At 47.6% G+C, this 57671-nt stretch carries 50 protein-coding genes (2 of these 50 cut by a window edge); 35 read left to right on the top strand and 15 right to left on the bottom strand.

Annotated elements, in window-relative coordinates:
- From IY568_RS03075 to IY568_RS03065, 3 genes are all read left to right on the top strand, one after another.
- Nucleotides 1–288, top strand: partial view of a hypothetical protein gene (locus IY568_RS03075; protein WP_194866763.1) — the 3' portion only. It extends 153 nt beyond the left edge of the window; the window shows 288 of its 441 coding nt (coding positions 154–441); its start codon lies beyond the left edge, outside the window; it ends in the stop codon at nucleotides 286–288.
- A 102-nt stretch (nucleotides 289–390) separates the two neighbouring features.
- Complete coding sequence (locus tag IY568_RS03070) at nucleotides 391–1452, top strand: SH3 domain-containing protein (protein ID WP_194866762.1); 1062 nt, start codon at nucleotides 391–393, stop codon at nucleotides 1450–1452.
- 65 nt (nucleotides 1453–1517) lie between these two features.
- Nucleotides 1518–2225 (top strand): hypothetical protein, encoded by a 708-nt coding sequence (locus IY568_RS03065; protein WP_194866761.1) that lies wholly within the window; start codon nucleotides 1518–1520, stop codon nucleotides 2223–2225.
- A 447-nt stretch (nucleotides 2226–2672) separates the two neighbouring features.
- On the opposite strand, the gene IY568_RS03060 is transcribed toward IY568_RS03065, so the two are convergent.
- Nucleotides 2673–3587 (bottom strand): transposase, encoded by a 915-nt coding sequence (locus IY568_RS03060; protein WP_323744713.1) that lies wholly within the window; start codon nucleotides 3585–3587, stop codon nucleotides 2673–2675.
- A 385-nt stretch (nucleotides 3588–3972) separates the two neighbouring features.
- Here IY568_RS03060 and IY568_RS03055 point away from each other — a divergent pair, with 385 nt between their 5' ends.
- On the top strand, nucleotides 3973–4278 hold the full coding sequence (locus IY568_RS03055; protein WP_194866760.1) for a hypothetical protein: 306 nt from the start codon (nucleotides 3973–3975) through the stop codon (nucleotides 4276–4278).
- Between the two features lie 579 nt (nucleotides 4279–4857).
- Here IY568_RS03055 and IY568_RS03050 read toward each other — a convergent pair.
- Nucleotides 4858–5610: a LytR/AlgR family response regulator transcription factor gene (locus IY568_RS03050; protein WP_194866759.1), complete on the bottom strand. Its 753-nt coding sequence runs from the start codon at nucleotides 5608–5610 to the stop codon at nucleotides 4858–4860.
- Nucleotides 5611–5626: 16 nt separating this feature from the next.
- Nucleotides 5627–6673: a sensor histidine kinase gene (locus tag IY568_RS25225; RefSeq protein WP_194866758.1), complete on the bottom strand. Its 1047-nt coding sequence runs from the start codon at nucleotides 6671–6673 to the stop codon at nucleotides 5627–5629.
- Nucleotides 6674–6914: 241 nt separating this feature from the next.
- Between IY568_RS25225 and IY568_RS03040 the strand changes: the two genes are divergently transcribed.
- The 6 genes from IY568_RS03040 (at nucleotide 6915) to IY568_RS03015 (ending at nucleotide 16150) form a co-directional block, all read left to right on the top strand.
- The gene (locus tag IY568_RS03040; protein ID WP_194866757.1) at nucleotides 6915–8717 is read left to right on the top strand and encodes a haloalkane dehalogenase; all 1803 of its coding nucleotides are present in this window, start codon (nucleotides 6915–6917) and stop codon (nucleotides 8715–8717) included.
- Between the two features lie 531 nt (nucleotides 8718–9248).
- The gene (locus IY568_RS03035; protein WP_194866756.1) at nucleotides 9249–11615 is read left to right on the top strand and encodes an Ig-like domain-containing protein; all 2367 of its coding nucleotides are present in this window, start codon (nucleotides 9249–9251) and stop codon (nucleotides 11613–11615) included.
- 660 nt (nucleotides 11616–12275) lie between these two features.
- Nucleotides 12276–14342 carry an LruC domain-containing protein gene (locus IY568_RS03030; RefSeq protein ID WP_194866755.1) on the top strand — a complete coding sequence of 689 codons (2067 nt, stop codon included), beginning with the start codon at nucleotides 12276–12278 and terminating at the stop codon, nucleotides 14340–14342.
- A gap of 9 nt (nucleotides 14343–14351) precedes the next feature.
- On the top strand, nucleotides 14352–14906 hold the full coding sequence (locus tag IY568_RS03025; RefSeq protein WP_194866754.1) for a hypothetical protein: 555 nt from the start codon (nucleotides 14352–14354) through the stop codon (nucleotides 14904–14906).
- A gap of 322 nt (nucleotides 14907–15228) precedes the next feature.
- Nucleotides 15229–15582, top strand: a complete 354-nt coding sequence (locus IY568_RS03020) for a DUF1428 domain-containing protein (RefSeq protein WP_125563409.1) — start codon at nucleotides 15229–15231, stop codon at nucleotides 15580–15582.
- Nucleotides 15583–15733: 151 nt separating this feature from the next.
- Nucleotides 15734–16150 (top strand): GFA family protein, encoded by a 417-nt coding sequence (locus tag IY568_RS03015; protein ID WP_194866753.1) that lies wholly within the window; start codon nucleotides 15734–15736, stop codon nucleotides 16148–16150.
- 16 nt (nucleotides 16151–16166) lie between these two features.
- On the opposite strand, the gene IY568_RS03010 is transcribed toward IY568_RS03015, so the two are convergent.
- The 4 genes from IY568_RS03010 to IY568_RS02995 are packed head-to-tail and all read right to left on the bottom strand — an operon-like array spanning nucleotide 16167 to nucleotide 18779.
- Nucleotides 16167–17042, bottom strand: coding sequence for a phosphotransferase family protein (locus tag IY568_RS03010; protein WP_194866752.1), 876 nt, complete (start codon nucleotides 17040–17042; stop codon nucleotides 16167–16169).
- A gap of 15 nt (nucleotides 17043–17057) precedes the next feature.
- The gene (locus IY568_RS03005; RefSeq protein WP_194866751.1) at nucleotides 17058–17615 is read right to left on the bottom strand and encodes a carboxymuconolactone decarboxylase family protein; all 558 of its coding nucleotides are present in this window, start codon (nucleotides 17613–17615) and stop codon (nucleotides 17058–17060) included.
- A gap of 24 nt (nucleotides 17616–17639) precedes the next feature.
- Entirely contained in the window at nucleotides 17640–18188 is a 549-nt protein-coding gene (locus tag IY568_RS03000; RefSeq protein ID WP_194866750.1) for a redoxin domain-containing protein, read from the bottom strand.
- Between the two features lie 9 nt (nucleotides 18189–18197).
- Entirely contained in the window at nucleotides 18198–18779 is a 582-nt protein-coding gene (locus IY568_RS02995; protein WP_194866749.1) for an NAD(P)H-dependent oxidoreductase, read from the bottom strand.
- A 108-nt stretch (nucleotides 18780–18887) separates the two neighbouring features.
- Here IY568_RS02995 and IY568_RS02990 point away from each other — a divergent pair, with 108 nt between their 5' ends.
- The 6 genes from IY568_RS02990 to IY568_RS02970 all read left to right on the top strand — a co-directional run bounded on the left by IY568_RS02990 (nucleotide 18888) and on the right by IY568_RS02970 (nucleotide 24836).
- Nucleotides 18888–19247 carry a winged helix-turn-helix transcriptional regulator gene (locus IY568_RS02990; RefSeq protein ID WP_010385819.1) on the top strand — a complete coding sequence of 120 codons (360 nt, stop codon included), beginning with the start codon at nucleotides 18888–18890 and terminating at the stop codon, nucleotides 19245–19247.
- Between the two features lie 338 nt (nucleotides 19248–19585).
- Nucleotides 19586–19906: a 2Fe-2S iron-sulfur cluster-binding protein gene (locus IY568_RS02985; protein WP_010385820.1), complete on the top strand. Its 321-nt coding sequence runs from the start codon at nucleotides 19586–19588 to the stop codon at nucleotides 19904–19906.
- Nucleotides 19899–20087 carry an NAD(P)-binding protein gene (locus IY568_RS25060; RefSeq protein ID WP_267251008.1) on the top strand — a complete coding sequence of 63 codons (189 nt, stop codon included), beginning with the start codon at nucleotides 19899–19901 and terminating at the stop codon, nucleotides 20085–20087. The genes IY568_RS02985 and IY568_RS25060 overlap by 8 nt, the downstream gene beginning before the upstream one ends.
- Nucleotides 20063–21286 carry an NAD(P)/FAD-dependent oxidoreductase gene (locus IY568_RS25055; protein ID WP_267251007.1) on the top strand — a complete coding sequence of 408 codons (1224 nt, stop codon included), beginning with the start codon at nucleotides 20063–20065 and terminating at the stop codon, nucleotides 21284–21286. Before IY568_RS25060 ends, IY568_RS25055 begins: the two co-directional genes overlap by 25 nt.
- Before the next feature lie 5 nt (nucleotides 21287–21291).
- Nucleotides 21292–22518, top strand: coding sequence for an NAD(P)/FAD-dependent oxidoreductase (locus tag IY568_RS02975; RefSeq protein ID WP_323744711.1), 1227 nt, complete (start codon nucleotides 21292–21294; stop codon nucleotides 22516–22518).
- 194 nt (nucleotides 22519–22712) lie between these two features.
- The gene (locus tag IY568_RS02970; protein WP_194866747.1) at nucleotides 22713–24836 is read left to right on the top strand and encodes a TonB-dependent siderophore receptor; all 2124 of its coding nucleotides are present in this window, start codon (nucleotides 22713–22715) and stop codon (nucleotides 24834–24836) included.
- 134 nt (nucleotides 24837–24970) lie between these two features.
- On the opposite strand, the gene IY568_RS02965 is transcribed toward IY568_RS02970, so the two are convergent.
- The gene (locus IY568_RS02965; RefSeq protein WP_194866746.1) at nucleotides 24971–28075 is read right to left on the bottom strand and encodes an efflux RND transporter permease subunit; all 3105 of its coding nucleotides are present in this window, start codon (nucleotides 28073–28075) and stop codon (nucleotides 24971–24973) included.
- Complete coding sequence (locus IY568_RS02960) at nucleotides 28072–29244, bottom strand: efflux RND transporter periplasmic adaptor subunit (protein WP_194866745.1); 1173 nt, start codon at nucleotides 29242–29244, stop codon at nucleotides 28072–28074. The genes IY568_RS02965 and IY568_RS02960 overlap by 4 nt, the downstream gene beginning before the upstream one ends.
- Nucleotides 29245–29410: 166 nt before the next feature.
- Between IY568_RS02960 and IY568_RS02955 the strand changes: the two genes are divergently transcribed.
- From IY568_RS02955 to IY568_RS02925, 7 genes are all read left to right on the top strand, one after another.
- Nucleotides 29411–30232 (top strand): nicotianamine synthase family protein, encoded by an 822-nt coding sequence (locus tag IY568_RS02955; protein ID WP_194866744.1) that lies wholly within the window; start codon nucleotides 29411–29413, stop codon nucleotides 30230–30232.
- Between the two features lie 5 nt (nucleotides 30233–30237).
- The gene (locus IY568_RS02950; RefSeq protein WP_228553100.1) at nucleotides 30238–31503 is read left to right on the top strand and encodes an MFS transporter; all 1266 of its coding nucleotides are present in this window, start codon (nucleotides 30238–30240) and stop codon (nucleotides 31501–31503) included.
- Nucleotides 31504–31512: 9 nt separating this feature from the next.
- Nucleotides 31513–31965, top strand: coding sequence for a hypothetical protein (locus tag IY568_RS02945; protein ID WP_010385831.1), 453 nt, complete (start codon nucleotides 31513–31515; stop codon nucleotides 31963–31965).
- 163 nt (nucleotides 31966–32128) lie between these two features.
- Nucleotides 32129–32851, top strand: a complete 723-nt coding sequence (locus IY568_RS02940) for an ABC transporter ATP-binding protein (RefSeq protein ID WP_138539021.1) — start codon at nucleotides 32129–32131, stop codon at nucleotides 32849–32851.
- A gap of 39 nt (nucleotides 32852–32890) precedes the next feature.
- Entirely contained in the window at nucleotides 32891–34330 is a 1440-nt protein-coding gene (locus IY568_RS02935) for an ABC transporter permease (protein ID WP_194866743.1), read from the top strand.
- Nucleotides 34317–35675 (top strand): DUF3526 domain-containing protein, encoded by a 1359-nt coding sequence (locus IY568_RS02930; RefSeq protein WP_194866742.1) that lies wholly within the window; start codon nucleotides 34317–34319, stop codon nucleotides 35673–35675. Before IY568_RS02935 ends, IY568_RS02930 begins: the two co-directional genes overlap by 14 nt.
- Before the next feature lie 144 nt (nucleotides 35676–35819).
- On the top strand, nucleotides 35820–36317 hold the full coding sequence (locus tag IY568_RS02925) for a GNAT family N-acetyltransferase (RefSeq protein ID WP_194866741.1): 498 nt from the start codon (nucleotides 35820–35822) through the stop codon (nucleotides 36315–36317).
- 186 nt (nucleotides 36318–36503) lie between these two features.
- On the opposite strand, the gene IY568_RS02920 is transcribed toward IY568_RS02925, so the two are convergent.
- The 4 genes from IY568_RS02920 to IY568_RS02905 all read right to left on the bottom strand — a co-directional run bounded on the left by IY568_RS02920 (nucleotide 36504) and on the right by IY568_RS02905 (nucleotide 40689).
- On the bottom strand, nucleotides 36504–37640 hold the full coding sequence (locus IY568_RS02920; protein ID WP_194866740.1) for a hypothetical protein: 1137 nt from the start codon (nucleotides 37638–37640) through the stop codon (nucleotides 36504–36506).
- A gap of 156 nt (nucleotides 37641–37796) precedes the next feature.
- Complete coding sequence (locus tag IY568_RS02915; protein WP_010385841.1) at nucleotides 37797–38006, bottom strand: cold-shock protein; 210 nt, start codon at nucleotides 38004–38006, stop codon at nucleotides 37797–37799.
- Nucleotides 38007–38283: 277 nt separating this feature from the next.
- Nucleotides 38284–39744: a dGTPase gene (dgt, locus tag IY568_RS02910; RefSeq protein WP_125563376.1), complete on the bottom strand. Its 1461-nt coding sequence runs from the start codon at nucleotides 39742–39744 to the stop codon at nucleotides 38284–38286.
- A 69-nt stretch (nucleotides 39745–39813) separates the two neighbouring features.
- Nucleotides 39814–40689, bottom strand: coding sequence for a LysR family transcriptional regulator (locus IY568_RS02905; protein ID WP_194866739.1), 876 nt, complete (start codon nucleotides 40687–40689; stop codon nucleotides 39814–39816).
- Between the two features lie 102 nt (nucleotides 40690–40791).
- Here IY568_RS02905 and IY568_RS02900 point away from each other — a divergent pair, with 102 nt between their 5' ends.
- From IY568_RS02900 to IY568_RS02875, 6 genes are all read left to right on the top strand, one after another.
- Nucleotides 40792–42366 carry an NADH-quinone oxidoreductase subunit L gene (locus tag IY568_RS02900; RefSeq protein ID WP_194866738.1) on the top strand — a complete coding sequence of 525 codons (1575 nt, stop codon included), beginning with the start codon at nucleotides 40792–40794 and terminating at the stop codon, nucleotides 42364–42366.
- A 1-nt stretch (nucleotide 42367) separates the two neighbouring features.
- Nucleotides 42368–44809 carry a YbcC family protein gene (locus IY568_RS02895; protein ID WP_194866737.1) on the top strand — a complete coding sequence of 814 codons (2442 nt, stop codon included), beginning with the start codon at nucleotides 42368–42370 and terminating at the stop codon, nucleotides 44807–44809.
- A 162-nt stretch (nucleotides 44810–44971) separates the two neighbouring features.
- Nucleotides 44972–45217 (top strand): hypothetical protein, encoded by a 246-nt coding sequence (locus tag IY568_RS02890; protein WP_228553099.1) that lies wholly within the window; start codon nucleotides 44972–44974, stop codon nucleotides 45215–45217.
- Between the two features lie 171 nt (nucleotides 45218–45388).
- Nucleotides 45389–46135, top strand: a complete 747-nt coding sequence (locus IY568_RS02885) for a substrate-binding periplasmic protein (protein ID WP_194866735.1) — start codon at nucleotides 45389–45391, stop codon at nucleotides 46133–46135.
- A 154-nt stretch (nucleotides 46136–46289) separates the two neighbouring features.
- Nucleotides 46290–47240, top strand: coding sequence for a GlxA family transcriptional regulator (locus IY568_RS02880; protein ID WP_194866734.1), 951 nt, complete (start codon nucleotides 46290–46292; stop codon nucleotides 47238–47240).
- Nucleotides 47237–48511 (top strand): S41 family peptidase, encoded by a 1275-nt coding sequence (locus IY568_RS02875; RefSeq protein ID WP_194866733.1) that lies wholly within the window; start codon nucleotides 47237–47239, stop codon nucleotides 48509–48511. Before IY568_RS02880 ends, IY568_RS02875 begins: the two co-directional genes overlap by 4 nt.
- A 60-nt stretch (nucleotides 48512–48571) precedes the next feature.
- Here IY568_RS02875 and IY568_RS02870 read toward each other — a convergent pair whose 3' ends face one another.
- Nucleotides 48572–48733, bottom strand: coding sequence for a hypothetical protein (locus tag IY568_RS02870; RefSeq protein ID WP_171045113.1), 162 nt, complete (start codon nucleotides 48731–48733; stop codon nucleotides 48572–48574).
- Between the two features lie 249 nt (nucleotides 48734–48982).
- On the opposite strand from IY568_RS02870, the gene IY568_RS02865 reads away from it, so the two are divergent.
- Together IY568_RS02865 and IY568_RS02860 are read left to right on the top strand one after the other, a co-directional pair.
- Nucleotides 48983–50026 (top strand): type III polyketide synthase, encoded by a 1044-nt coding sequence (locus IY568_RS02865; protein WP_125563358.1) that lies wholly within the window; start codon nucleotides 48983–48985, stop codon nucleotides 50024–50026.
- 216 nt (nucleotides 50027–50242) lie between these two features.
- Complete coding sequence (locus tag IY568_RS02860; protein WP_194866732.1) at nucleotides 50243–52174, top strand: tetratricopeptide repeat-containing diguanylate cyclase; 1932 nt, start codon at nucleotides 50243–50245, stop codon at nucleotides 52172–52174.
- 166 nt (nucleotides 52175–52340) lie between these two features.
- Here IY568_RS02860 and IY568_RS02855 read toward each other — a convergent pair whose 3' ends face one another.
- Nucleotides 52341–53177, bottom strand: coding sequence for a hypothetical protein (locus IY568_RS02855; protein WP_194866731.1), 837 nt, complete (start codon nucleotides 53175–53177; stop codon nucleotides 52341–52343).
- A gap of 445 nt (nucleotides 53178–53622) precedes the next feature.
- Between IY568_RS02855 and IY568_RS02850 the strand changes: the two genes are divergently transcribed.
- The 4 genes from IY568_RS02850 to IY568_RS02835 form a co-directional block, all read left to right on the top strand.
- Nucleotides 53623–55389, top strand: coding sequence for a MotA/TolQ/ExbB proton channel family protein (locus IY568_RS02850; protein WP_194866730.1), 1767 nt, complete (start codon nucleotides 53623–53625; stop codon nucleotides 55387–55389).
- Between the two features lie 83 nt (nucleotides 55390–55472).
- Nucleotides 55473–56093 carry an OmpA family protein gene (locus tag IY568_RS02845; protein ID WP_228553098.1) on the top strand — a complete coding sequence of 207 codons (621 nt, stop codon included), beginning with the start codon at nucleotides 55473–55475 and terminating at the stop codon, nucleotides 56091–56093.
- Nucleotides 56093–57232: an HNH endonuclease gene (locus IY568_RS02840; RefSeq protein ID WP_194866729.1), complete on the top strand. Its 1140-nt coding sequence runs from the start codon at nucleotides 56093–56095 to the stop codon at nucleotides 57230–57232. Before IY568_RS02845 ends, IY568_RS02840 begins: the two co-directional genes overlap by 1 nt.
- Nucleotides 57233–57458: 226 nt before the next feature.
- Nucleotides 57459–57671: the 5' end (the start) of a type I restriction-modification system subunit M gene (locus IY568_RS02835; protein ID WP_194866728.1), read on the top strand. The gene runs 2187 nt beyond the window's last position; the window shows 213 of its 2400 coding nt (coding positions 1–213); it begins with the start codon at nucleotides 57459–57461; its stop codon lies off the right edge, out of view.

The following is a 57671-nucleotide window of genomic DNA, read 5'->3' as shown; positions in this document are numbered from 1 at the left end:
GCAGATGATGGCACGATAAAATACCTTGAAGCGAAATTCAAAACGGTCGAATCCTTTATGGAGGCAGAAGATGATATCAACGTCTTAAGAACTTATAGTAATTGTGGTTTAGAACTATACCCATCTCAAAAATATTTAGTCTACGTACCAAAGGAAAGTACTGTTAAAAACTATGTTTCAAGGTGCCACGGATCATTTAAGTACCTACCGCAAGTTGAATACACTCGAGCTAAATTAGATGCAGTTCGCAAGTTTGCACATAACAAGTCGATGAAGAAAGGGACATAAAATCATTGGCTTGGCGCTCGTGCCTCGCTAAAGTATAACCAATTATTTTATTGCCACTTATCGAGGCGTTAGGCGTCACAACGTTAGTGAGAACATTTACAAATGGAAAGTAGTAAAGAAATTCAAATTGGAGGAATAGTTAGCTTTTTCCGCGAACACCCAGTGCTGATTGTGTCTCTTTCAATTCTACTTTGTTCCTGCGTGGGGTATTGGAGCGAGTATAGATTGATGCAATCATTTGGCATAAATATCGTCGTTTTTGCTGAAGCAGATGACTTCCTTCTAGCTGCATTTAAAAACCCAAGTATATTTGCATTTTCTTTTCCAGTATTCGCCATGGGCATAATGATTGTTTGGTACCAGCTCAGAAAGCTGTCAATAATAAACACCAGACTACGTTACGAAGAGCTTGATATAAGGAAGGAATTTGAGGGGAGAATATCAGCCTCAGAACTTGAACAGAGAGTTGTCAGTGGAAAAGCAAGCTTCCTAGCCAGACATCATTACAATAGAGGGCTGATCGGTGCAGCGCTTGCTGCTGTAATTGTATCTGGGATATTGGCAATGTTTTTACTAGTCCACATAGAAACTGACAAGCAACTGGAAAGAATACGAAGTAACCCCTCCCACTACTCAGTGCTTGAATTAAGGACAAATAGAGTATTGCTTCCCGAAGAAAGTGAAAATTTAGTATTAATTACCGCCACTGAGAAATATGTATTCTTTTACTTAAAGACAGAAAATCAACAAGGTGAAACAGTTGTTGTTCCAACTGCAAGTATAGCTAGTATGTTTCAGATCCCCACTGGGGTCGGAAATAAAAGAGCCATCTATAGGGAAGTCATTAATTCAGGAACTGAAAAATTTGAAAACCCTAACTTAGATTCGGTTTTGAGGGCAATCGAGAACCTTATAGGATCTAAGGTTAATTTGCCTGCCGAAGAAATTACTATTTTGACAGCTGCAAACCTCAATTTAAGATCAGGCCCAAGTCGAGATCATCAAATTATCTATGTGCTCAAGGAACAAACGGAAATTGAGGTATTAAATGTAGATAATATCTGGTTTTTTGTTAAAGACTTAAAGACCGGTGATAAAGGTTGGGTACACAGTCGTTATGTTAAAAGTATTGTGAAAGACCGCCTAACAAGTGGGTCCAGGTGACGCCTACGGCGCACCTGACCCAAGCGTTATGTGTTCTAAGTGGCAATGTCATCTTGAGGAAGTTTATGAATGAAGCACAGTGGTTAAGTAGACCTTTTTTTGAATTGTTTTGTGATGCAATTGAGTTGGCAAGGGGTAGTAAACTTGACGAGCCTAGCGTAACCGCACGAGCATCTATTTTGACAGTGATATTATCGATTGAAGCTGGGGCTAATTGCTTTCTTGATTGTTATCCGATGTCCAAGCATTTGAAACAGTCCATCGATAAATTTAGTCCATTGGATAAATACGACTTTCTATTCTCAATGAGAATGGACGGTACACAATCTCATTTTGATAGGGGAAGTAAGCAGGTGCAAAATATAAAGGAGATGATCAACCTTCGAAATAAATATGTGCACCCAAAACCAAAAGCAAACAATGTTAAGTTAGAAGAAATGAGCGGGAATAATACCTTCTCTCAAGGTGAAAAATTGACTCCACAACTCAAAATCCCAGAAGAATCGAGTTGTTGGAATGGTGAGCACGCAAGATGTGTAATTAATGCGGTTGCAGATTTTCTAAGTTTTTTCTTGATAAAACTTTGTAAGTACGACTCTAAGGAGGCAACACGATTTTTATCATCAGAAATGATTTATAAGAAAAGTCATCATATATTCTTTGGTGAAAGTTGGGCTGAAAGCCTTGTCTTTATAAGAGATAATTGGAAAGCCAATATTATATTTGTACATGATGATTATTTGCCTATATATACCACACAACAAGTTTCTTAAACGGAAAAACACATATACGCACAAACATATACGCAGACACCCAGCGTTATACGTTCCTTTTATGGGTCTTTAGTGGGTGACTGCGAGTGCTATGTAGAGTAAAGAAATGATAAACCAAGAGAGTTGGCACTCATAGGTGAGGAATTTCAGCTCGAACCGTAGTGATTTGGTATTTTGGGGCACAGATAAGTGCTACCAGAGTGCGACGGTCATAACTTGAAGTCAGGACAATACAAATACGCAGACACCCAGCGTTATACGTTCCTTTTATGGGTTCTTGGTGGGTGACTGCGAGTGCTATGTAGAGTAAAGAAGTGATAAACCGAGAGAGTTGGCACTCATAGGTGAGGAATTTCAGCTCGAACCGCAGTTATTTGATATTTTGGGGCACAGATAAGTGCTGCCAGAGTGCGACGGTCATAACTTGAAGTCAGGACAATGGCAATATTAACCTAATAAGCGTTCACAATTAGCCAGATTAGGTCGTCGCTTTTTTTGCAGGTGTTCACAAAATTCAGTCACGGCTTGCTGTCTGCCGACTGCACCGTGGAATACTTTGGTAAATCGCGTGGTGAGCTTTAGCCAGTTTTCAGGCTCTATTTGCAATCTGGCGAGGATAGCTTGGGTATCGCAGATGTGGCCTCGCTTGTCTGCGCGAATGCATCGACCAGTGAGCTCAACCAGTTCAATGTAGTATTTAAGTTCAAAGGGCAGTCCTTTAGGCATGTTTTGTCTTGGGTTTCCAGCAAAGCGCAGAAGGCTATTTGGTTGTTTGCCATGCTGTGCGTGTTCAATGCGTTTTTTGATACTGGTGAACTCAGAAGTTTCCGGTGTGTTGGCCATTTTGGCCCGAATAGGGTTGAGGTCAACGTAGGCCATGCAAGCGGCCAGTGCTGCTTCATCGAGCAATGCCTGAGACTTAAACCGGCCTTCCCAGAACCGACCTGTACAGCCATCTTCTTTATTGGCTCGGCGGGCCATGTCTTCGTTGAGTACGCGCATAAACCAGCTGATGCTTGCAAGTCTTTCGCGGTATTTGTCGATAATATCGTCGAGCATAATGCGTTCTGACGGGGTGAGTTCGTTACCTTCCACGAATTTGTGTGTCAGCCAATTTCCCTTAAACAACTTGTGCCATCGGATAGCGATTGCTTTGTCAGATAGTCGATTGGCTTTTGTGTCATCAACATACATAACAATGTGAGTATGGTTACTCATCACAGCGTAAGCACAGATATCAATGCAGAAAATACGTGCCAGCAGAAGTAGTTTTTCTTCAACCCATCTTCGGCGATGTTCATAAGATTGACCTGTTAATGGGTCTTCACCGCATAAAAAGGCACGCCTTACGCAGCGAGAGATGCAATGCTAGTATTTCGTGTCAACTAAGCTGACCTGGCTTTTCCGTGCCGCTGGCATTGAGTTAGTCCTTATCCTTGGAGCAGATTAACAGCATAGGCGATGGGGGGGTATGGCAGACAAGTTTTTGGTTGGGTGTCTGCTATTCCACAAGTTTTTAATTGGGTGTCTGCTATTCGTGCTGTTTTGGCTTGAGCAACTAATGAAATAGTGTTAGGTTATTGTTCTTATTATGAATAAATATTTTTTTGTGGTGGATTTGGTAGGCTTTGGAAACAGAGTTTAACCGGTATTCACGCTAATAAGCTGTTAGTTGCCTATGAAGAAATTTTTAAGTTTCTTATTTATAACAACCTTTAGCATTAATTGCGTAGCTCAAGGAAGTAGCGTGAAAATTGAAGAACTAATCGTAAACGATAACTATGCTTTACAACTTTGGGAAGAGCGTGGGTTAATGCCATCACCAGCGCCCGTAATTAAACAACTCGAAAATGTGACAGTTAGTTTTCTTAAGTATCTGAAAGCAATTAATGAAAACTCAGAATTAGATAAACCATCAAAGCTGGAGCAAGTTCAACGACTTGTTGACCAGTTGCCTTGGGATGACTTTGACACCGAGGAAAAAGAGTTTTTGGCTGACGTAATCGCTCCGGCAATTGAGTCAATGGGGTTTAACCCTTGGTCCATAATTTAAGACGGCAACTAACAAGTTACTCAAAAGGACGCAAAACACTTGGCTTGTACTCCTTCGTCGCTAATTTTAGCCAAGCATTTATGCACCCATTAGTAAGGCGTTCATAGCAAGTACGATGCAAATCACGAAATGGAAATCACTGAGGCTGCTCTGGCTTCCATGGTTTATATTCCATCTTTACATCTATATTGAAATTTCGTTTTTTATAGACTCTCCTGATGTTATTCAGGCAATACGAAGTTTGATTACCTCTTCAATTTTGATTGGGTGTATTTTTTATGCTCTGGGTATACGGTTTCTTAATAGAGCATTCTGGCAATCTTTATTGGTTATAGGGATTATTGACGAACTAATTGGAGGGTTCGAAGAAGGTGGTTTTGACCCAGTTACAGTAGTCGTAATTTTTTCATTTTATTTTGTTTTAGCGCTATACGCTCTTCAAAACAAAACAATTTGGCGGTTTCATCAAGTATCTGAAACATAACAAGAAACAATGGCGCCAATAGCTAACTTTAACCATATCAGCCATCCCGAGGCGTCATCCGGGATGGCTATTTTGTCCTTTAAATCCGTGTTTGGTTAGTCCTCATTGTGCGTCCGTTCAGCGATCCGCGCCTTCAGAGTTTGCACAAAGCTCCGTGATACCGGGATTGGGTTATCTGCGCCTGCCAGCATCACAAAGTGTTTGCGGGCCTGGTATTTAAGCGCTAATAGCTGGGTGGCATTAATGATGTAGCTGCGGTGCAGCCGGTAAAACTGCGACTCGGGCAATTGGCTGCAAAAGCCATCAAGCGTTTGCTCAGAAATAATAGTCTCTGTGTTGTGAATCTCTGCTCCGGGTTGGGTCAGGTGCACCCGCCGATAGCGACCAATACTTTCAATATAATTGATGTGCTCAAATTCAATGAGCTTTTGCTGTGCATGATCACTGAGTGTCAGGCACGCTGCGGAGCCCGATGGCTTAATCTGGGTCTGCTGACGAATGATTTTGCCTATGCTTTTGGCAATCAGCTCTGGCCTGGCGGGTTTGACTAAGTAGTCGATAGCATTGGTGTCAAAGGCTTTCAGTGCGTATTGTTCGTACGCGGTCATAAAAACCAGCTGATACTGTAAATCCTGCGTCGCTTTGGCGACATCAAAGCCATTGAGCTCTGGCATTTCAATATCCAGAAACACAATATCCGGGCGCTTAAGCATGATCTGTTCAATGGCGGATTTGCCATCGGCTGACTCGGCAACAAGGGTGAGCTCATCAAAGCCATTGATCACTTCTTTTAACTGTTGTCTGGCTGCCTGTTCGTCGTCGACGATGATCACGGTTTTCTTAGTCATACACGGCTCGGTTTGGTTATCGGGGTAGCTGGATAAAAGCACTGGTGCCTTCATCGCAGGAGATCAGTCTGAAACTCGCGGCGCCCCGATAATGCAGATTCAGGGTTTCGCGAATAATGCGCAGTCCCTCGCCCTGACTAAGCTGGGTGTCATCAAAAGGCGCGCCCGTATCCTGCACTTCAATCAGCAGGCTATGCTCCGTCGTTTCAATAATGATACTGATATGGCCTGCGCGTGCGTAGGGGGCAATGCCATATTTCACGGCGTTTTCAACAATCGGCAGCAACAGCAAAGAGGGGACCGGCAGCGGGTCGAGTTCACCCGGGCAGTCCAGATCAAATGTTAGTCGATCGGCGAACCGTTTTTGTTGCAGCACAAGGTAAAGCTCCACCAGTTTGAGTTCCTGCTCAAGCGTAACGAATTGCTGCTTGGCCAGTTCAATGGTGTGGCGCAGCAGATCACTCAGATCGTAAATCAGCGCTTTTGCCTTGTGCGGGTCTTGAGTAACTTCACTGGCGATCAGGTTGAGCGTGTTGAACAAAAAGTGCGGATTCGACTGCATTTTCAGCATTTGTAACTCAGCTTGTTGTGCCTGTAGCTGCGACTGAAAGTGATAGGTTTGCTGCTTGAGCATCAGCATGACCGCAATGTAGACCAGGGTCTCAAGTAACATAATCACTATGGGCAAAAAGGTCACCTGGGTCACTGCATTGCTGGTGGGCAAGCTGACGATAGGGCCAATCAGCACGTACAGCAGAATGATGGAAAACGGCCTGAGCAGCCAGATGTTATGACGACACCATGCAGGTAAAAACTGGGCTGGCAAAAACCGCGCACAGATTGACTCACACAGGTTAAACAGCAGGTAGCCTGCACAAAACCCGCTCCATATTTTCACTATCACCTGAGCAAACAGGGTCAGCGTAAATATATCGAGCAGCAGCAAGACACAGGACAGCAGCAAGATATTGAACCAGGGCCAGATCAGTAAAAATATCCAGGCCTGGGTGGTGCTTTTGTTATAAAGCCCGGTCTGGCTCGCTGTGGTAGGTGCTGTATTCACTCGGTGATCCGCTCGTCATTGATGGAGTAAATGGTACAAGCAAATTTGCCTGGATGAAACGTTGCCACGACACCATTGGCGCAGACTTTTACACCATCTGCACGCAACAGGCTGGGGCGGCCAATTGTGCGGTGTTATTCCTGTGTCCCGGTAAGACAAGTCATTGTCATCTGATACATAAGGAAAAACAAACATGGTTTACAACATCCGAACATCACAATTCAAATTAAAGCAGTCAGTTATGACGTTGCGTAAGGTCATCGGCGTGTGCCTGCTTAGCAGCATATTGGTGGCCTGTAGTGACAACGATGATGACACGGCCAGTGTCGAAGAAACGGTCAGCGCAGATACCCCGGTAGAAATCCGGCCGGCAAGCGGGCCGCTCAGCGAGGCCTGCCTGGAGGCAGAAATGGTGCCATCAACCACCAGCAAAGGCGTGGAATTTATTCGCACTCCGGATGCGTGTTTTGATGAGTTACCTGGTTATGACTTCGCAGCGAATTATCTGGATATTGAAGGGCTGAGGCTGCATTACGTTGACGAGGGACCAAAAGACGGTGAAGTGGTGCTCATGCTGCACGGCCAGCCGAGCTGGTCGTACTTATATCGAAAAATGATCCCGATATTGGCTGAGGCCGGTTATCGTGTGATTGTCCTTGATAATATGGGCATGGGTAAGTCAGATAAACCCCTTAATGTGGCGGTGCATCAGTACGAACATCACGTCGCCTGGACCAAGGCGTTTATTAATCAGCTACAACTCACCGATATCAATTTGTTTGTGCAAGACTGGGGCAGTTTGATCGGGTTGAGAGTGGCGGGTAATATGTCTGAGCGCTTTGCCAGGATCGTCGTCGCAAATGGGGATATGCCTATAATTCCGACCGGTACTAACCCTTATCACGTGCCCAGCTTTGAGATAGATGAGTCGCAACCGGCAGATGCCAGCACCTTTTTTGATAACCGTTCAAGCGATCGCGTCGAAGGGTTTCAGCAATGGATCGATTATGCCGCCAGTGTACCGGATCTGATGGCGGGGGATGTGGTGCAAAAGCTTTCTGCAATTGAACTGACTGAGGCCGAAGTCACCGCATACAATGCGCCTTATCCCAATGTGCAGTACAAAGCGGCTATCCGGGCGTTTCCTTCCATGCTCTCCGGCATAGAAATGCAAACTTTACCGGCATGGCAAACGCTGGGCGCTTATCATAACCCGTTTATGTTCAATGCAGGCGAATATGACACAGGACTCGGCAGCGAAGCCAATCAGCGCAAGTGGGTGGATCATGTACCAGGCTCTGACGGGGTAGATCACAGACGTTTTCAGGCCGGGCACTTTATCCAGGATGATGTAGGAGAGGACCTGGCGCTGCATGTGTTAGATTTTTTGCAAACGACCGCGCCACAGACTCCGCTGGTCACGGGCGGGCCAAGCTACAACATGCGGTACTGTGAGATCTTATTGCCTTTTCTGCAAGATGACAAAATAGTTGCTCAGGTGTGGGGTACGCCGGGCGTGGATATGTGTCGCCAGGCTCAGTGGGATGCCATTGACTTTGAAAACATTGCCGCAGAATACGGCGCACTAAGTGCGATCCCTAACGGTCCACGCTTTTTTGTAGTGGACGAAAGTCGCGGCGCGGAGGTGATAGCGCAAGAGGCTGAAACGCAAATTCGCCAGTTCGGAGAGATAAACATGCGTTTATTAACCACCGCTGATTTGAGCGCTGCGCGGGGCGAGCAACTTCCTTATGTTGCCGGTGAGGTGTCGAGAAGCAATACCTGGCACTTCTATAAAGGCAGACGCATTTATGAGCTGACTGATAACACAGGTCAGGTTTTTGTGATGCAGTCGTTCAGCCGTATTTCGGACGCTTCATTGCAAATGGATGACTTGGCAAACCTGGGAGACCGGCTCACGCTGCCTGAAGGCTGGACGTTTTCCAGTCGTATCCTGACAGAACCGCTGGATATGACGCCCGTCGAGGGCATTGCTTATGTATTGCAGGATGAATTAGGCAATAGTTATCAGCTGGTGCAGTAGTCTTATCAGATCACCTACCTGAAACAACTATTTGCTTGACATGGCCCAGACACCAACATTGGAGTCGGTGTCTGGGTCAGGGCTCTGCAAACCATGACAAGGACCAAAGTCAAAGAGACGGATACTCAGCGAAGCGGTCCTTTTTGAGTGAACTCGCTATGGCTTTGGCCGGCCAGCTCGATGAGAAAATTGACACGTCTACCGTTGAACAGTGGCATCCTCGCATTAGTTAAACTATCCCGTTTTGATTAATAAGTTACAAGACAGTATGAGCGTTACTTAGTATCTTTTTTGGGTGCGGATTGACACTTTTAATTACAGGAACAGCGTTCTGAGTTTGCATATTGAAGTGTCAGGTTTGATCGAAATTAATGTATATTTTCATAGGGGAAGCGTCAGATTTCAATATTTAATCCATGTGCAGTAGTGTCTTATGCGTTTTCAATTAAAGTACATTGATGGTTACTTTCCAACCAATAATCTTGCAGGTATAATGCGCCCAATTTTGCAATTATAATGGAAGTTCATTTAATGAATAAAACAACTCTACCACTGAGTCTGGTAATGTGTTTAGCTCTGGCAGGATGCGGTTCAGGGTCAGGTGATGATAACAAACAAACTAATGTCGGTTCTGAAGAGCAAAAAGTGACAGAGCCGGAGACTAACTCAACAACAGAGCCAGAAGAGTCTAAAGAGTCAGAAACTGAAGAAGCTGAAGAGTCGAAAGAGACTGAATCTGAAGAGCCGGAAAAAGAGTCTGAAGAGCAGCCTCTGTCTATCTCAGTCACTTCTTTATCCAGCACAAGTATTGTCAGCGCAGCTTCAACTGAAGTCAAAGTTGCCGTCTCTGATGAAAGCTTGGTAAAAGAACTGTCTTTGCTGGTTAACGGTGAGAAAATCAGTACTATCAAGACGGCTCCCTGGACATTTGACTGGAATGCGTACTTTTGGGGCAATTCATCACCGACTATTACAATTGAAGCCGTGGATCAACAGGATCAACGTCACCTTCTGAATAACCCGTTCACCGTAGAAGTGACAAACGAAGTGATTGACCCGTTGGTGTTTAATGCATTGCAGGCTGAGGTGCGCAATGTCGATGCGCTGCAACTTGCGCTAAATCCAGTCGAAGGTGCTACTAATTACGAGGTAAAGGTCGCGTTTAATGACGAAGAAACATTCGTTACATCTGATAGTGTCAATGTTGGACTGAGCGACTTATCCCCTGGCGACTACAGTATTAGCTACCGTGCAAAAAATGCACATGACCATACTGGCCCTTGGTCTGCACCAGCTGAATTCAGCCTATTGAATCCTCTCGCTCCAGCAGCACTGGGTGAACCTGAAATCGAGTTCAGCGAACAGGGCTACAAATTGACTTTTGCAGCGCCGGAGCTTGAAGACGGGTTTTACATGCAACTGTCCGTATCAGGTTATGACCAACTGATGGCCACAACTCAAGATGGCGGTGCTTTAGTGTTTGAAGGGCTCAATCCAGGTTACATGCAATTTGAGGCTAGGATCGTAAATGCTTACGGTCATATCTCTGAACCCGCTATGACTTTAGTGAACCTTGCCGCGCCACAGACGCCAAACAACGTCTCTGTTAACATGACACCAGAAGCTTCTCAGCATCGTGTGGCATTCAGTTGGGATGGCGTTCAGAATATTGATTCATACACGTTGACAGCGATTAATACTAAGACTCAACAGTCTTTTACTGAGTCAGTTAGCGGTGCGAACAATATCGAATTGTTATTGCCTGCGGGTAACTACAGATGGCAGATGCAAGCGACTGACATTGCAGGTAACCAGTCACTCTGGAGTGATTCATGGTATATCGACGTTGCGCAATATGATGTTAGCTTTCCAAACGACGGTCACTCGTTTACCAGTATAGAGACTCAGGATAAAGGGCTTGTCATCCTATCTTCAGTACGAAATGACAACTGGCTTACAAAGCTAGATGCTTATGGGCGTGTTGAATGGGAAAAAACCATTGAGAAGCCCGGAAGTGCGCCTCTGAGGGAGATTCATGAACTTGCCAATGGGGAGTTGATCGCCAGTGGTGACATTTATGATGGGACTGTTAGAGCCTATTTTTCAGTAAGTGCTAAGTTCAGTGCGAGTGGCGAATTAATCTGGTACAGCGAAGCGGAAAGCACAACCGACACGGATCACATAGGTAATATGCGCTCTGCGGTTGTGTGGAATGATCAGTATTATCGCCTGAAAGTGTATAAGCCACAAGATGGAGATTACGATGCACAAATACAGCAACTAGACTTGTCCACGGGCGAGATAGTTAAAAGCACAGCGCTGACTAACCCGAACGCTGCATACCATAACATCCCGGAGCAGCTAATGGTCGTAAACTCTGAGCAACTGGCAATTGGCGGTGTGTTGAGCTCGCGTTCGGGCTTTAGTAGTGGTCTGTATGTTGTTAAAGTTGATACTGACTTTCAGCAAACACACTTCTGGGAAGGCATTCTCAATTACGTAGAACTTTTCACAACATTTAAGTTGGATAATCAAAATAACCTGTTACTCTTTGGCGCTGATCATGCATCGAGTGACATTAGAATCAAGTTGGATCCTGACCTGGGTTTGCTGTCGGAGGTCCGTGAGTATGATGATTTCGACATTAATTTCGAATATGCGGCTTATGTCAATGAAGATGGCTCAGTTTCCGGGATAGGTTATAACCACAGCAACGACGAAGTCGTGGAAGTAAAGCTTAATAGCAAACTCAACTATGTATTTGCTAATCCCATTGCTGAGCTAGACTTACCCAGGGAACCAGTATGGGTACATAAATCCGCAGATGGTACAACGAATATCGGGAGCAAGAATTATAGTACTAATACCCTGCGTGTAATACGCAAAGTGCTAAATTAACGGCTTCCATACCAAAACGAAACCCGGAGCAAAAGTAATAAAGACGCTCCGGGTGACGTTTACGACCGGCCTTTAGCAGCAGGCAGTTTTTCCAGATTATATCGTTTCATATTCCTATCTTTGGCTGGTTTTTTCCCATAGGGCCAGAAAGCACATCGACCGCTTCCATCACTTTGATTTTCAACTTTTAATTCGCTTCTTAAATCGGGACTAAGCTGAAAACGTCGTACTTACCGGGTTTTGTGTTGCAACGTCCTGAAATGCGCAGAGTTCATCATAAATATAGTTACCATAAACAAATTATGGGTTAGCTACCTGGGATCTGTTGTTTGGCACATTGTCGAACCCAAAAGACTATGTCCAGCTGGTCGGTTTTGATGAAACACGTAAAAACAGAGTCTACGACATGCGCAAGACCAGGGACGTCTATAAATCATAACCACTAGTCTACACGTCAATTAGCTTAGTGATTCATGGCGTGTGATTGAGCACACGCTGAGCGTGCTTTTTAGTCTCGTTTTTCTCATTGTGATTTTCATCCTGCATTGCGTATTGCAATAACGCAAATCAGAAAAATAAAAACCTTTAAAAATCAGTGTCATAAAGTTGGCCTCATGCTTGCAATCTCTCTAGCAGCAAATCAAAACGTTGGAGAGTCACATGAAAAAGATATTATTCGGAGCCTGCGTGTTTTCCGCAGGACTATCAGCCGCCCCGTTCGACACGTGTCCGTCAAAAGCCTTTTTGGTGCAGGGGAACACGGCAACTATGTATGGCGTTAACCTGGTCTCAGGTTCGTACACCACGTTCGCTGAAAACGTTGGTACCAACAACAAGCTTAATGGCATCGGGTTTAGCGTCCACGACCGTTACATTTACGGTTGGGACTACAGTAACAAAGACATCGGTCGGGTGGGAAAAGACTACGTTCTTGAGCCCATCATGACGTCGGGATTCCCCGATACCAACTTTTACGTGGGTGATGTCGCTATTCACGAGAATGCATTTTATGTTTATAAGAAAGGCAGTAGCTTAGGTCTTTATCGTGTATCGCTCGACGAAAACAGCGACGACTATTTGCAGGCAGAGCGTATCATTGATGGCAGTGCGCTGAACCTTAATATCTTTGATATGGCGTTTGCACCTAATGAAAATGCCAGCCTGGCATATAGCGTAGACAGCAATGGTAATCTACACCGCATTGACGTATCAAATGGCACCAGCACCAATCTTGGCAATGTGGGTCAGTCAGGAACGTTTGGAGCCGTCTATTTTGATGTGGAGAGCAATTTTTACATCAGCAGAAATCAGGACGGGCATGTTTATAAAATAGATATAAACGATACAAATAATACCCAGCTTTTCGCATATGGTCCGGTTTCCAATACTAACGACGGCGCACGCTGTGCAACAGCCCCGATTATTGATGATACAGAAGACCCAACCATAGACTATGGCGACGCACCGGATAGCTATGGCACCTCGCTTAACGCCAATGGTGCGCGTCATAATGTGGGTGACTTATTTTTCGGCCAGAGTGTCAGTGCAGAATATGTACCTAAAGCCACAGACGACGACAACGGCATTAGCTTTTTAACCAACCTTGAAACAGGCTATGAAACACTGGTTTCGTTCACGCTATCGAAATCCGGGTATGTGAATGCCTGGATTGACTGGAACGGTGATGGCCAGTTCCAGGAGTCAGAGCGTGTGATCAGTGAGTATCAGGGGGTTGCCGGTGAAAACCGTGTGCTCATTCCTGTGCCTGTTGATGCTGTTGCAGGCAGCACCTGGGCCAGATTCCGGGTCTCGAACACCAGTGATATTGCACCACAGGGCGGGATTGATAATGGTGAAGTGGAAGATTTGAATGTCTCTGTTGTTGCCAGCAGCCTGATCCAGAACTCGACCTCATGGAAAACCGCTGCGTTTGAAGACTTATGGCCGCAAAAAGGTGATTATGACTTTAACGACGTGGTAGTGAGATATCGTGTGACGTCCAGCCAGATTGGTAACCAGGTTGTGCGCTACAACATTGAAGGTGCGCTGATCGCAGTCGGGGCCGGTTATCACAATGCCTTTGCCATTCGTTTAAAAGACATTGCCCGTAAGCATGTTGATGAAGCCCAGGTTGCACTGACCGTTGACGGATCACTACAGGACGGTAGTCCGCTGGAAGCCAACCGAAATGAAGCCATTGTCGTCATCTTTGCCGATACAAGAGAGATGGTGCCGGTGCAGCCAGGCTGCAAATTCTTCAGAACTGAAACCGGCTGTAGTGACATCCAACGAGCGCCTTATTCTTTTGAAATCAGCATTCCGCTCGCGACCAGTTACAACGCGAATGTGGCGACCAACAGCAAAGTTGACCCGTTTATCTTCGCGGTAGATGGTCATTACCATGGGCCATTCGTAGACCAGAACAACGGTCGTGGCTGGGAAGTCCATCTTAAAAATCATGAGCCAACCGAAGCGTTTGACAGTAGTTACCTGGACCAGGGCGATGACACTTCATCAACCAATGGTTACTTCCAAACGTCAACGGGTTTGCCCTGGGCACTTATCATTAACTCTCAGTGGGACCACCCAATGGAGCGCGTTGATATGTCACTTGCGTATCCTCAATTTGTGGAATTCGCCCAGTCAGCAGGCGCACAGAACGCAACCTGGTTTGAGAATCCAGTATCTGACTATCAATACACCATCAGCAACGCAGCGCAAAACTAGGAGAGCATCATGAACAAGTTAATCGTAACGCTAATGACACTTTTACTAACAGCATGTGGTGGTGGCTCTGAAGGCAGTAGCAATAGCCAGTCGACCAGCAATACGGCCCAGGCCAGTGTGACGAATACAACGCAAACGCAATCGAGTAACCAGGCTCAGCAAGATAACGCAGCTGAGCAGCAAGCGAGTAGCACCGAAGAGCAGGTAGCTGAGGAGCAACCTGCGGAAGAGGCCCCAGTTGGGGAAGGCATGGAGGCTGTGGTTGTAGATGGCGGGTTTGATTTCCAGACGGATGTGCCGGTCACTGTTTCAGTTGCCCCCGATGTGGTCAATGGTCGCGCCTACATCAATGTGTGTCAGCAAGATGCCGCGCTCACCAACGACGATACCTGCTTTTTGAGAGCGCCAGTTGATAGCAATGGACTAACGGTTCAGCTTGAACTGCCGCATTCGGAGCAAAAGTTAAAAGCTGAAATTTGGTATTACAGTACTGGCGTCGAGCCGCTTGTATACACCTGGGAGTTTGATGGCACTCAGCAACAGCAAGCGTGGACAATTAACTAACCAGTATGCATGAGCAAGATTCGTGGTGACTCACGATAGTCCAACGTAAAGCATATCTCAGCAGTGAGGTATGCTTTTTTCTTTGTGTTAAACGTGCCAGTTTACGACTTGAGGGAGTTATGCTGAGAGCCGCAATCTGCTGGTGTTTCTGGCCTTCCGCTAAATGTCCCTTAAGCGTATTATTTTCCTCTGCCAATCATTCTGGCCTGCTATGCTTGATAGGCTGGGTGTGGCTGTGTAGTCGTGTTGCGCGAGCTTCAACGCGACGTCAGATCTGGATTAGGTTGACGGTATGTGAAAGGCCAAGGTAAAGGAGAGGAAGATGTCATATGTAGATTGTTTTGTCGCAGCAGTACCGAATGACAATAAAGAAAAGTACATTGAGCACGCAGAAGTATCCGCAGTGGTGTTTAAAGAACATGGTGCGTTAGAAGTGGTAGAAAATTGGGGTGATGATGTGCCGCAAGGAGAAGTGACTTCTCTGCCTCTGGCGGTTAAAGCTCAGGACAACGAAACTGTGATCTTTTCGTGGGTAGTCTGGCCATCTAAAGAGGCACGTGACGCAGGTTGGAGTGCCATTATGGAAGACCCAAGAATGTCTGCGGAAAATAATCCTATGCCATTTGATGGCAAGCGCCTAATCTACGGTGGGTTTAATACGATTCTTACCGCATAGTTGCCAAACCTGGCATACGGGTTATGCAAAGTACTTACACTGTGAAACCTCACCACTCACTAAGCTAGCAGGCAGGGTCGCAGTGTCATTTTAAGTTTTGTGGTATTGTCTGAATTGAATATTGTGACTTGCAGCTGGGAAACTGAAGCGTATGAAAAATGAATATCATGGCTCGTGTTTATGCGGACAAGTTACCTTCTCCGTCTCCGGTTTCAGCACCAAAGTGGCTAATTGCCACTGCACTATGTGTCGTAAATTTCATGGTGCTGCTTTTGGCACTTTGGTGTCCGTGACTGATTTAAACTGGTTGTCGGGTAAAGAGTGCTTAAAAGAGTTCACAGCCCCCAATGGTACCACGCGTACATTTTGTCATACCTGTGGGTCCAGCCTCGGTTTTCGAAGTAAAGGTGTGTCACCAGAAGACATAGAAATCGCCATATCCACATTCGATACAGATATTCCAGTGAAAGTGGATGCGCAGATTTTTACCAGCAGCAAAGCAAATTGGTGTTCACTACAAGCTGATATTCCAACCTTTAAAAACGCACGAACGTCATCCTGCACGTAAGACCGTCAAGGTGATTTTAGCTGGTCGCATTCAGAAGCGTTGCTGTGGTCTCTTCAAAGTGCGCCAGTTTATCGACCTTCAGCCCGTTGCTGGTGAGATATAAATAATCGTTGAACAGGCGCACTAAACTCCAACATATCACGCGTTTTTGTAACTGTATTTGTTCTGCCGGACACTGAGTGTAGAGCGCAATTGCACGGGCTTGCAGGGCAGGATTAACGATGGGACCCTGGCCTTGCCAGTTGATCAGGGCTAAGTCAAAAGCTGGGTCGCCGAAATGTGCACGCTCCCAGTCAATCGGAACAAGCTGCTGCCCGGGTGTCGCAATCAGGTTGCCGGGGTGGAAGTCGCCATGGTTGAGTGTAAAAGTGCTAAGCGAATTAAAGAGGCTCTGGCGGTCCTGCAAAATCGTGCTGAGCTTGCCATAGATATTCGTCATTTTGGCGCGTTCAGACGTGCGGTTGCGGAAATATCGCCAGATGACCCTAAGTTGGTTGGCCGGGTTCAGAGTGAGGCTGGTGGGGGAGCTTACCTTACCATGGTGTGTTGCTGTGATCTGATGGATAGCTTTGAGCAAGAGGATTGCCTGCTCAATACTGAGTTGTGCCCAGCTCGTTGTGGTTGTCCCTTCGATATAAGGGCGAAGCAGCATCTGGCTGGCGTTATCTGAGTGTATTAGCCTGGTTGGCAGCGCGAAACGTGTGTTAGCGAGCAGCAAATAGGTGTTTGCTTCGGTGGCAAGTCCACTTTGATGTCGGCCAAGGGAGCGTTTACATACCCATTGGCTGCCGTCGGCGCAGATCAGCAAGGAATTGTCGTGGGTCAGGCCACCCTGGAGTGGCCTTTGACTTGTGATGCACTGTTTTAATGTGTCTGATGAGTCCAATTGCATAGTTGACGCGGACGATTAACGTGAATCCGGATGGGTCCACTGATAGGCTTGCATCGGTGGGTCCAGTTCGGTTTTGGCCAGTGCATTGGTAAAGTTGGAAATGAGTTTAGCGGCCAGGCCGGTTAGTACTTCCAGTGCTTGCTGTTTGCTGTATCCGGCACTCAAAAAGGCTGCCAGCGCGTCATCGCCAATATGCCCCTGTTTTGCCAGCAGTGCTTTTACAAAGTCCTGCAGTGCCTGAAGTTTACTGTCTGGCAAGGGGGTTCCTTCGCGCAGTGCGTTGATCAGAGCGTCGGGCATGCCGGCAGATTTCATCATCCAGGTATGACCGGGAACACAATAGTGACAGTTATTTTCGTAGTTGGCGGTCATAAACACCACCTGCTGTTCAACGGCCGACAGACTGGTGTCCTGCATAAAAGCGCTAAAGGTATCGTTATAAGCTTTGTAGGTCACGGCCGACTCTGCCAGCACTTTATGCAGGTTGGGCAGCATGCCAAAACTGGCCAGTGATTGCGCCATGAGCGGTTTAGAGTCTTGTGGTGCAGTGTCGGGCTCATAATAGGTAAACATGTGTGTGCTCCTGTTAAAAGGCGGTTAGTAATGCATACCGCGAATGGGGTAGTTGTTGTCCGGGTCCCTGATCCAGCCAAGACCATTTACCAAAGAAGTCAGATCCGGGCGAACAAAGGGGTTGTTAGAAATATCTGTGACCTGAATGTTTCCGGCTTCATTGACCACAAAGAGCCCGGGCTCGGCAAAGGGATGATCGGTTTCCTGTGCTGAACGGGGATCAGAAATAAACAAGCCCAGGGTTTTCATGTCCGCAAGGTGCAGACCATATCCCAGCTCAAACGATACGTTGAGCTGCTCGCTGTGGCTTTGCAGTTGTGCCAGGCTGTCTCCGGATACCGCAACTATGTCGACTTTGATGTCAGCCAGCTGCTCCTTGAATTGTTCCAGTTTATTGAGGTAACGCGTGCATAACGGGCAGTGTCGACCCCGATAAATCAGTACCAGCTGCCACCTGCCAGCATTATTGGCCTGCGCCAGGTGACGTGTACTCCCATCGGCCAGATTAACCTGGATGTCCGGAAATGGGCTGCCGGGGTGCAGTTTTTGAGTGTACTGGTTAGTGTGGCTCATGGTGCGTCCTTAAAAGTAGGTGTTTAAATGGGTGTCGAGGCGCGCAAGGTCGCCCTCTATGTCTGCATTTTTCATCACATCGAAGCAGCTAAACGTAGGTATAGACTGCATAGCAAAGAACTTAAAGTTCATATGGGCCGGGAGCAGCAAGTCGTCCACGCTTTTACCCTCAAAAAACTCATTCACGTCATTAAACGACTCCGCCGGGGCGTTAAAGGTGACAGAGAGCATGTAACGGGTGCCGCTAAGCGTGCCACCTCGTCCGTAATTGGCTTTAGGCTGGTCGGCTGAGCGTCCGTCGCCATTGCACAGCGTACCCCCCATACCTGCGGTATACACCTCGTCCATATACTTTTTAAATGACCAGGGCAGACCCATCCAGTTAATTGGGGATTGCAGGATCACGACATCAGCCCAGCGGTGCAGATCCAGTTGGTGCTCAATGTCGAGTGGTTCAGCCATTGTTACCACTCGGGTTTCGTATCCCTTGGTAGTCAGGTGAGAGACCATACTATTAACCAGCGTGGCATTGAGTTTCCCTTCAGAAAAGGGGTAATACTGATGTGCGTTAATGATCAGGGCTTTGTTCATGTTGATTCTCCGGTAGGCTTAATTACTATCGTGATTTATAATAGTAACCTGTGACCTTTATTCAATTAGTTTACTTTTGGTAACCACCCTGATTTTGGAGTGCTGACTGTGGAAAGTGTTGTTAAAACAGATAGTAAGGGAAGAAAAAAAGTTTTAAATGCGTGTCTGGAGCCTTGTGCCATCGAAAAGGGCATGCGTCTCATTGGTGGAAAATGGACGGGATCTATCATCTATCATCTTAAAGATGAGCCGGTGAGATTTAACGATCTGGCCAGAATGCTCGGTGGTGCCAGCAAAAAGATGATCGATCAGCGCCTCAAAGAGCTGGAATCCCAGGGCATGGTGCTACGTACGGTTGTTAATGAACGGCCAGTGGCAGTCACGTATGAGCTGACCGAGTTTGGCCGCTCAGCACTGCATATTCTGGAGCAACTGCGAGTCTGGTCCGAATCTCACCAACTCGACTAAGAGAAAAGCATGAACTGGCGATGAGCAAGTCATCAGGGAGTGCATAAAAAAGCGACATGCCCGGATCCAGATCAATTTTTGTTTATTCAATGTAAATAAATATAGCTTAATTGTTTATTCCGGGTTAATCTTCTCTCGTTCACAGGAAATGAGCTGAATGTGCCTGAAATAGGGCATAGACGAGCGAAAGGAACCGGGAAAACGGTTGTACACTTTTTAGTAGTTAACTTTTAATTATCATTTCAAGTTACCCTCAACGTCACTGGCTCTTACCTGTCCTGTATATCAAGCGTACATGCTGCGCTCGATGATGTATCACTACATGAGAGAGACAAGTTATGAAACCACTTAAGCGCACCCGAGACATTACGCCTCTGCCTTCGCGCAATTTTAAAATTACCGTCGATGATCAATCTGTTGAGGCCTGTGAAGGGGAAACCGTGTTGTCGGTTTTGCTTGCCGCCAACTATGCCAAAGTGATGGAAAACGACCGCAATGTTGCATCAGGTGCCTACTGTGGCATGGGGGTATGCCATTGTTGCCAGGTTAAGATCAATGCCAAACACAAGCAACGCGCCTGCCAGACCTTAGTTAAGCCACACATGTCAGTTGAAACCCTGACCAACCGCTTCAAAGAAGAGGGGATCAAGCATGACTAGCCAGACGCACGACAAAGTGGTGATCGTCGGTGGCGGTCCTGCGGGGACTGCTGCGGCAGCTGAATTAGCACGTCATGGCTTAAAGTCAGTGATCATTGACGAAGCACCTAAGCTGGGTGGGGTGATATATCGCGGGCCGCTGCGCAAGACGATTCATTGCCGCACCTGGATGACAACCTGAAGCGCGCCATGACGGCATTGCAAACCCGCTATCAGGCGCACCGAGAATCCATTGAAGTCAAAACGCAGACCCGGGTGCTTGGCCCGGAAGGCAGTAATCAACTTTTACTTAGTGATGACTCGGGATTGAGTCGTCAACCATATGGGCATCTGATCCTGGCAACCGGTTGTCACGAGCGCAGCGTTCCGTTTCCTGGCTGGCAGTTACCCGGCGTTATGTTATTGGGCGGTGTGCAGCTACAGCTTAAAAGTGGTCTGGTCAGACCGGGGCAGCGCATGGCCTTGGTGGGCACCGGGCCTTTATTACCTCTGGTCGCCTGCCAGTTGCATAAAGCCGGTGTAGATGTAGTTGGCGTGTATGAAGCCAGCCCATTTGCCAAGCTGGCAAAAGAGGCCGTTGCTTTGCTTAATAAGCCCAAGTTAACGCTGTCGGGCATGAGCATGATGAGTTACCTCAAAAAACACAAAATCCCGTTCAAATATGGTTGGGGAATTGTCAGTGCGCAGGGCGAGGAACAGCTTAGCAGTATTCATGTTGCGCCATACGATAGCCAGTGGCGACCTCAACGTGACCTGGCTGAGCAGGTGGCAGTCGATGCCATTGGGGTGGGGTACGGATTCGTGGCACGGACCCAGCTTGCTATGTTACTGGGCCTGGAACACACCTACAGTAAAGTCAGTGGTTATGTGCCTGCACTGGATGAGTGGCATCAAAGCCAGAATCACAGTGCTTTTGTAGTGGGCGACAGTAATGGCTTGCTGGGGGCTGATGCTGCCATTTGTGAAGGTCAATTGGCGGCATTACGTCTGGCCTGGCAGTGTGGAAAGATCACAGAATCTGAGCTGTTCTCACGGGCTACAAAAGTTAACAACAAGCTGGCGCGGATTAAAAAATTCCGTTTTGGCTTTGACCGGTTCTCGGATCGTCAACCCGGCTTATTGTCTCTGGCGCAGCCACAGACCGTGGTTTGCCGCTGTGAGCAAGTACGCAAAGAGCAGCTGGATGAGGCCATTGCGCAAGGCGTTAAAGACATCACGAGCCTGAAGATGCGAACCCGCATTGGTATGGGTGACTGCCAGGGGAAAACCTGTAGTTCCTACGCGCTGGACTACCTGCATCAGGCAGGTCTGACAGAGAATATTGGTGTGATCAAACCACGTTTTCCCCTTGATCCTATCCCCTTTACCTTAATGGAATGAACACAATGAAAAAATATGATGTTGTCATCGCTGGTGGCGGTGCAGTGGGTGCGGCGTGCGCATTCTTTTTGAGTCGCGATACAGATTTAAAAATCGCATTAATTGATTTAAAAAAACCTGGCAATGCGTCGCGCGCGTCAGCCGGCGGGTTGTGGGCCATTGGTGAATCGGTTGGTCTTGGATGCGGAGTCATTTTCTTTAAAACTCTGTCTAAATTGCACAGTGAGGCACAAGGTAAGGAAGTGCCGGTCATGCGTCCGCACCAGTTGCCAGATTGCTTTTTTGAGTTTGCATTAACGTCCAATAATATGTATCCGGCATTGCATGAGGAGATGCTGGAGAAGCACGGTGTTGATTTTAAATTTGAGCGTACAGGGCTGAAATTTATCATGTACAACGAAGAAGACAGGTTGTACGCCGAGCAGATCACTCAGGGGATCCCTCACCTGGCCGATCAGGTACGCTGGCTGGACGCCGAGCAACTTAAAAAAGAAGAGCCTTATGTGACTGACGATGCCATCGGTGCCATTGATTTTATTTGTGATCACCAGGTAAATCCGTATCGGCTGGTCGACGCGTATCTGGAAGGCGCACGTCAAAATGGGGTGTCTTTGTATCTGAATACTGGAGTCACCTCGGTGATCCGCAACGGCAATGTTGTGGAAGGAGTGAAAACGAGCGATGAAGTCTTTTTCTGCGATACCCTGATCAATGCCTCCGGTGCCTGGGCCAACGAGTTATATCAGCAAGCCACTGGTCGTACTATGCCGGTGTATCCGGTGAAAGGACAAATCGTGCTGTCGGAGCGCATGCCAAAGATCATGAACGGCTGTATCAGTACCAGTGACTGTTACATTGCACAAAAAGACAACGGCGAAATCCTGATCGGTTCATCGACAGAAGAAAAAGGCTTTGATACCACCAATAGCCTGGACAAAATTCAGGAGCTGTCGCAGGGGGCGATGAAGTGTTTGCCGATATTAAAAGAGTCGAGCATCAAGCGTTGCTGGGCTGGGTTACGTCCGGGGACACCGGATGAATTGCCAATCCTCGGCCCGGTCGAAGGCGTAGAAGGTTATCTCAATGCCTGTGGCCATTTCCGTACCGGCATTTTGACATCGGCTATCACGGGTCAATTGATGACTGAACTGATTATGGGTAAAACACCGTCATTGGATCTGACGCCGTTTAGTGTTGAGCGCTTTGAAGAGGCAGAGCAAAAGGCTGGTTAAAACCCATTAACAAGGAAGACGCACTGGGTGCAAGGATGCACCTTAACTTACGCTATTTATTGCAATTTAATTAATAAAAATGAAAGTAATAATCAGTATAAAAACTTCATTGATTACTCCTTAACACCTGGCTGCATTCGTGGTACAGTCCTCGCGCTTAAGTTGTTATAACATATCATAATGAAGGACTGATAATGAAACCCTTACACTCTGCGTGTCGTTTAAGTGTACTCTCTTTGTCTCTCGCTGCGGCGTTTTCTGTGTCTGCTGACAGTACTATTGAAAAAATTGAAGTAACCGGCGAGCGCCAGGCCTACCGTGGTGACTTTACACATTTGCAATCACCAGAATCTTTGTTCGAGTTCGACTCTGAATTAATTGAACAAACTGGTGTGACAGGATTAACTCAGGTATTGGATATGTCGGCGTCGGTCAGTCGCCAAAATAGCCTGGGCGGCCTGTGGGATAGCTTTGCGATCCGCGGCTTCTTCGGTGATGAGAATGTGCCCAGTGGTTATCTGGTTAATGGATTTAATGCGGGCCGTGGATTCTCTGGCCCTCGTGATATTTCGGGTATTGAGCGGGTTGAAGTGCTTAAGGGTCCAAAAGCGGCCTTGTTTGGCCGTGGTGAGCCGGGTGGCTCAATTAACCTGGTAACTAAAAAGCCGACTTTCCAGTCTTCCAGCGAATTTGAACTGACAGCGGGCAGCCGCGCCCATCGCCGCCTGGAAGGTGACGTGAATGCGGTGTTGTCTGAGTCGGTCGCTGGTCGCTTTATTGGCTTCTATCAGGAAGAAGACAGCTTCCGTGACACCATAGAAACACAAAAGCATGGCGTGATGGCATCATTCGTGTTCGACCAAAGTGCCGACTCAACCTGGCATTATGACTTTGAGTATGCCGAGCAGGAAATCCCGTTTGACCGCGGTATCATCGCACCAAATGGCAACTTTGACTTTATGCCCATCGAGCGTTTCCTGGGCGAGCCGGGTGATGGCCCGACAACGACTATGGTACATGGCCATCAGCTTAACTGGTTGTACGACCTGAACAGTGACTGGCAGCTTAGCTCTGCACTGGCATATAGACAAACTGAGCTGGACAGTCTGTCAAGCGATGCTGATATTGCGCCTTCCAGACAAAAGCTTTACATAGATTTTCAGACCCTGACGCGTCAGCACAGACAGCGCGCTTATGATACCGATCAGTATGTGGCACGGTTTGAACTGGCAGGGGATATCACGACAGGTTCAATCAAACACCACATCATCGTAGGTGTTGACTATGACCGTTTTGAGTTTGACAGAGACTATCGGGTTGCCCGCGCACCAGCACTTAGCACCAACCCAACCGATGCACAGCTTTATGCCATCAATATTCATCAGCCAGTGTATGGTCAGCATACACCACCGACGCCGACCCCGGTGATTGTGCGCCAGCAAAACCAATGGGCAACCGGTTTTTATATCCAGGATCAGATAGCGCTGACGGACGCATTTCAGGTGCGTATTGGCGGTCGTTTTGACTGGCTGAAACAAACCACAGACGACAAGATAAGAATGCAGAGCGCAGATCAGTCTGAGCAACACTTTAGTCCGCAGCTGGGTCTGGTCTATCAGTTCAGTGATAACTGGTCACTGTACTCAACCTATGGCGAAGGTTACCGTCTGAACTTTGGTACTGACTACAAAGGGGATGGCTTCGATCCGAATCAGAGTGAGTCAATTGAGTTCGGCAGTAAGTGGTCTCTGCTCGACAATAACCTCGACATCACGCTGGCCTATTTTGACAGTGAGCAGACCAACATCATTGTTGCTGATATCAATAACCCAGGCTTTAGTGCTGCCATTGGTCAGGCTACAAGCGAGGGCATTGAGCTGGACGTGGTCGGTCAGTTACCGGCAGATGCGCAGATCCAGTTCTCATTTACTCACCTGGATGCACAGGTTGATAAAGATTCCATTGATACCGGCCTGGGTGTTGCCATTAAAAAAGGCGACGACCTGCTAAACATCCCTGAGAATGCAGCCAGCATTCAGCTGAGCCAGCAATATTCGGTATTTGGTAATGCTTTGTCAGCGGGTGTGGGGGCTCAGTATGTGGATGAGCGACTGGGCCAGCGTGGTACTGATTTCTACCTGCCTTCCTACGTTACTGTGAACCTGTTTGCAGAGTATGCAATCAGCGATCGCTGGTCGGTAAAGGCGCAGGTACATAACGCCTTTGATCGCAAGCACTTCACCAACTCATATTCTCAGATGTGGGTGCAGCCGGGTGAGCCGCGTAAGGTACTAGTGTCGACCTCATATCAGTTCTAATTTTGCCCACAGACCTTTTGAGTCGTTTAATGTGTCCCGGTGCTCCCTGCCTGGGCACATTTTTTATTTAGAACTCTGCTTTTTTTAAAGCCTGAATAGAAAAAGCCCGGCACTGATTGCCGGGCTTTTTGATGCTAGGCCAACAGACGTCTGATTGGTCTCAGCAAGGAACCAGACATCTCTTTAATATCTTCAAGCATCACATACATACAAGGCACCATGATCAGCGTTACCCCGGTTGCAAACAACACTGAGAAGCTCAGTGATATGGCTGTCGGGATCACAAACTGTGCCTGCAGGCTTGACTCAAACATAATTGGCACCAGTCCTAAAAAGGTGGTCAGTGAGGTGAGTAAGATGGCCCGGAAGCGACCAATACCGGCGCGGATAACCGAAGTTTTAATATCCAGGCCTGCTGATCTGTGGCGGTTGATCACATCCGTCATGACCAGGGAGTCATTGATCACCACCCCAGCTGCCGCAACAATACCAAAGACTGACATCATGCTGAGGCTATAGCCAAGCAGGTAATGTCCCCACAGTGCGCCGACCACGGAAAAGGGGATCACAGACATCACCAGGACAGGTTGCAGATAGCTTTGCAGCGGCAGTGCAAGCAAACAATAGACGACCAGTAACCCAACCAGACCAAAAATCAGTACCTGGCTTTGCTCTTGTCGCTGTGCTTGCAGTGTGACGCCGGGCTGAGTAGTTAACCCTGGGTGGGCCTGAGTCAGTTCGCTCAGCAGTTGTGACTCTATGTGTTCTGTTACGTGGGCGATACTTGTGTATTGTTCGTCCACATTGGCACTGATGGTAGCGACCTGATAGCCCTGCTCACGACTGATGCTCGAAAAACCCGGTACTTCAACGGTACGCGCCACATCGCCAAAGAACACCTGCTCGCCATTTGGCAAAGTGATCAGCGTGTGGTCGAGGGCACTCAATTGCTGACGGTCTGCCTGTGCACCTCGCACCTTAAACACGACCTCCTGACCTTCACGCATGACGCGCTGCACTTCAAGCCCATAGAATCGCGCCCCCACTTGTCGGGTAACGTCTTTTGCGCTCAGGTTTAGCTGGTGCGCCAGTGGCTTAAGTTGGATCTGATATTCAGTTTGTGCACTATCAAGCGAGGAGTAGACGCTGTGAACACCGCTGATCCTATTCAGTTTGTCGATCATTGCCCGGCTGGCCTGATAAAGGGTTTCAGCATCGTTGGCAAACAGGCGGTACTCCAGATCCGTTTTCTCAGCAATGTCGATCACATCGGATTCTATGGTCAGCTTTTTTACACCAGGTATATCAGGTAACTGTTCCCGCCAACGTCTGGCTAGTTCAAAGGTATCAAACGGGCGCTCTGCTTCTGGCACCAGAGGAACGACTACTTCGGCCTCAGTCAGGTGATCGATGCGGGTATACATCACGTCCATCATAGGCTTACCGGTCTGGGTTCGGATATCTTGCTCAACACGATTAATCAGGGTTTCTATTTGCTCAACGGCGGCCAGGGTGTGTGCTTCAGACACACTGTGATCCATCTGAATATTAATTGACGGATAATCATGAGGTACTTTTGGAACGGGCGTAAAGCGCAATAAACCACTGATGATGAGACAAATTGCCAGAACCAGCAAACACATAAATCCAACGATGACCGCATAGCGATAGTGAATACAGTGCTTGAGTAACGGGGCATAATGGTTGTTCAGCAGTTGTTGAAGTTTGCTGTTAAAGCGATTGCGCCAGTGCTCAGCTGGCCTGGGCGGTAAACGCGTTGCAGCCAGGTGTGCAGGCAAGATGAGCTTGGATTCAATTAAGCTGAAAAACAGGCATAAAATACACACACCAGCGATAGCTATGAACTGTCCTGAGTTAGGACCGCTGCTGAACATAAAGGGCATAAAGACGGCGATGGTGGTCAGTACGCCGAAGGTGGCCGGCATAGCCACTTTTTGTGCTCCTCTTATCACCTGCTGTGGAGAGTGGCCATTTGACTCAACTTCCTCGCAGACGCTTTCGCCTATTACTATGGCGTCGTCCACAACAATACCCAGCACCATGATAAAAGCGAATAAAGACACCAGATTCATGGTGATCCCGAATAGCGGCATCAGCCAGAAAGCGCCCAGCATGGAAACCGGCAGACCCAGCATCACCCAGATAGCAAGCCGGGTACGCAAAAATACGGCGAGCACGATAAACACCAGAATGGCACCCTGAGCGAGGTTTTCCAGCATCATATTGAGGCGACCCTGCAAGTAGAAGGTCACATCAACAAACTCGTAGATATTGATGTGTTCAGGCAGTGCCTGACGTTTGTATTCAACATAGGCTTTAACCTGAGCAACCACGTCGGTCAATGACTGTTCTTTGGCCGCCAGAACCATGATGTACACTGCCTGCTCACCATTAAAGCGCCCGGCATCCAGGGTTTCACGGAATCCATCTTTGATGGTTGCGATATCGCGCAATTGTACAGTTTCACCTAAAGGGCCGGTGATAACGGGTGTGCTGGCCAGGGCTGAGCCCTGATAGCCGCGTTGTGCCAGTCTGAGGTAGATGTTACCGCGCGCGGTTTTTATTTCACCAGCTGACACATTATCGGCCTGTGTCTGAATTGCACGCACTACATCTGACAGGCTGAGATTGTATTCTCGTAATCGAAGTGGTGACAGCTCAATCGCGACTTCATAATCGGGAATGGCCGAGAGATCGACGTGTGCAATCCCCTCAAGTTGCAGTAACTCTTCTTTTAATTCATTTCCGAGCTTTCTCAGTTCGAGTGGGTTATCCGGACCGGATAACACAACGCTCAGCGCGCGCTGACGCTGTGCGCGCTCAACAATTTGCAGTGGCTCCATGGCGGGTGGAAAGGTGGCAATGGCATCCAGCTTCATTTTGATTTCATCAAGACGATGGGCTAAAACCTGGTCGTGTTCCAGCTCTATTTCAACTCGCCCACGCGACGGCGTTGCCTGGCTGGTGAGGCGTTTAATGCCGACCTGAGGTTTGAGTGCCTGTTCAATCTTAAGCAGTATATTTTCTTCAACTTCTTTAACTGAGGCGCCCAGCTCGGTGGCAGTGACAATAATTTTATTGTTGTCAGAAACAGGGAAGGTTTGTCTCTGGATCCCCTGATAGCTCAGCAAACCCATGCAAACGATAAACAGCATCAGCAGGTTCGCGGCGACCGGGTGATGAACAAAATAGCCGATCAGTTTACTTGGCTGGCTCATTGCTTGTCTCCTTTAACAGCCAGCTGGGTATGTGGGGCAGGGGCGCGCACTTGCATACCCGTTTGCGGATAATCAGGTAGTTGAGTGACCAGCTGATAATCTGAGTGGGGTGGTGCACTGATCAGCACACTGTTGTCCTCTCTGCGTAGCACGTTAGCGGAATATTTCAGTAGCTTTTGCTCCGGGCTTATTAACCAGAGCGTGTCGTTTTTAACCCATTCCTGAGGTACTTTCAGGACGTTTTTGAGTGTGATACCGGCTATTTCAGCTTGTAAAAACTGCCCAAAGTGTACGGCAGGCAAAGTGCTGTGCAGTGCATAAGGGTCGTCTATTCTGATCACATAGTAGGCCATTCGGGTGGTATCGCTGAGCAGGCCGGTATGGCGCGTGAGTGTGCCGGTGCGCTGGTTGTTTCCAGCTGCTATCCTGACATCTGCTGCTGGCAGGGGTGGCAAAAAAGGCTGGTCAAACTGAGCGACGGGCACATGCAGTTCACCATAACTTAGGTTGACCAGCTGGCCAAGTGGCTGACCTGCCTGAATAACCTGACCAAGGCCGGTATCGCGTTTTGCAACCAATGCATCGTAAGGGGCGTAGTAGTGAGTACGTGCCAGGTTCTTTTGGGCCTGTGCCAATTCTGCTTCCGCTGCTTTTAGGTGCGCCCGGGCGCTGGCAACCTGAGGTTTTCTGAGTGCAAGGTCGGTGACATGTGCACTGGCAGCCCATTCTTTCTTTGCCACATCAGCCAATGCAATTTGCTCAGACAAACGAGCCTGCGCCAGTGCAAGCTCTGCCTGTTTATTGAGTAACTGAGTTTGATAATCAAATGGGTCAAGCCTGGCCAGCACGTCCCCTTTTTTTATAATCCCACCTTCAATGAATCCGGCGTTGAGCCAGGCAATTTTGCCCGGGAGTTCAAAGGCAATGTCTGTTTGCTCGGCTGGTTTTAAGACCCCTGACAAGTTTAACGTGGTTTGATGATCTGTGGGTATCAAGACTGTACTCGATACTTTTGGCAGCACGGCTTGCTGAACCTGATCCTCTTTAGGGGATTTAGCGAGCGTAACTAAAGCAACACAGGCTGAACTGCCCATAAACAGGACCAGGAGCAGGGCAACAGAACGATGCTTAAGTAGATGATAAAAAGACTTATTTTTATTTGTGTCCATGGTAATTTCCCTGCTTGTCACTTAACTTTCATCGTAAATTATTTGTTTCGTAATTTTATTAAGTGACTCACTTAACTAAAAATTGTTGAATAAAGTGGTTTACACATAAATAACCCATGAGTTATGTTATAACATAAAATCGGAACAGTACAGCAGTGACTTACTTATGACTATCGCGAATCACGTAGGGATCCACGCCTCGCAAATTGTGGACGTTTATGAACAAATTCATAGCATGGAAACGCTGACTATCAACGCCCAAACCATGGCTGTCTTTGATTGTTTTCTGGGTTTACTATCCAATGAACACGGCAGTGAGTTTGCTGAGCAGGTTCTGGCACAAGCCAAAATTAAGGCCATTAAACCTCAGATCCAGCACTTGTTTAGCCTGGCTTCCAGTATGTATGAGCGGCACTGGGCGGAGCGTCTTGTTAACAGCGATGCACCTGAGCAGGTACTGCGTGAGGAGTATCCGTATTTCAAACACTATCAGCGCGCCACGGGTCTGGAAATTAACGCCATTCATTCGTTGGCGGATGAGCCGGTAAAGCGGGTCCTGATGGTGGGTTCCGGTGCGTTACCACTGACTTCTATGGCTTTGTATAACGCAGGGTTACAGGTTGATAACCTTGATATTCAGCAGGATGACCTGTTGCTTGGTAGGCAAGTCTGCGGTGCGTTGTCGGCTGATAATCAGATGGACTTTATCCACAATGATATTTGTGAACAGGCAGATCTGGCCCAGTACGATGTGATCTGGCTAGCCGCCCTGGTTGGAGATGCGCAGCTCAAAGATAAAATTATTGCGCACTTATATGAGCAAATGCGTACGGGCGCGCAACTGGTGGTTCGCACTGCCTTTAATCTGCGCACCTTGTTATACCCAAGTGTGGATGAGGCCGGGCTGGCACCATTTCAGCTGAAACTGAAGATCCAGACCTACGCCGATAACTTTCATTCTATTTTGATTGCACATAAACCGGTTTAGCTGATATGTCGATAGTTACATCTTACCTGAGACTCAGCACTGAATATCGCTGGATGCTCATCGCAGCTTTTGTGTTTAATCTTGGTTTTTATATGCTGATCCCGTTTTTAGCGGGTTACCTTAAACAAGACTTGCTGCTGAGCGCTACCCTGGTTGGACTGGTTTTGGGTGTGCGCTCTTTTTGCCAGCAAGGATTGTTTTTGGTTGGCGGTCTGCTAGCCGACTTGTTTGGCGTGAAGAAACTGATAGTGATCGGGTGTTTGCTTCGGGCACTTGGGTTTTGCCTGTTTTTGTTCTCTCAGATCACAGAGGTGCTGTTTTTAGCGGCTTTTCTGACCGGATTTGCTGGTGCCTTGTTTACGCCTGCTGCACAGTCTTATTTTTCTAAACAAACCGAGCTGAGTCGCGCGCAAATGTTTGCGCTGGTAGGCGTGGCCAGAAATGGCGGTGAGCTACTGGGTCCGGTGTGTGGTTTGTTGCTTCTGAGTGTCAGCTTTGACGTGTTATGTGTGGTCTCGGCATTACCTTTTGCGATGTTTGCGTTACTGTTTACCGTGCTGTTGCCGGGTAAACAGGCTAAAACGAGCGATGCGTCGGTAAAGGAAACCTCAAAAGAAGGCGGCGTATCAGCCATGATTACAGGTGTGCTGGGGAACCGCACATTCATCACCTTTTCGCTGATCATGTCGGGCTACTTTATGCTGATTAATCAGATCTCATTTGCTATCCCGTTACATATCGTCAATCAATCAGGTGCACCCGGAGATGTTGCCTGGGTACTGACCTTGTGTGCACTTATCTCTATTTGTTTTCAATTTCCGGTCACGCGTCTGTGCGAGCGTTTTCTGTCTCCTGATCAGTGGATCAGTATCGGCATAGCCCTGATGGGGCTGTCTTTCGCCACCTTGATCCCGGTCTGGCCCTACCAGGGCGGTGTTTTGTATTACCTGCCAATGAGCCTGCTTGCTGTCCTGTTTACGCTTGGCACTATGGTGAGCTTTCCTTTTATCATGAGCCAGATTTCGGTGCTGGCAAAGGATAAGTCGGTTGCCACACACTACGGATTTTTCTATTTGTTTGCCGGAGTCGGTTTGATAGCAGGCAGCGCTGTGGTGGGAGTGGCATTCGATTATGCCAGCTTAAGTGATGATCTGGCCTGGTATTGCCTGGTCGTCATAGGCTTAGGGACTGCCATATGCAATACACTGTTTATGTCGACACGCGATGTCCATTCCCAAATTCAAACAACCAGCCCAACCACATCAAAGTAAGGATTAACCATGATTCAACTTACTCAAGCGCAGCAACGAGCCTATATGTCAGACTATCTCGAAAATGGCTGGCGTGAGGAGCGTATGTCGTTTAGTTCCGTCTCTTTAGAGCCCGGTTATATTGACGGTCGCATTAATGTTGAGCATTTTCAAATGCCCGGAGATGGCCGTTTTCATTTCAGTGCGCAAAGTGCCATGATCTGGATCTCTCAGCTTGGCATTATTTACGGCTGTTGGGACAACCAGCTGACCGAAAAAGTGGGGGAAGTCTACCTCAGAGATCTCGACATTAAATTCAAGCGCACTATCAATACAACCGAAGAGGTTCGCTTTGAAGGCTTCTTCCCTAAGCACTGTAAAAAGCGTTTGTCTGATAATCTCGTGTATTACAAGAATGGTCAGATCCACGTTGAAGGCGGCGCTTTTACTGGGACTGCGAGCTTTTTGGTGCCAATAGGTTAATACCTCAGGGAAATAAAAACTGTTCCTATTTAGTTAATTGGTGTTATGTTATAACTAAACGTGACGTTGATTACGTCTTACCAAACCGCCCATGCTTAGTGTTCAGGTCTTTATCTAGACAACACGGCGTGCGCGGTTTTTATTGTATCAGGGAGTACTATTTGTGTTAGAAGCCATACAGTTAACCAAATCATTTGCAGATAAACAGGTGATCAGCGAACTGAGCTTTAAAGTCGAGCAGGGCGAGATAATGTGTCTGCTGGGTGCCAATGGCGCGGGGAAAAGCACCACGCTGAATATCTTTCTCAATTTTTTACAGCCTGACAGTGGTCAGGCATTGATCGATTCAGTGGATGTGCATCAGGGAGCCAGTTGTAAAGATAAGCTGGTGTACTTGCCTGAGCAGGTTAATTTGTATCAGGAATTCAATGCCATTGATAACCTGAAGTATCTGGCGAGCCTGTCGGGACTGTCCGTTAATGAGGCACAGATCCATGCGGCGCTCGATGAAACCGGGCTGGAACAAAATGCCCGTAAACAGTCGTTAAAAAACTACTCAAAAGGCATGCGGCAAAAGGTTGGTATCGCCTTTGCGATTATGCGCCAGGCCAAAGTGTTACTGCTGGACGAGCCGACATCCGGACTGGATCCCAGTGCGACGCTGGAATTTATCCGCATTATCGAGCGACTGGCAAAAAAGGGCGCTGCTATCTTGATGGTGACACACGATTTTTACTGCGCGCATACACTGGCCGACAAAATCGGCATTATGGATAAAGGCAAACTGCTGACCCTGCTGGATAACAACAAGTTGCCGCTGAGCAGCCTGGAAACCACCTATCACGAACTTATTTCAGGGAAAACGGCGATACGTGCAGCCAGCTAATGCTGCAACGTCGATGTTTAAACAGGAATTGTCTTATCTATGAATAATAAAATAATGCAGATCTGTCGCCATGAATTGGCCAGTAAACGCAAAAGTCCCAGCCTGTGGCTGCTCTTTTTTATGATCCAGTTATTACTGGCGATTGCCTTATTTACTGGCTGGCAGCAATACCAACACAGCGTGCATACCCAAACTAAAGCGCAGGAAATTGTCGAGCAACAATGGAATGCACAACCAGACAGGCACCCTCATCGGGTGGCGCATTTTGGTCACTTTGCGTTCCGTCCTCCCAGTGCGCTTAGCTTTTTTGACTTGGGTGTGAATGCCTGGGTGGGTGACAGTATCTTTTTGGAGGCGCATAAACAAAACAGCGCCAATTTTGCCAACGATCAGGATGGCGGCACCTTGTTACGGTTTTCCGAGCTCAGTAGTGCCAACATTTTGCTGATCATCTGGCCACTGCTGATTATTGCGCTGGGGTTTGCCAGCGTCAGTGGAGAGCAAAAAAGTGGCACGCTCAGACAGCTTATGTCTATGGGCGTGTCGTTTCGTGAGTTGATCACCGGTAAAAGCCTTAGCTACCTGTTTGTATCTGTGGTGTTTATCTTACCTGTGTTTGTTCTGGCTCTGGGCCTTGCCGCCGGTACCGGCGCACAGTTTTCCGCAGAAGCACCACTCAGGCTGTTGCTGTTATTTGGGGCTTACCTGCTATATTGCCTGTTCTGGATCGCAGTAACCCTGTTGATTTCAAGCCTGGTGAAAGCCCCTAAGCAAGCGCTCATACTGCTGACGTCAATCTGGTTTATTCTGACCATATTGATGCCGCGTATGCTGGCGGAATTTGCCCATCATCAGTATCCACATCAAAAACGCAATGACTTTGAACTGGCCATTAAGCTGGACAACCGTAAAGTCGGAGACAGTCACAACCCGGACGACCCCTACTTCAGTAAATTCCGCGAAGAAACCCTGAAAAAGTATGGCGTATCTTCAGTCGAGGAGTTACCGGTTAACTACAAAGGGTTGGTGATGCAGGAAGGTGAAAAGCTCAATGCCGAGATTTACAAAAAGCATTATCAGCAGCAAGTCACACAATTTGACGCGCAGCGCCAGTTTGTCAGTCAGTTTTATTGGATCAATCCTTATTTGTTTGTGCGCGATTTTTCAATGGCATTAACCCGGACAGATACCCGACACTTTTTGGATTTTGAGCAGCAAGCTGAAGCGCACCGATACGCGCGTATTCAAAAATTAAATAAGTTACACACTCATGAGATCCATCATCACGATGACAGAGCACAGCGGGTTGATAAATCCTATTGGCAGGAGTTTGATGCGTTTCATTACACCTTGCCGAAGCTGAGCTGGTCATTGAGCGCGTTTTCTCTGGCCTGGGCTTTGCCGCTGCTGGCGGTTATTGCCCTGTTTATTTTCCTGAACTCAAACGGGATGCAGAGGAGGATCTATGCTGCTGTTTAAACTCGAATGCAAGCGTTTGTTTGCTGGCACCATTAACAAACTGGTTTTGGTGTTATTTATCATTTCGGGGGTGTTTGCCATCTACCAGGGAGCACTTGGTTATAAGTCGGTACGCATCGACCAGTATAAATCTATGGTGGTGTTTCAAAAAGAGCGGGAACATGTTAACAGCCGTGAAACGCTGCCCGCTGCGGGATCTTTGGCGTACTATGCCAGTGCCCCGACTGAGTGGAAGTTGAGCCCCTGGGCCGCTTTGTTTGTAGGCGAGACCCCGTCGTCTATGGTGGCCACGAAAATTCGCGCAACGGCATTGCAAAGCCAGATTTTCAATCGTGAGATTGTCAATCCGGCTCAGCAACGGGCAGGTGGCTTGGATCTGGGCTTTGTGCTGGTTTATTTTCTGCCTCTGGTGATAGGCATATTAACGGTGACTTTGATCTCAGACGAGCAACATGCGGGCCGCTGGCGATTGCTTAACGCGCTGCCTAACAGCGCATTTGGGCTACTTGCCAAGCAGATTGCGCTGCGCTTTATGGTTATCTGGTTGCTGGTGGTTACCCTGCTACTCAGCGCTGCACTGATATTGTCTTTGCCGTTTGACGGCCTGTTCTGGATAGTGCTGGGGGCGACCAGTTTGTATATGGTGTTCTGGTTTGCACTGGCAACTTTAATCATGAGTTTTGGTAAAAACAGTGTGGTGAATAGCCTGGCTTATCTGAGTAGCTGGGTGGTACTGGCGCTGCTGATCCCCGGGGCTGTGCACTTGTATTTGTCTGGTCAGTACCAAAGCGATGCGCCACTTGAGATCACACTGCAACAGCGCATGACACTCAACGATGGCTGGGATAAGGACAAGCAAGCCACGCTGGACGAATTTCTGACGCACGAAACACCCTGGCAGAATACCGCGCCTCTGGGCGAGGCATTTGACTGGAAATGGTATTATGCGCAGCAGCATATGAGCGATCTGGCGGTGCAGACTCTTGTTGAAGCGCATATACAGAATAATCAGGCTCGCCAGGCCCGGTTGCAAACACTGAGTGTGTTGTCTCCGGCTTTGTTCTTTCAGCTTTCGCTGAATGAACTGGCCCATACCAGTAGCGGCTATCAGCTGAAGTACCGGCAACAGGTGGCTGATTACCACCGTGCCATGCGTCATTTTTTCTATGACTTTATGTTTTTTGATAAGCCGGTGACACGTCAGGATGTGGAAGATTTTCCACTGTTTAAAGCGCAGGCGATGGAAGCAGCCAGTGGCCTGTGGAAATTGCTGATCAGTGCTTTATTCGTGCTAGCCATTTCTGCCTTGTCGATCGTCAGGATCCGACAGCTAAAACCGCTTTAACCCTCCTCAAATCATACGGGCGGTATTCGCCCGTATTTACTTTTAGCTAGCATGAATTATTTGTGAAAAAGGGTGTTGTCGAATTAGGTGACGCACAGTAGGATGACTGTTTCCAACATTTATCCAATTCGCTAAGGGACGTGCATGTTATCACTAAGATTATTTGAACCTTCAGATGAACAATATCTGGTTCGTTATTTAAACAACCCTGCTACGGTACGGTATCTTTCGCCCAAAGTGCCTTTTCCTTACACTGCGGCTGATGCACAGTGGTGGATCAATACGGGGAGCAAAGAAGGGATAACGCGTGCCATTATTCTGGACGGTGTGTTGATCGGGTGTATCGGCGCGCGGCCAGGTACGTTCGAGTATTGCCGAAGTGCAGAAATCGGCTATTGGCTGGCTGAGGAATATTGGGGGCAGGGCATTACAGGACAGGCACTTGATTTGTTGATCGCCGATGTTGAAGCCACGACAGAGATGGTCCGGCTGGAAGCGGTTGTTTTCGAACAAAATACTCGCTCAGCCCGGGTATTAGAGAAAGCGGGGTTTGAATTTGAAGGCGTGCGCCGCAAAGCAATTTATAAAGATGGCGAGCTGTTTGATGCGCGTTTGTTTGGCAAGGTATTTGAACTAAATTAGCAATCAGCTTACGTAAAAAGCGGAGTTTTCAGCCTGCGTTTTGTCTGTCACTTTGCTGAGCTGACCTAACTCACTTGAAGCGGTGTACTTCACAGAACTCAAATAAATAGTAGGATTATCGCTTCACTACGAGTCTCCCATCAAGGACGGACTACAGGCCCGGCAGTCCGTCAGTACATCGCTTTTTTATTGCCCAAGGTTAAACTTGAAGGCTTTAGGGCTGAGCTGCTTTACCTTCGGAATAAAATAACGAATATCGTAAATGTCGTCGTAATGATGCCAGTGCAGGCCTTCATCATCTGTGTCGGAAGCATCGCTGTGCCAGGGCTCCAGAGGCTCACTCAGAAAGCTCACATGTAAATGGTTTTTGTGATTGGCTTTGACCTGGGTCACCCCTGTCAGATTATCGGCAAAGATGATTTGGGTTGCGCCAAGTTGCACCAGTGCATCAACCAGACTTTGTGTAGCCTGACGATCATACGCCGCATCACCAACGCTAATGGGTCCTGCTTGTGTGCCAATTGGGCGAATGTCGACAGTGCCGCCAAACTTATGAGTAAAGTGGGGAGGATTTATGCCGCCCCAGCGCATGGTCGCACCAGTAATGGTTAAGTAGTCTGGCATACCTGTGGGTTTACCCGGTTGAGCGTGCCAGGCGCGGCCGAGGTTTTGTAGTGCCGACAATAAATCCGGGTGCAAATGACGGCCGACTAACCCTGCGGTAGTGAGCCCCTGAGAGGGCGTGTCCGGGATGGCAACCAGCCCGGTTACTGCACATTTAACGGTTAGTGTGAGTTGCTGCGTGCCTGCCCGGGCAACAAACTGATCTGAGCCCGGTACGCTGTCGTTACCGCAACTGTGAAAATTGTTTATCGAGACGCTGATTTGTCCGCGTGCATCTGTCACCGGGCTTGATATCTCAAACGGTGCTTTCAGACGAAACAGGCCCTGCTCAATGCGGGTAAGTATCTTAGTCCGCACGTTGCTGCTAAATCGCGCAGCCATGGCACTAGGTTCACGCCACTGCGGTGCAATCAGAGTAAGCGGTGCTGCGCTGATTTCGACTGGCTCGCCCACAATAGGCTGACCCTGAGCATTCGTTAATGTGAGCGTCCACAAGGCGGTATTGCCATTTTTAGGGAAGAGGGTAACCTCAGTGGCATTTTCAACCCAATTCTGGCCAAAGTAGCCTTTGCCGTCTGGCGTCATGATCAGGCCGTCGTAGTAAAACTGACTGGTAAGGGCTGGGGTGTTTAGTGTGTGTGCAAAAGTGGGGCTGCACAAACCCAGTGCTACGCTTAACAGCGCAATCCGTGCTTTCATGATGACTCTCCTTGAGTGACTCTCTCAAGGCTAGCAGCTCAGGTCTGTGTGACAAATTTATGAAGATGCATATTTTTCATGCATTGGAACTGCGGTGAGGAATTAGAAACGAAAAAAGCGAGCCTTAGCTCGCTTTTCTTGCAAAATGCGTAGTAATTAAAGAACTACGATTTTGTCAGCCTGAGGACCTTTTTGACCCTGAGACACTGTGAATTCTACGCTCTGGCCTTCAACCAAAGTTTTGAAGCCGTCGCCTTGGATAGCGCTGAAGTGAGCGAATACGTCAGGGCCATTTTCCTGAGAAATGAAACCAAAACCTTTAGACTCGTTGAACCACTTAACTGTACCAGTAACTGTGTTAGACATAGTATTAACCTGTAATATAAATAAAAATTAACCTTCGATAGGTGTGAATGCATCAAAAGTAGTGGTGAAACTTAAATACTGCAGGTTGCGTTACGAAGTGTAATACAACGAATTGTAGGATGTAAATATCGACTTTCTTTCTAGCGGCCTTAACTTTACAGAGACTAACCGGACCTGTCTAGTATTATTTGTACAAATTTTAAATTTATCGTTTGGTGTGCTGTGCACAAAGCTGCTTAAAGCACACCAGAAAACTCGCTGAACATCAGGTTGTTGATTATATTTCGTCAATGACCTGAAACGCACGATACTCATCAAAGGCAAATTGATCAGTCATACCACTGATGTAGTCAATGATTAATCTGACTCTAAGGTAAAACTCCTGTTCCTGAGGATCAGGGATAATGGCATTCATCGTGTCACTGTTGAGTGCGCTCCGGTAGGCCTGCTTGTGTTTCTCAGGTAACTTTTTGAACAGTCTGGCGGAGTATATCGGGATCCTGGAAACATAAGTCGTTGCCGGTATCTCGATGTTCATGAGTGTGGCAAATTGATTTTTACCCAGCTGCAGCAGTGGTTCATATACGCTCAGCAGCCCACTGATAACCCGATAGCCCTGTAATTCTCGCCCTTCGACCTCTGGGTGGGCAAAGGCCAGCTCTCTGGCGACCTCTTTAAAGGTTTTGATAAGCAGATGGCAGTCACTGCCATCTTCAATCAGGGCCTGATTAAACTGGCCACGCATCACGGCGTCAAAATTATCGACAAATTGCCTTGCGGCATGTTGTGGTAGTTTCTGGTTAACCTGAACCCGCAAGAAAACAAAGAACTGGCTATGGTTGCCCGCAATTTTTTCTGTTCTTTCTGTGGCTTTTTTAATGATGTCGGCCATCAATGTTTGCTCTGAAGCGGGCAAACTGGCACTGAGCGCCTGATAGGTGTCCTGCAGAGCGATTTTGAGTTGCTGGTAACTCAGGATGTTTTTTTCAACGGCGTCTTCCAGATCGGCCATGCCATAAGAGATGTCGTCTGCGGCTTCCATGATGTACGAAAAAGGAGAGCGGCAACCCGGCGCAATATCCAGTGCACGTCTGAGTTTGCTAATGTATTCCTGCTCACTGAGGTAAAAGCCCACTTTCTTTTTAAGATAACTGAGTGTGTCACCCTCTTCCGGGGCGGCCTCAGTGCCGCAACGGGTGTATTTCATGATCCCGGAGGCCTGCGAATAGGTCAGGTTCAGGTTCAACAGTGTGTGCACCAGACGGATCCCCTGCGCGTTGCCCTCAAAGTGAGTCAGGTCTCTGAGTACGTCGGGGCTCATTGCCTTACCACTGAGCTTTTTGTAGATACCGGCAATATGCTGCCCCAGCCAGTCACTCAGCGCTGCCTCGCCAAAGTGCCCAAAGGGTGGGTTACCTATGTCATGCATTAGGCAGGCCATCTCGACAATGGACTCCAACATACGCTCATACTCGCCGACACTGGTTTGCTCGTCGAGCTGTTCACAGATCAGCTGACAGATATAGCGCCCGGCCTGCTGCACTTCTAAAGAGTGCGTCAGTCTGGAGCGTACCGCTGCGTTTCGCTCTAGCGGAAAAACCTGGGTTTTTTGCTGTAACCGGCGGATTGCAGCCGAGGTAATAATGCGGTTTCGGTCACTTTCAAATTGTTTGCTAAGCTTGCTTGAAAACTCGAAGGGGCGATCCGCGCGGATCTTACAGTTGAAGGTCGTCACCATGTTTCCTTATGATTTAATTCATATCCTTATGTTGTCTGTTTTTTATCCACAAAGCAACACCTTAGAGTTTTATGCTAAGGGTTGCTTAAGCAAGTCTAGCAGGGCCTGCGGGACAAATTTACGGGATGTCGTAATGGCGTAAAAGTGCTCAAAAATGGGCAGCTGACTGTGATACTGCTCCAGCACACCCTGAGCAATTTCATCTTTAACTACTACAGGGGGCAATACTGCAAGCGCGCCACTGTCTCTGGCCAGCAGGCGCAGCATCGCCATATCATCTACTTCGGCCTGAATATCCGGTGTGTATTGATGAGCGGCGCATAAGGCATTGAAGGCGGATCGGATCTCTGTGGTGGGCCCGGGCAGTACCCAGCGCACTTTGTCATACCCTTCTGGAAAGTCACTTTTAATGCCGGCACCTTTAGGGCCGACAATGGCAACCTGCTGGCGCGACACCAGTTGCGTATGCCAGCGGGTTTCATTCTGGCTGGCGAGACGGTTGGTCAGCACCAGATCCAGTTCATGGTTGCTTAATCCTTGTAGCAGGGTATCCATGTCGCGGGTGGTGAGGGTAAAGCTGATATGAGGGTCACAAAGCAAGGGGCTGATAAAGCTTTCAATGAAATTTCGCGACAGGGTGGTTTGCACGCCGATCGACAGATGTTGCCGTTCGGTGGCCACACCTTTAAGTAAAAAGGATTCGAGCTCTTCGCCTTTGTAAAAGATATCGTCAGCATAAACCAACACCTGCTTGCCGGCATCGGTCAGGATCAGCTTGCGTCCTTGTTTTTCAAATAATGAGACACCCATCGTATGTTCCAGTCGTTTGATCTGAATTGACAGGGCTGACTGCGAGATGTGCACATCCTGAGCGACCTGTGTCAGGCTACCAGCCTTCGCAACGCGCCAGAAATAATAGAGGTGGTGATAGTTAAGCCGGCTCATATTAATGTTATATAAAATATATAGTTTAGTTAGAATATATATATTTTTTATATCTTTCAACGTCTGACATACTGTGCCTGTTCTGAATGGAGTGGGATAATTATGTCAATATCGTTAATGATGATGCTCGCCATCACGCTCAGTTTTGCGCTCAGCGCCTGGTATTGCGGCCGTGCCAGTCGCATCAACAGGCGGTCTGTCAATGTATTGTCTGGTTGGTTACTGGTTTTATTGATCACGGCCGTCGCCGGGCAGGGCGTTGAGACCCTTTTTCTCTCTGAAAGTACGCTTACACAGTGGATACATGTGACGCCGCTGGGCCTGATCATGTTTGCCCTGGTGGTGTTTATGGCCATTATTCTGATGCGCTTTTCTCTCAATTACATGGCCGGTGAGCCGCGCCTGGGCGTTTACTGGCGTTGGCTACTGGGCACGCTTGCGGCTGTCTCTCTGGTGGTGATGAGTAATCATTTGCTCTTGCTGCTACTGGGCTGGGCTGTGATTAGTCTGGCGCTTCACCAGTTATTACTTTTCTATCCCGAGCGTCCCCGAGCTGCACTGGGGGCACATAAAAAGTTCATTCTGGCCCGTTTGGCTGAGCTGGCGTTGCTGATTGCCGTGCTGTGCTTGTACCAGGCGCACGGTACCTTTTTGCTGACCGAGATTCTGGCACATTATCAGGCTCCTAACCCTGACGTCAGTATTTACACCCAGATTGCCGCAGTCATGCTGGTAATAGTCGCACTGATGAAATGTGCGCAGCTGCCGGTGCACGGCTGGCTAATGCAGGTGGTCGAAGCCCCTACGCCAGTCAGTGCTTTATTACATGCGGGTGTTATCAATCTGGGTGGTTTTTTAATGATAGTGTTTGCGCCTGTGGTGATGCAGGTTGCTGCCGCTCAGTGGTTGCTATTACTGGCAGGCGGTCTGACAACGGTACTGGCGGCGCTGATCATGACAACCCGGGTAAGCATTAAAGTGCGGCTTGCCTGGTCGACCAGTGCACAGATGGGTTTGATGCTGGTTGAGTGTGCACTGGGATTATATGAATTGGCATTGCTACATTTATTAGCGCATTCAGCATATAAAGCGCATGCTTTTCTTAATTCCGGGCACGCGGTTCGGGATAACCTGCAAGCACGTCTGGCGGTCCCTGTTACGCCGTCTCGGGCACGCTGGCTGGGTGCGGCATTGCTGAGTATGAGTCTGGTTGCCATGACGTATTGGTTCGTGGGGCAGGGCACAGCGCTGAGTATGTGGGTGTTGCTGGCAATGTCATTTACGCTGCTTCTGGCACAGCGCAGCAGTGCGCATCATAGCCTACCTTGGGCAGGTGTGCTGGCAGTCTGTGTCGTGTTGTTGACCAGCTATGCTGCTATGAAAACGCTGCTTGCTCATACCGTGTTTGCTGAAGTATCTCTGCATGAAACTCCTCTGAGTGCAGCCGATAGTGTGGTGATGACGTTGTTTTTCAGCTTGTTTGTATTGAATTGGTTATTGACCTACAAGACTGCGCACCCTCGGGTGCAGAGGCTATCAGTGGTGCTGTTTGCTGGTTTGTATCTGGATGAGTGGTGGACCCGTCTGACACTAAAAATCTGGCCCGTGAAGTTACCTGCCCCTGTTAAAGCGCAGCGTACGGCCAAGCGCCCGTATGGATTAATTCAGGAGTCTTAAGATGGCAAGAGATATTCGCACACTCACCCAACCACAACTTAGCGCGATTCAAACCGCTTGTCTGAAGCTTGCACCCAGCTGGCCGCTGGACCAGATGATAGCGGTCAGTCCATACTGGCCAATGCGTGATGAGCCAATTGAGCAGGTCAGTGCCCGGCTCAGTGCGCTGGCTGGTATTTCGATGTTGATGCCAGCCAGTGACTATCTGGATTGGTATCGCCGTGGCCTTATCACCGAGCAGGCCCTGCAAACGGCACTGGCGGAATCAGGGCTTGGGATCAGTCAGGGGGAGCTGGTTCAGGCACTCGAGCGGATACCGGAGCAGGTGCCATGGCAGCCGTTGTCGGGGTTGCTGGACGAGCACAGAGCGCGTCACAAAATGGCTTGGCGCGATGAGATAACACATCAGATCAGTCAGTTTTGTGCGGCGCATTTTCAGCAGGCTCAGCCCATGTTACACAGCAACGAAAAGCCTGATCTTTATGCCCACTGGCTGGCGGTGAGTCAGCGTGATAGGGGACTCAGCATTGTGCTGGATGAGCCCGATCTACACCGTTATTTTGCGCACCTACCAGATGACCCGCATGCGCTAATAGCCCAGGCGCTGGACACCTTTGGCATAGAAGACGATCAGGTCGAATTGTATGCCCATGCCATGTTGCTGGATATCAGTGGGTGGGGAGCCTGGGTCGCCTACCTACGCTGGCAAGGTGAACTCAGCAATACGCCACAGGATCAGACGCTGGAGCTGCTGGCAATTCGGATGGCCTGGGAGCTGGTGTTGTGGCGTTATCAAGAATCACAGTTTCCTGGCTTCTTTGCAACTTTGACGCATGCATGGAAGCAATCGATGGCACGGTTGACGGATTTGCCTGTGCAACATCAAACACAACAAAAACCGCTGTGGATCTGGGCCAGAGCGGCTGAGCTGAGTTACCAGCAGCAGCTACACAGCATGTTGAGCCGCCCGGTAAATTTATCGGCACGTGCCATTCAGTGTCAGGTTGCATTTTGTATCGATGTGCGCTCCGAAGTTTATCGTCGGGCACTGGAAGGTCAAAGCGATGCCATACAGACCATGGGGTTTGCGGGCTTTTTTGGCTTACCCATTTCATACCAGCCACAACAGGCTGATGTAAGCCGCCCTCAGTGCCCAGGCTTGTTGATGCCCAGTCTGGTGGCCTCTCATGCGCAAACAGACAAGCATGGTGCCGCCTCGCTAAACGCCGGTGCTCGTTGGCAGGCATTTTCGAAGTCGGCCACGGCGTCATTTTCCATGGTGGAGTCGGCTGGGTGGATAGATACATTTAAATTGCTGAAAAAAGCGTTTTTTGCCTCTGAGCAAGTGCATCCAGTCGACAAGTTATCAAACAGTCAGAGCTGGTCGTTGACGCAAAATGGCGAGGAGTTAAACGCACTGCAAAAGGCTGAACTGGCTGCTGGCGTATTGCATGCGATGGGGTTTGAGCAATTCGCACCAACCGTACTGTTGGTCGGCCATGGCAGCCACTCTACCAACAACTTACAGGAAGCCGGGCTTGGATGCGGCGCATGTGGTGGGCAAAGTGGTGAAGTCAATGTCAAAGTGCTTGCTTGGTTACTGAATGATAAGTTGGTACGAGCTGCATTACCTGCACTTGGGGTTGAGATCCCTGAGCAAACCCGGTTTGTTGCGGCACTGCATAATACCACTACAGACCACATTCGCTGTTACGGCGAAAAACCCGATGCTCAGATAGAATCCTGGCTATTGCGCGCAACGGCTGTGGCACAAAAAGAGCGTGCGGCAAAGCTGGATACACAGCTGGCTGACTTTGATCGAGAAGCGCTGGATCAGGCTTTGATAGCCCGTAGCCTGGATTGGTCTCAGACTCGCCCCGAGTGGGGATTGGCCAATAATGCTGCATTTGTTGTGGCACCTCGTGACTGGACCCGGGGAGTTGATCTGCAGGGGCGCAGCTTTTTACATGATTATCAATGGCAGCATGATACTGATTTTAAGGTGCTCGAAACCATCATGACCGCACCTATGCTGGTGACCCATTGGATCAACATGCAGTACAACGCCTCGACCACAGATAATCTGCATTTTGGTAGTGGCAATAAAGTGTTACATAACGCGGTTGGCGGCAATATTGGTGTGTTTGAGGGCAATGGCGGAGATCTCAGAACAGGCCTTGCGATGCAGTCGTTACATAACGGACATGACTGGATGCACCAGGTACAGCGATTGTCCGTTTATCTGGCAGCACCTAAATCGGCGATTAAAGATATTGCATCTCGCCACGAAGTGGTTCAGCAGTTGATCGATAACGAGTGGTTGTACGTATTTCAGTGGCAATTGTCGGGCGAGATAAGTCGTTTTTACCAGCAGCGCTGGTGGCCTGTGTCTGCGCCCGCAGACAGACAAGGTGAAGAACAGAAAATAGTACAGTGTCTTTGACTTCTGGTATGCATGATACCAGAACAAAGCTGTGGGGCACGAAGCGGCAACCTCCGGGTTGCCGCTTTTTTTATTGTCAATCGCCTTGGTATATTTGCCTGAGTCTGCCAGAGTTAAGAGTACCTGTGTTAATGTCAGCATAGGCAGAAGGAATGAATGCGAGTGTCATCAGCACATAATTTGGGAGTGAGCATGTCGGGAGATATCGTTAAAATTCAGGCCGGGCACTGGTCAGAAACACAGCTAAAACTCAAAGCGCTTAGCGATAAAATGGCCGAACTGGAGCCTTTGGTACTTGAAGCGGTTGAGCTACTCAACTCCGATAATTGCAACCTTGATATTGAGGAACGCCGGGCACTGGCACAGCAACTAAAAGCCGTGATGTCCAAAGATAGGTCTGCCGATTAGGTATGATTTTTAAATTTAAACAGCGGTGGCTGTGTTTCTTTATAATTCCTGTTCTTAAAAGCAGACTTAGTCTCTGCGTCGTTGCCTCAGATGCAAATCTTGTTGGGTAGGTATTGCAGCGTGTGTAAACCCCTCTAAAATAATAAGCATAGAAGGAAATTGGTAGGTGCAATGAACTCATCGCAGTGGCTTATTATTTGTAGCATTCTGATATCCGCGTTGTCGTTCGGCAAACTTGCCGTAGCTGACGTATTGGATGTTTCCGTTGGCTGGACTAAACCCCCGTATGTGATTGAACAGGGTGATACTGGCTTCGAACTGGATATGGTAAAGGCCATTTTTGCCTTGCTGGGCCATGACCTGCGGTTTGTGTATGTTCCCTTTGGCCGTTCAGATTCACTGTTGAAAACACACAAAGTCGACGCGGCACTGACCATGAACCGGCGCATGGATCTGGCCGGCGCGGTATTATCCGAGCCTTATATCACCTACCACAATACTGCCATCAGTTTAAAAAGTCGGAAGTTAATAATACCCAGTATCAGCGCTCTAGAAAACTACGCTGTGATTGGCTTTCAGAATGCCTCTTTGGTACTGGGCATGGAGTATCGACTGGCGACTGCCAGCAGTCCTTTGTACATTGAGCTACCCGATCAGCAAAAACAGGTAGAATTGCTGTTGCAGGGGAAAGTAGATGTGGTGGTTATGGATATCAATATTTTTAACCATCTGAGTAAAGCCGTTGTCGGCCAGGATCAGATGCCCAATGTATCAGTGCACAATTTGTTCCCTGCATCGCCATACCGTATTGCCTTTCGGGACCCAGATCTTAAAGAGGCCTTTAATCTTAAAATGGTGCAGTTTAAACGAAGTGCTGCTTATCAAACGTTGTTGAACAAGTACGAATTTCTTCAGTGAACTCCAAACCCCTTTTGCTATGAACACGGCTGTCTGATACAGCCACACTGGGTCTTATCTTGCGATTTCACCATTCAAGATGTCTCTTTTTGTCGTTAAAATGCATTAAGCGACGTGTCAGGGTGAGCTATGATGTGTGCCAAAGGAGTAAAGCATGACAAGAAAACAAGTATATTTTATCGCTGATGGATTTCAGGCACTGGATTTATTTGGGCCTTTAGATGCGTTTATGGAGACCAACTCCCATGTGTCTCATGCGTATGAATGTAAGCTATTGAGTTTAGGGGCTGGACCTGTAAAAACTGTTTATGGCCAGCAAGTTCAGGCAGATTATGGCCTCGAAGACGAGTTTGCTCTAGACGACCTGATCATATGTGGGGGCAATGGTATGCGCACGTTGTCGCTCAGTGCCAGGCAGGTTGAGAGACTGTCTGAACTGGCGGGCAGAGCTCAGCGCGTTTTCAGTATATGTACCGGCGCATTCGTGCTCGCCCGGCTTTTCCCACAAAAGGCCTTAACGTTAACTACCCACTGGCGACATTGTGATAGCCTGGCCCAGTTGCATGGCCACTGTACCATTTCACCCGAACCGCTCTACATACAGGACAAGCACATCTGGTCGTCAGCCGGTGTACTGTCTGGGGTTGATTTAGCACTTGCTATTGTCCGTGAGGATCACGGTAACAGTGTTGCTGCGCAAGTTGCCAAAGATCTGGTGGTTTATTTGCAGCGTTCTGGGAATCAGCGTCAGTATTCAGATGCCCTGGCATTGCAATCGGGTGACAGTTTAAAGCTCTCTCCACTTATGGAATGGCTAAGTACGCAGCTCAACCAATCTGTTTCTGTTGCCAGGATGGCGGAGTATTGTCACCTCAGCGAGCGACAGCTTACCCGTTTGTTTAAACAGCACCTGAACTGTACACCGAGTCATTATTTTAAAGTGCTCAAGCTGAATCATGCCCGAGACCTTTTATCTGAGGAAAACATTAGTCTGCGCCATGTGGCCGGTAAGCTGGGGTTTAATAACTACGACAGTTTCAGGCGCGCGTTTATCAGACAGTTTGGGGTAACGCCGTCACACTATACTAAAGGAATTAATCGATGAGCCAGAGGGTGAAAGCGTTACTATTGGGCTGTTGTGCGATGCATGTTACAGCGGCGCCCCTTAATGAAGCAGAGCAACAAGCCTGGACCACAGACATTGATTTTTATGCAGAGCAGGTGAAAGCCCGGCATATTCACCCATTTCATACGCTGACGGAAGAGGATTTTAAGCGCAAGATTGAAGCACTTAAAGTTGATCTGCCCAGACTGAGTGAAGCTCAGGTTGAAACCCGATTGATGGCAATCAGCCGGGCGATAGGAGACGGGCACAGCAACTATTTGATGATGTCGGGACCGCATCAACACTTTCCGTTTCGCTTTAAGTTTTTTGGCGGTACTTTGAAAGTGGTAGATGCTACTGCGGAGCATCATGAGTTAATCGGTACACAGCTTCATTCAATTAATGGCTTGAGTGTGGCTGAGCTGTTCACTCAACTTGCACCTGTGCTCCCAGGTGTGGACAACCAGTTTAGTGAGCACAGTAGTTTTGAATACTATCTGTCTTTACATAAGTTGCTAGTGGGCCTTGGGATCGTTGAGCAGGGCAGACCGGCCTCATTTCACTTTATTGAGGGCAAGGGCGCAAAAACCTTACAGGTTTCTCCGATCAGCATGCGAGAGTTTGGCAAGTTGAGCTCTGCCTACTCGCGTGTGGAACCTAAGTTAACCAAGCAAGATATCGGGATGCCCGGGATCACATTGAGCCTGTTAGAAAGTCAAAAAGCAGCCTATTTTGACTTTGCCTCTTATCCAGCGCCTGAGCAGGTAATGCCGCATTGTGATGCATTGCAAACAACACTTAGGTCGGCTGGCTCACGGTATCTGATCATCGACTTCAGGGGAAATAGCGGCGGGAACTTTTACTCGGGTTTGGCATTATCAGCTTGCTTACAGCCTCTGGATCAGATTGACTGGATGCAGGGTGTCTATGTACTGACGGATGGTGCGACATTTTCTGCCGCAATGTCGAATACGGCCCAGTTCAGGCAAATTCTAAACGCCCAGGTTGTGGGGACCCCAACCGGAGGCGACCCAAATCATTTTGCGGAAAATAGCCAGTTTTTAATGCCTAACTCTGGTCGTCGATTCACTTTGTCTAAACGCTACTATCCGTTTATCGCAGAGCAAAGCGATGCTGTGTATCCCGATATTTATATTGAACCGAGCTGGGATGATTATCGGCACGGTAAGGATACGGTACTCACTGAGCTGCTGGTGCGATTGAATGGCATGCTGATTACGGGCAAAACCGTGCCAGCATTAGCTGAATAAAGCAAAGCTCTGTCGCGTACTTAGTTGCGACAGAGCACTTTTGCGCGACGAGCTACGTGGTTATGAGCAGATAAAGCGGCTATGGCATAAAGAAGTGGCACAGGCATAAAGCACAGTCGGACTCCAGGTGCCACCAGCAATGTGTGGTGTTTCTGCCTGTTGAATTTGCTTAGCGTTTGTTGAGAGGTGTTTAATTGATGTTTTTTTCAGCGTAAGTTTCATTGTTCATTCCTTTAGTTGTTACGTTCACCTGATTGAACGCGCACTTAATGTACAGCACAAGTAGTCTGGTTACACCTTTTTTCCATTAATTTTTAATTAACCTTTCTTTGCGTTTTTTCTCTAGTGTTATGATTTAGAATGATATAAATAAATGTTTCAAAATTTAATTTGTTAAATTTATTTTTTATTTATGTGAAATTTTTTCGTGGGTGTCAGGTCTCTTTGTAAGAATTCAAAAGGAGATACAACATGACCACATTATGCAAACCTGCGACTTTTTACCCTGAACACCTTGTCAATGCAGATGACATCATGACAGTAATTGAGATTTGTCACCCGGACAGCCCATATAAGCAACGGGCTTTTGAAATGATCCAAAACACAGAGGTAAAGAATCGGCATTTGATTTTACCTCTTACGGAGATTGTGAAACTTCAGGATTTTGGCGCGCGGGCCACTCGCTACAAGGAGGCCGCCATTGAAATGGCTGAAACAGTAGCCGTTGAAGCGATGGAAAATGCGCTGGTGGCTCCTGAGGACATCGATATGGTGATCGCGACGTCCTGTACCGGCTTTATGATGCCTTCACTTACAGCGCATCTGATCAATCGGCTGGGGTTACGCAACGAAACTAAGCAAATTCCGGTTGCACAATTAGGGTGTGTGGCGGGCGCGTCGGCAATCGGGCGGGCATTTGAATATTGTCAGAGTCGTAAAGACAGCAATGTGTTGATCGTCTGCGTTGAGACATCCTCATTGTGCTTTCACAAAGAGGCCGATAGATTACAGGACTTTATCAGTGACGCTCTATTTGCTGATGGCGCAGCGGCGGTGGTAATGAGGGGCGACAGTCTGGTGTCCGGCCTTAAGCTTATTAACAACCAAAGTGTGACGATTAAAGACACCATTCCTTACATTGAATATGACATTACGCATCAGGGCTTTAAGTTTTCTCTGGATAAGGAAGTTATGCACTCTATTCCACATGTTGCGCCATATTTGCAATCGTTTTGCCAACGCAGTTTATCGCGTAATGCAAACCAGGTAGACAGCACGATTTTTCATACCGGTGGTAAGCGTATTTTGGATGAGCTAGTACGTTGTTTGTCGCTTGAGCCTGATATGGTAGCACGCTCACGTGATTGTCTGGCCGAAACGGGTAACACCTCCAGCGTAGCGGTCATTGATGTATTAAAACGTACCTTTGACTCTGCCAGGTGCGGTGATGCCAGTCTGCTTGCTGCGTTTGGCCCCGGTTTCACCTCAGAAATGAGCATTGGCGTATGGCATTGAAGTGCTGCTAGGAGTTAGCTTTAGACAACAGGAGCTGACTTGCAGCTGATCGAATTTACTCATCAGCGCGAGTCAAATCTTCCCATTCGTTGCTGGCTGATTGCTACGCCAGACTAAAATTTGACGCTGACCCTTGTTAGTTTGGGGATTTATAATCTCAGGCAAGACTGTGGCTTTATTGTATAATTTAGCAATTATCATTTAATGATCAGGGCCATGTACAAAAAAGCCTTTCTTGCGCTGAGCGTATTCTTTATTTCGGTGTTAATTGTGGCAACACTGGACACGTTTTGGTTTCACAGTGCCGCCACACAACGGCCAGCCGTGGTGTCGTCAGTAATCCCCCCCGAGGCTCAGTTAAAGCAATTGCAATCTGCACACCCACTGCTCGATATTTATGAACTGGCGTCAGACTCCCCGCAAGCGGCGTTAGCACAACTGACGCACTGGCAACAAGGCGCGCGTGATCTGGCGCCCATTGAACAAGTGTATGTGTTGTGGATCCGCAGACGTGCAACCGATGATGATCCCGAGCGGGCAAGACTAAACCAGCAACTGACAGATCTTGCGAGCCAACATCAGCTCAACTGGCTGGAAGCCTGGGTGGCTCAGGCGCAGGCAAAAGCGGCCTTACGTATCGGTGATCTTGAAACAGCGCGCTCTGCCATCTTAAAAGCAGTGGCGGTTGCACAGCAACACCAGATTGGGTTCCTTTTAAAGGAGGTTTATAATACCGCAGGTGTGGTGTTTAACTCGACCAATGAACTGGTTAAATCACAGCAGTACTTTCTAAAAGGGATTAAACAGATTGAAGCGTTACCTGAGCACCGACTGCGTGCGTTGTTGCACAACAACCTTGGTCTGCTGTACGTGCATCTGGAGCAGTGGGACAACGCGTTAAAATATCTGAGTCAGGCTGAAAAACTCTACAGCCAGTATGCCTATGCTACGTCAGAGTACATGTCGTTAATTTTATTTAACCAATCTTTTGCCCATAACCGTGCAGGCCAGGCCGTTCAGTCCAGAGAAAAATTCGAGCAGGCTCTCAGTTATCTGGATGAGGGGGTGAGTGATTTTTATCGCGTTGTCGCGCTTAAGAATGAGGCCAGACTACTTAATCTGGAAAAAGACTTGAGTGGTGCGACGCGAAAAGCCAGCCAGTGCGTTGATATGACCAGCGCTGAAAAATACCCAATGCAGCATGGGATCTGCTTACTAGAGCTGGGTTTTGCTTATTACGCAAATAGTGATTTAGAGGAAGCACACTTGGCGACGCGCTCTGCGATGGCGGCTTTTAGCAAGCTCAATCATGCACGCTGGCTGATAAAAAGTCGGTTTTTCCTGGCACAAGTGCTGGAGCGCCAGGGGGAGGCGCAAGCGGCATTGTCGATACTTAAAGAAGCCCGGGCAGCAGAAAAAGCCATGATCATGAATGAATTGATTGCACTGGATACCGCGCTTGAGGTGCAACAAATTACTCAGGAGCGCGACTTGTTAAGTGCTCAAAGTCGCTTATCTAACCTTGAACTTTTGCTTGATAAACAGCGCTTCAGATTGCTGGTTTTATGGTTGATCCTTGCATTTACGGGGGCTGGATGGCTGGCGCTGCGTGCCAGAGCAGTGAGCAAAGAAAATCGTCGCCTGTATGACCTCAGCTTTGTAGACCCGCTCACAAAAGCGTCCAATCGTCGTTTGTATCAGCAGGAAATGGCTAAGCCGGACAGATTGCGTACTGAGGTCCATTACCGACTGGTCGTGATTGACCTGGATCACTTTAAACAGATCAATGATACCTATGGTCATGATAAGGGAGACTGGGTTCTGAGCGAAGCGGCAGCCCGACTGCAAAAGTTCGTAGCCGATGATGAGCTATTTGTACGCTGGGGGGGAGAAGAATTCTTGATGGTAGTAAAAGAGCGTGATGCATTTCGGGCGTTCGTTCACAACATGGTTGATGCACTGAGGGAGGTGCCTTTTGAACTGGGAGAAACAGCGCTGCGCGTAACCGCCTCTTTTGGTGTTAGCGATGCAATGAGCGTGCAACAGTTGGGGGCATCGGATGGGGCATTTAAATGCGCCGACCGCTGTTTGTATCAGGCTAAAAACAATGGCCGGGATCGAGTGGTTATGCCGGAAGAAGTGCTTTAGTGAATTCAAAGTGTGATTGTTGTCAGAATATAAGCATATGAAGATTAGAGGGTGCTTGCGGTGTTGTTTCTAAAGAGGTGCTCAAGGAGGCGATGTATGCGGCAGATGCTTTTGGATAGCAGCGAAGACAGTGGCCGGAGTGAACCGGCCAGCAATCCACTTGCTTTTACTTGTACAGTTCCAGCTCACCTAAACTGAGGTAGTTGCCCAGGTCATTGGAGACATCGAGACGATAGTATTGGTAATGTGCTTTTGACTCCAGACAGTACTCAGACATTGCCGGGAAGTCGGGCTTGTCGCCAGAGCCAATGGGTGCCCAGACTTGTTTGTCGTTACTGCCATACAGTTTCCAGCTGGTGGTCACCCAAGTCGTGGTGTGATTGTAGCCTTGTGCAAGAGCGATTTTAGACACCGCTTGTGCCTGAGGCAAAGTGACATAGATTGACTCTTGCTTCTCTTTAGAGAACCAGACGTGGTTATAGCTATAGACAACGACACCATCATTTAGGTGGTTAATGCTGCCATGACTGGTTGTTGCAACCTCAAAGCCACTGATATCGACTTTTTCGTCAGCCAGTTGGCAAGCTCGGTTAGGCACCGTGCCGTCACCTATGGTCAGCTCAAAATCACCGCTTTGCTCGTTGGCATCAACCCAATGCCCATACCAGCCATTAAAATCCAGAGACGGAGAACCGTAATAAGTGGTTTTCACACCTGCCTGATTGATCACATCAAAGGTGATGTACTTGGTGCTATCGGCAGCATTTAGCTGAGGCAGGCTACCATGAACCTGGTTACCAGAGATAATACTGCCATGGCTGTCCGTTGCAATGAAATGCGCGCCACGAAAGTCGGGTGTGAATGTGGTTAATTTATCCTGCGTCAGTATATTGTCTCTGACACTGTCCTGCTTCAGGACCAGTTCATCGCTCTGCGCGACAGCAGAGCAGGCAACCAGCGCCAGTGTACTCAAACAAAATTGGGTATTGTTATTGGTTAACATATCTATTCCTTAAAATTATCCTTGTTTCCGATTTAGTACTCTACTGAATTAATCGTGACAAGGGTATGTTTGGGCAAAGTTCCCTTGTTGCGAATAAAGTTACATGATTTCGCAATAGACCAAATGAAGGTGGCTTTGCTAAAGCCATTTTCAATATTGCCGCTCATTATCTAGTGATTGGATTAAACAATAAATTACTTGCAAATGTCCCAATTAGTACAATCACAACAGAAGGCTATATGCGATGGGTGAAACTGGCAGCGTTTTATTGGTTTAGGGAGAAATTATACATTGCCTGCCAATAAGAGGGGTGAGATATATCAAGTTTTCGCTCTTTTAGTAGGGTTGTAATGCACTGTAATGTGAATGAATGTTGATGTGGAGTAACATTTCTAAATTTTTAGGGTGTTACCCTTTTTAAGTCGTAACTAGAAAAGGACCGTTTATGCAATCTTCGATGCAGGCAACATTTTTTGAATCAACCTCAGGCATTATTACAATAGGCTTCTGCTTGATACTTATGGTTATTTTTATCCTAGGATGTTACCTCGGTAAAACCAGAAAACACGGTGAATTTGTCAGTTATGTGCCTGCGTTGTTGACGACGGCTGGGATCTTCGGAACTTTTGCCGGTATTGTGATGGGGCTGTATTCTTTTGATCATACCCAAATAGACACCAGTATTTCTAACTTGTTATTTGGCTTAAAAACTGCTTTTTTTACAAGTTTGGCAGGATTACTACTGTCGATTATATTTAAAACCTTGCTAACAACTTACTTCACTGCAAAAGAAACTGAAGTTATGTCTGATGCCTCACCAGAGGCCATTTTGGCAGCTATCAAAGCGCAAACGCTTGCAACCAGCGAATTAAAAGATGCCCTAGTCGGAAATGAAGAAAGTACTTTGCTGGGCCAAATTAAATTATTGCGATCAAATGGCGACATTCATTTTAAGCAAGCACAAGCATTGCAAAAAGAACAATTTGAGGCGCAATCACAAAAGCAAACAGAATTTGCCGATAAGCTTTGGATCAAACTGCAAGACTTTGCAGATACATTGTCTAAATCTGCAACAGAAGAAATTATTGCCGCTTTAAATAACGTGATTGCCGATTTTAACCAAAAGATCACTGAGCAGTTTGGAGACAACTTTAAAAAGCTCAACGAAGCTGTTTTTAAACTCGTTGAGTGGCAAGAAAATTACCGCCTTCAACTCGAAGAAATGAAGGCACAGTATAGCCACGGGGTTGAGGCCATTGTGAAAACCGAAGGCTCAGTGGCAAGCATTAATGAGCACGCAAAATCAATTCCGCAGTCTATGGATACCCTCACAGCAGTGATGGAAGTCAATCAGCATCAGTTGGCTGAGTTAGAAAGGCATTTAGCCGCGTTTGAGCAAATGCGCGACAAGGCTGTCGAAGCGGTGCCTCAAATACAGCAACATGTTCAACAAACCGTACAGGATATTGGGGCAGCAGTAGAAGAAGCAAGCATACATTACACGTCATTATTAACACATTCTGACGAATACATTAATAAACATATAAGCAGCTCTGAAGCGTTATTGGATAAGTTTGTTACTACCACAGAGCAAGGTATTGATGCTGTTGGTAACAAACTGGTCAGTAGCTCTGAAGATATGGGCAAAGCGCTTGAGCTAGCCAGCACAGAGTTTACACATTCAGCTTCCAGAACAAATGAAAGCTTGCAAACCAGCTCAGATCACTTAGCAGATGGTAGTGACAAGATGCAGCAGCACATTGCAGACACGGTATCTGATTTAAACAACAACATGCGTGACTTAATTGAAAAAGTGGTCGTTGAAGCACGCACCATGACCACCACGTTTAAAGATGCAAATTCGGAGCTTGCGCAAGATACCAAACAAGCAAGGGATAACTTTGTTGCAACCAATAATGAGGTCACCGAACATATAAAGCGCATTGTAGAGCAAGTGGCTCAAGAGCAAATGCAACAGACCCAGCGCACGTTTGTGGCCATTGAAGAAGCCGCGAACCAACAACTAACAAAAACACATGAAACCGTTGAAAATCAGCTCAAAATGATTGACCAGTCGATGCAAGAAGAGCTCACGAGGGCACTGCAGTTGATGGCTAATTCACTCGGTCAAATCTCTGGCAAATTTGCAGACGACTACCAAGTGCTAACACAGCAAATGAAGCGGGTAGTTGACCAAGGAGTGACGGTTTAAAGGAGCATATTTTTGGTAAGCGTAAAACGTCAGAAGAGGGCGGTGAGCATTGGCTGTCTATCTCCGACCTGATGGCAGGCTTAATGATGGTATTTTTATTTATTGCCATTGTATTTATGCGCCACACCATGAAAGAAAATGAAAAAATAAAGAGCGTTGCGGTCGCTTATCAAGAAAACCAGGTCGCTATTTATGACTCTTTAATGAAAGAGTTTGAAAAAGACCTAGAAAAATGGGGCGCTGAGATCGACAAAGAAACGCTGGCTTTTAATTTTCAATCACCTGATGTGTTGTTTGATGGCGGCGAAATTGACATAAAACCACGATTTGCACGCATACTAGATGACTTTTTCCCGCGCTATTTAAACGTACTCAAGCCATTTCGTAGTTCAATTGATGAAGTCAGGATTGAAGGCCACACCAGTAGCGAGTGGAACAAAGATAGCACCGAAGAAGAAGCCTATTTTAAAAATATGAAGCTGTCACAGGGCAGAACGCGGGCGGTTTTAGCCTATTTATACAACTTAGTGCCAGAAGAAACTGCTTGGATCAAACGCAATATCGCTGCGGTTGGCTTTTCTTCGTCGCGTCTGATTTTGACTGTTAACGGCGAAGAAGACGCCGAGCAATCACGGCGAGTGAGCTTTCGGGCCATCACCAATGCGCACATTCAGATTAAGCGCATTTTAGAGGCGCAAGAGTAATGAAAATTGAAATAGACTTCAGTGGACTACAAGCTGCCGCAGCTAGAATGGGAGCACCAAATAAACAGATTAAACTCGACTCAGGGCTGGGTCGATTAAATGAAATAGATAGTGGTTTAGGCGAAGGCTTGGTCTTAGGTGATGATTTACAGCTGTCTGAAATTGATAACACTAATAATCTATTGTCCTATAAAGGACGGCAAATAATGCTCTACATACCAGAGCAAGGCAGTCTAATTGAAGAAGTACTCAGGGATGGGAAAATTGATGGCGCGAAACGCTTACATGTTGCTGAATGTAAAACTCTAGAAAATATGCGTAATCAGGGTCGCTTTGAAAGGTACCATGTAACTAATGACATTAGCGGTCGTTACCCAGTACTTGGGCATCATCATTATAGAAGTGATGTTGTCGAAGGCAAAGCTGATTTAGGCGTTTGCAAGAATTGCTTAAAAATTCTTAATTACAAAGGCTATTCTGATCACAGCCATCTCGAAAAATCAAAAATTTACCTTGATTTCAACTTAGCTGAATTTTTTGAAACCTACAGCTCTTACTTTAAACACTATCCCACTCAAAAAAAATCCATAGGCAGCTACACCAAAGACTGGGAGCAGGTTTCAGTAAATTACCGGCAACAGCAAAACTATACCTGTGAGCAGTGCGGAGTAGCACTCTCAGATCACAAGCGATTGCTGCATACGCATCATATTAATGGTGTAAAAATAGATAACGCTTTAAACAACTTAAAAGCCCTGTGTGTAGATTGCCATACAAAGCAGCCTAACCATGACCATATGTTTGTTTCCCACGAGGATCGCTTACTGATAAATCAACTTAGACGTGAGCAACATAAATTTGATTGCAGTGAATATTCAGACGTCCTCCAGTATGCAGATTCCGCCCTCGAAGGCTTATTGTTAAAGTGCCAAAAATACCGGCTATCCACGCCAGAACTCGGTATTTGCATAAAACACGGTAATGAGCTGGTATCGATTGACCTCGCTTGGCCGCGTAAAAAGTTTGCCGTGGTGATAGAGCACTCACAACAAGCGCCATTAAGAGCATTGGGCTGGAATGTGTGGTTAGCCAGTGAAGGGCTCGCCAACTTTTATGCGATGCAAAAATACATCCGTTAGTGCTCAATTTTAGATAGCAAAAAGGGTATGATATTGCCATTAAAAACAGGTGGTTTTGGTTTTCAGCCAGCAAACAAGGTCAATTGCCTATGTGCGTAAAACCTAAATTAGATGGCACTTGTTGGAACGAATTAACAAATCGGTTGTGGCATATCAGTTGATGAAATCACGACTGGAAATAAATTAAAAGTCATTGCTTAGTTACAATGACTTGTTGGAAAAATAAATGACGAATAATAACTTCTCTCAAACCGCTGCTTTTATCTGGTCAGTAGCTGACTTACTCCGCGGTGACTTTAAGCAATCTCAATACGGTCGTGTTATTTTACCTTTTACGCTACTACGCCGCCTTGAGTGTGTATTGTCAGAGTCAAAAGACGCTGTTGTTGCACAGGCTGAAGAAGTAAAGGCCATGAACCTGCCTGAAGAAGCGCAGGAA

The organism is Pseudoalteromonas sp. PPB1 (genome assembly GCF_015356275.1).
Lineage (GTDB): Bacteria > Pseudomonadota > Gammaproteobacteria > Enterobacterales > Alteromonadaceae > Pseudoalteromonas > Pseudoalteromonas rubra_D.
Note: the sequence above shows the minus strand (reverse complement) of the source record. Positions and strands in the feature narration are given on the sequence as shown.

Excerpts from the sequence above, each read along its gene's own strand:
- IY568_RS02885 (WP_194866735.1), top strand. The coding sequence starts at position 45,389 with ATGAACTCATCGCAGTGGCTTATTATTTGTAGCATTCTGATATCCGCG.
- IY568_RS02865 (WP_125563358.1), top strand. The coding sequence starts at position 48,983 with ATGACCACATTATGCAAACCTGCGACTTTTTACCCTGAACACCTTGTC.
- IY568_RS02850 (WP_194866730.1), top strand. The coding sequence starts at position 53,623 with ATGCAATCTTCGATGCAGGCAACATTTTTTGAATCAACCTCAGGCATT.
- IY568_RS02875 (WP_194866733.1), top strand. The coding sequence starts at position 47,237 with ATGAGCCAGAGGGTGAAAGCGTTACTATTGGGCTGTTGTGCGATGCAT.
- IY568_RS02950 (WP_228553100.1), top strand. The coding sequence starts at position 30,238 with ATGTCGATAGTTACATCTTACCTGAGACTCAGCACTGAATATCGCTGG.
- IY568_RS02905 (WP_194866739.1), bottom strand. The coding sequence starts at position 40,689 with ATGAGCCGGCTTAACTATCACCACCTCTATTATTTCTGGCGCGTTGCG.
- IY568_RS03010 (WP_194866752.1), bottom strand. The coding sequence starts at position 17,042 with ATGCAATTGGACTCATCAGACACATTAAAACAGTGCATCACAAGTCAA.
- IY568_RS02970 (WP_194866747.1), top strand. The coding sequence starts at position 22,713 with ATGAAACCCTTACACTCTGCGTGTCGTTTAAGTGTACTCTCTTTGTCT.
- IY568_RS02900 (WP_194866738.1), top strand. The coding sequence starts at position 40,792 with ATGTCAATATCGTTAATGATGATGCTCGCCATCACGCTCAGTTTTGCG.
- IY568_RS03035 (WP_194866756.1), top strand. The coding sequence starts at position 9,249 with ATGAATAAAACAACTCTACCACTGAGTCTGGTAATGTGTTTAGCTCTG.
- IY568_RS02920 (WP_194866740.1), bottom strand. The coding sequence starts at position 37,640 with ATGAAAGCACGGATTGCGCTGTTAAGCGTAGCACTGGGTTTGTGCAGC.
- IY568_RS02855 (WP_194866731.1), bottom strand. The coding sequence starts at position 53,177 with ATGTTAACCAATAACAATACCCAATTTTGTTTGAGTACACTGGCGCTG.
- IY568_RS02915 (WP_010385841.1), bottom strand. The coding sequence starts at position 38,006 with ATGTCTAACACAGTTACTGGTACAGTTAAGTGGTTCAACGAGTCTAAA.
- IY568_RS02985 (WP_010385820.1), top strand. The coding sequence starts at position 19,586 with ATGAAACCACTTAAGCGCACCCGAGACATTACGCCTCTGCCTTCGCGC.
- IY568_RS02965 (WP_194866746.1), bottom strand. The coding sequence starts at position 28,075 with ATGAGCCAGCCAAGTAAACTGATCGGCTATTTTGTTCATCACCCGGTC.
- IY568_RS02895 (WP_194866737.1), top strand. The coding sequence starts at position 42,368 with ATGGCAAGAGATATTCGCACACTCACCCAACCACAACTTAGCGCGATT.
- IY568_RS02995 (WP_194866749.1), bottom strand. The coding sequence starts at position 18,779 with ATGAACAAAGCCCTGATCATTAACGCACATCAGTATTACCCCTTTTCT.
- IY568_RS02975 (WP_323744711.1), top strand. The coding sequence starts at position 21,292 with ATGAAAAAATATGATGTTGTCATCGCTGGTGGCGGTGCAGTGGGTGCG.
- IY568_RS02930 (WP_194866742.1), top strand. The coding sequence starts at position 34,317 with ATGCTGCTGTTTAAACTCGAATGCAAGCGTTTGTTTGCTGGCACCATT.
- IY568_RS25060 (WP_267251008.1), top strand. The coding sequence starts at position 19,899 with ATGACTAGCCAGACGCACGACAAAGTGGTGATCGTCGGTGGCGGTCCT.
- IY568_RS03065 (WP_194866761.1), top strand. The coding sequence starts at position 1,518 with ATGAATGAAGCACAGTGGTTAAGTAGACCTTTTTTTGAATTGTTTTGT.
- IY568_RS02960 (WP_194866745.1), bottom strand. The coding sequence starts at position 29,244 with ATGGACACAAATAAAAATAAGTCTTTTTATCATCTACTTAAGCATCGT.
- IY568_RS03000 (WP_194866750.1), bottom strand. The coding sequence starts at position 18,188 with ATGAGCCACACTAACCAGTACACTCAAAAACTGCACCCCGGCAGCCCA.
- IY568_RS02870 (WP_171045113.1), bottom strand. The coding sequence starts at position 48,733 with ATGAAACTTACGCTGAAAAAAACATCAATTAAACACCTCTCAACAAAC.
- IY568_RS03050 (WP_194866759.1), bottom strand. The coding sequence starts at position 5,610 with ATGACTAAGAAAACCGTGATCATCGTCGACGACGAACAGGCAGCCAGA.
- IY568_RS03030 (WP_194866755.1), top strand. The coding sequence starts at position 12,276 with ATGAAAAAGATATTATTCGGAGCCTGCGTGTTTTCCGCAGGACTATCA.
- IY568_RS02860 (WP_194866732.1), top strand. The coding sequence starts at position 50,243 with ATGTACAAAAAAGCCTTTCTTGCGCTGAGCGTATTCTTTATTTCGGTG.
- IY568_RS03070 (WP_194866762.1), top strand. The coding sequence starts at position 391 with ATGGAAAGTAGTAAAGAAATTCAAATTGGAGGAATAGTTAGCTTTTTC.
- IY568_RS02945 (WP_010385831.1), top strand. The coding sequence starts at position 31,513 with ATGATTCAACTTACTCAAGCGCAGCAACGAGCCTATATGTCAGACTAT.
- IY568_RS03015 (WP_194866753.1), top strand. The coding sequence starts at position 15,734 with ATGAAAAATGAATATCATGGCTCGTGTTTATGCGGACAAGTTACCTTC.
- IY568_RS02880 (WP_194866734.1), top strand. The coding sequence starts at position 46,290 with ATGACAAGAAAACAAGTATATTTTATCGCTGATGGATTTCAGGCACTG.
- IY568_RS03005 (WP_194866751.1), bottom strand. The coding sequence starts at position 17,615 with ATGTTTACCTATTATGAGCCCGACACTGCACCACAAGACTCTAAACCG.
- IY568_RS02935 (WP_194866743.1), top strand. The coding sequence starts at position 32,891 with ATGAATAATAAAATAATGCAGATCTGTCGCCATGAATTGGCCAGTAAA.
- dgt (WP_125563376.1), bottom strand. The coding sequence starts at position 39,744 with ATGGTGACGACCTTCAACTGTAAGATCCGCGCGGATCGCCCCTTCGAG.
- IY568_RS02955 (WP_194866744.1), top strand. The coding sequence starts at position 29,411 with ATGACTATCGCGAATCACGTAGGGATCCACGCCTCGCAAATTGTGGAC.
- IY568_RS02840 (WP_194866729.1), top strand. The coding sequence starts at position 56,093 with ATGAAAATTGAAATAGACTTCAGTGGACTACAAGCTGCCGCAGCTAGA.
- IY568_RS03040 (WP_194866757.1), top strand. The coding sequence starts at position 6,915 with ATGACGTTGCGTAAGGTCATCGGCGTGTGCCTGCTTAGCAGCATATTG.
- IY568_RS03025 (WP_194866754.1), top strand. The coding sequence starts at position 14,352 with ATGAACAAGTTAATCGTAACGCTAATGACACTTTTACTAACAGCATGT.
- IY568_RS03020 (WP_125563409.1), top strand. The coding sequence starts at position 15,229 with ATGTCATATGTAGATTGTTTTGTCGCAGCAGTACCGAATGACAATAAA.
- IY568_RS02845 (WP_228553098.1), top strand. The coding sequence starts at position 55,473 with ATGATGGTATTTTTATTTATTGCCATTGTATTTATGCGCCACACCATG.
- IY568_RS02925 (WP_194866741.1), top strand. The coding sequence starts at position 35,820 with ATGTTATCACTAAGATTATTTGAACCTTCAGATGAACAATATCTGGTT.